The 57,671-nt window shown below is 37.6% G+C and carries 57 protein-coding genes, 1 pseudogene and 1 other annotated feature (2 of these 59 running past the window's edge); of the genes and pseudogenes, 18 read left to right on the top strand and 40 right to left on the bottom strand.

Going from position 1 to position 57,671, the window contains the following annotated elements:
* Nucleotides 1-3: the 5' end (the start) of a methylated-DNA--[protein]-cysteine S-methyltransferase gene (locus tag A9501_RS06945; RefSeq protein ID WP_065265361.1), read on the bottom strand. Its footprint begins 537 nt before the window's first position; only the first 3 of its 540 coding nucleotides appear in the window; its start codon is at nucleotides 1-3; its stop codon lies beyond the left edge, outside the window.
* A 76-nt stretch (nucleotides 4-79) separates the two neighbouring features.
* Complete coding sequence (locus A9501_RS06950; RefSeq protein WP_065265485.1) at nucleotides 80-1,465, bottom strand: outer membrane protein transport protein; 1,386 nt, start codon at nucleotides 1,463-1,465, stop codon at nucleotides 80-82.
* Between the two features lie 198 nt (nucleotides 1,466-1,663).
* Between A9501_RS06950 and A9501_RS06955 the strand changes: the two genes are divergently transcribed.
* Complete coding sequence (locus A9501_RS06955) at nucleotides 1,664-1,951, top strand: YfcZ/YiiS family protein (RefSeq protein WP_065265362.1); 288 nt, start codon at nucleotides 1,664-1,666, stop codon at nucleotides 1,949-1,951.
* 68 nt (nucleotides 1,952-2,019) lie between these two features.
* On the opposite strand, the gene A9501_RS06960 is transcribed toward A9501_RS06955, so the two are convergent.
* The 6 genes from A9501_RS06960 to A9501_RS09740 form a co-directional block, all read right to left on the bottom strand.
* Nucleotides 2,020-2,901 carry an alpha/beta hydrolase gene (locus A9501_RS06960; protein ID WP_083071917.1) on the bottom strand — a complete coding sequence of 294 codons (882 nt, stop codon included), beginning with the start codon at nucleotides 2,899-2,901 and terminating at the stop codon, nucleotides 2,020-2,022.
* Nucleotides 2,902-2,947: 46 nt separating this feature from the next.
* Complete coding sequence (locus A9501_RS06965; RefSeq protein WP_065265364.1) at nucleotides 2,948-3,856, bottom strand: siderophore ABC transporter substrate-binding protein; 909 nt, start codon at nucleotides 3,854-3,856, stop codon at nucleotides 2,948-2,950.
* A 10-nt stretch (nucleotides 3,857-3,866) separates the two neighbouring features.
* Complete coding sequence (locus tag A9501_RS06970) at nucleotides 3,867-4,628, bottom strand: iron ABC transporter ATP-binding protein (RefSeq protein ID WP_065265365.1); 762 nt, start codon at nucleotides 4,626-4,628, stop codon at nucleotides 3,867-3,869.
* Nucleotides 4,619-5,578, bottom strand: coding sequence for an iron chelate uptake ABC transporter family permease subunit (locus A9501_RS06975; RefSeq protein WP_065265366.1), 960 nt, complete (start codon nucleotides 5,576-5,578; stop codon nucleotides 4,619-4,621). The genes A9501_RS06970 and A9501_RS06975 overlap by 10 nt, the downstream gene beginning before the upstream one ends.
* Nucleotides 5,571-6,524 (bottom strand): ABC transporter permease, encoded by a 954-nt coding sequence (locus A9501_RS06980; protein ID WP_165818742.1) that lies wholly within the window; start codon nucleotides 6,522-6,524, stop codon nucleotides 5,571-5,573. The genes A9501_RS06975 and A9501_RS06980 overlap by 8 nt, the downstream gene beginning before the upstream one ends.
* 117 nt (nucleotides 6,525-6,641) lie before the next feature.
* Nucleotides 6,642-6,797 carry a hypothetical protein gene (locus A9501_RS09740; RefSeq protein ID WP_165818733.1) on the bottom strand — a complete coding sequence of 52 codons (156 nt, stop codon included), beginning with the start codon at nucleotides 6,795-6,797 and terminating at the stop codon, nucleotides 6,642-6,644.
* A 116-nt stretch (nucleotides 6,798-6,913) separates the two neighbouring features.
* Nucleotides 6,914-7,036 (top strand) — a sequence feature (His leader region).
* Between the two features lie 103 nt (nucleotides 7,037-7,139).
* On the opposite strand from A9501_RS09740, the gene A9501_RS06985 reads away from it, so the two are divergent.
* A complete protein-coding gene (locus tag A9501_RS06985) occupies nucleotides 7,140-8,492 on the top strand; it encodes a Na+/H+ antiporter family protein (RefSeq protein WP_065265368.1) in 1,353 nt (450 codons plus the stop codon).
* A gap of 29 nt (nucleotides 8,493-8,521) precedes the next feature.
* Complete coding sequence (gene priC / locus A9501_RS06990) at nucleotides 8,522-9,100, top strand: primosomal replication protein PriC (RefSeq protein WP_065265369.1); 579 nt, start codon at nucleotides 8,522-8,524, stop codon at nucleotides 9,098-9,100.
* A gap of 14 nt (nucleotides 9,101-9,114) precedes the next feature.
* On the opposite strand, the gene ung is transcribed toward priC, so the two are convergent.
* Nucleotides 9,115-9,774 carry a uracil-DNA glycosylase gene (gene ung / locus A9501_RS06995; RefSeq protein ID WP_065265370.1) on the bottom strand — a complete coding sequence of 220 codons (660 nt, stop codon included), beginning with the start codon at nucleotides 9,772-9,774 and terminating at the stop codon, nucleotides 9,115-9,117.
* A gap of 298 nt (nucleotides 9,775-10,072) precedes the next feature.
* Between ung and grcA the strand changes: the two genes are divergently transcribed.
* The 5 genes from grcA (at nucleotide 10,073) to era (ending at nucleotide 15,060) form a co-directional block, all read left to right on the top strand.
* Nucleotides 10,073-10,456, top strand: coding sequence for an autonomous glycyl radical cofactor GrcA (gene grcA, locus A9501_RS07000; RefSeq protein ID WP_005628746.1), 384 nt, complete (start codon nucleotides 10,073-10,075; stop codon nucleotides 10,454-10,456).
* Nucleotides 10,457-10,615: 159 nt separating this feature from the next.
* The gene (gene lepA, locus A9501_RS07005; RefSeq protein ID WP_065265371.1) at nucleotides 10,616-12,412 is read left to right on the top strand and encodes a translation elongation factor 4; all 1,797 of its coding nucleotides are present in this window, start codon (nucleotides 10,616-10,618) and stop codon (nucleotides 12,410-12,412) included.
* Nucleotides 12,413-12,420: 8 nt separating this feature from the next.
* Entirely contained in the window at nucleotides 12,421-13,470 is a 1,050-nt protein-coding gene (lepB, locus tag A9501_RS07010; RefSeq protein WP_065265372.1) for a signal peptidase I, read from the top strand.
* Nucleotide 13,471: 1 nt separating this feature from the next.
* The gene (gene rnc / locus A9501_RS07015; protein ID WP_005628729.1) at nucleotides 13,472-14,155 is read left to right on the top strand and encodes a ribonuclease III; all 684 of its coding nucleotides are present in this window, start codon (nucleotides 13,472-13,474) and stop codon (nucleotides 14,153-14,155) included.
* The gene (gene era / locus A9501_RS07020; protein ID WP_065265373.1) at nucleotides 14,152-15,060 is read left to right on the top strand and encodes a GTPase Era; all 909 of its coding nucleotides are present in this window, start codon (nucleotides 14,152-14,154) and stop codon (nucleotides 15,058-15,060) included. The genes rnc and era overlap by 4 nt, the downstream gene beginning before the upstream one ends.
* Before the next feature lie 259 nt (nucleotides 15,061-15,319).
* Here the strand turns inward: era and A9501_RS07025 are convergent, their stop codons facing one another.
* From A9501_RS07025 to ppdD, 4 genes are read right to left on the bottom strand one after another with little or no spacing between them, the layout of a single operon-like run.
* Nucleotides 15,320-16,009 carry a prepilin peptidase gene (locus A9501_RS07025; protein WP_065265374.1) on the bottom strand — a complete coding sequence of 230 codons (690 nt, stop codon included), beginning with the start codon at nucleotides 16,007-16,009 and terminating at the stop codon, nucleotides 15,320-15,322.
* Nucleotides 16,009-17,226, bottom strand: a complete 1,218-nt coding sequence (locus A9501_RS07030; protein ID WP_065265375.1) for a type II secretion system F family protein — start codon at nucleotides 17,224-17,226, stop codon at nucleotides 16,009-16,011. The genes A9501_RS07025 and A9501_RS07030 overlap by 1 nt, the downstream gene beginning before the upstream one ends.
* Nucleotides 17,223-18,617: a GspE/PulE family protein gene (locus A9501_RS07035; RefSeq protein ID WP_065265376.1), complete on the bottom strand. Its 1,395-nt coding sequence runs from the start codon at nucleotides 18,615-18,617 to the stop codon at nucleotides 17,223-17,225. Before A9501_RS07035 ends, A9501_RS07030 begins: the two co-directional genes overlap by 4 nt.
* Complete coding sequence (gene ppdD, locus A9501_RS07040; protein WP_046938705.1) at nucleotides 18,614-19,054, bottom strand: prepilin peptidase-dependent pilin; 441 nt, start codon at nucleotides 19,052-19,054, stop codon at nucleotides 18,614-18,616. Before ppdD ends, A9501_RS07035 begins: the two co-directional genes overlap by 4 nt.
* A 114-nt stretch (nucleotides 19,055-19,168) precedes the next feature.
* Between ppdD and ampD the strand changes: the two genes are divergently transcribed.
* The 6 genes from ampD to tadA all read left to right on the top strand — a co-directional run bounded on the left by ampD (nucleotide 19,169) and on the right by tadA (nucleotide 23,842).
* The gene (gene ampD, locus A9501_RS07045) at nucleotides 19,169-19,723 is read left to right on the top strand and encodes a 1,6-anhydro-N-acetylmuramyl-L-alanine amidase AmpD (RefSeq protein ID WP_065265377.1); all 555 of its coding nucleotides are present in this window, start codon (nucleotides 19,169-19,171) and stop codon (nucleotides 19,721-19,723) included.
* Nucleotides 19,724-20,248: 525 nt separating this feature from the next.
* On the top strand, nucleotides 20,249-20,845 hold the full coding sequence (gene rppH / locus A9501_RS07050; RefSeq protein ID WP_065265378.1) for an RNA pyrophosphohydrolase: 597 nt from the start codon (nucleotides 20,249-20,251) through the stop codon (nucleotides 20,843-20,845).
* Nucleotides 20,839-21,636 (top strand): sulfite exporter TauE/SafE family protein, encoded by a 798-nt coding sequence (locus tag A9501_RS07055; protein WP_065265379.1) that lies wholly within the window; start codon nucleotides 20,839-20,841, stop codon nucleotides 21,634-21,636. The genes rppH and A9501_RS07055 overlap by 7 nt, the downstream gene beginning before the upstream one ends.
* Nucleotides 21,637-21,644: 8 nt before the next feature.
* Nucleotides 21,645-22,448 carry a prolipoprotein diacylglyceryl transferase gene (lgt, locus tag A9501_RS07060; protein ID WP_252346373.1) on the top strand — a complete coding sequence of 268 codons (804 nt, stop codon included), beginning with the start codon at nucleotides 21,645-21,647 and terminating at the stop codon, nucleotides 22,446-22,448.
* A 9-nt stretch (nucleotides 22,449-22,457) separates the two neighbouring features.
* The gene (locus A9501_RS07065) at nucleotides 22,458-23,309 is read left to right on the top strand and encodes a thymidylate synthase (protein ID WP_065265381.1); all 852 of its coding nucleotides are present in this window, start codon (nucleotides 22,458-22,460) and stop codon (nucleotides 23,307-23,309) included.
* Complete coding sequence (tadA, locus tag A9501_RS07070; protein ID WP_065265382.1) at nucleotides 23,309-23,842, top strand: tRNA adenosine(34) deaminase TadA; 534 nt, start codon at nucleotides 23,309-23,311, stop codon at nucleotides 23,840-23,842. The genes A9501_RS07065 and tadA overlap by 1 nt, the downstream gene beginning before the upstream one ends.
* Here the strand turns inward: tadA and folA are convergent, their stop codons facing one another.
* Nucleotides 23,843-24,331, bottom strand: coding sequence for a type 3 dihydrofolate reductase (folA, locus tag A9501_RS07075; RefSeq protein ID WP_065265383.1), 489 nt, complete (start codon nucleotides 24,329-24,331; stop codon nucleotides 23,843-23,845).
* A 100-nt stretch (nucleotides 24,332-24,431) separates the two neighbouring features.
* On the opposite strand from folA, the gene proB reads away from it, so the two are divergent.
* A complete protein-coding gene (gene proB, locus A9501_RS07080) occupies nucleotides 24,432-25,535 on the top strand; it encodes a glutamate 5-kinase (RefSeq protein WP_065265384.1) in 1,104 nt (367 codons plus the stop codon).
* A 75-nt stretch (nucleotides 25,536-25,610) separates the two neighbouring features.
* On the opposite strand, the gene acrB is transcribed toward proB, so the two are convergent.
* The 13 genes and pseudogenes from acrB to trmB form a co-directional block, all read right to left on the bottom strand.
* On the bottom strand, nucleotides 25,611-28,688 hold the full coding sequence (gene acrB, locus A9501_RS07085; protein WP_065265385.1) for a multidrug efflux RND transporter permease subunit AcrB: 3,078 nt from the start codon (nucleotides 28,686-28,688) through the stop codon (nucleotides 25,611-25,613).
* A gap of 19 nt (nucleotides 28,689-28,707) precedes the next feature.
* On the bottom strand, nucleotides 28,708-29,904 hold the full coding sequence (acrA, locus tag A9501_RS07090) for a multidrug efflux RND transporter periplasmic adaptor subunit AcrA (RefSeq protein ID WP_065265386.1): 1,197 nt from the start codon (nucleotides 29,902-29,904) through the stop codon (nucleotides 28,708-28,710).
* A 31-nt stretch (nucleotides 29,905-29,935) separates the two neighbouring features.
* Entirely contained in the window at nucleotides 29,936-30,499 is a 564-nt protein-coding gene (gene acrR / locus A9501_RS07095; RefSeq protein ID WP_065265387.1) for an efflux transporter AcrAB transcriptional repressor AcrR, read from the bottom strand.
* 196 nt (nucleotides 30,500-30,695) lie between these two features.
* A complete protein-coding gene (locus tag A9501_RS07100) occupies nucleotides 30,696-31,688 on the bottom strand; it encodes an amidohydrolase family protein (RefSeq protein ID WP_065265388.1) in 993 nt (330 codons plus the stop codon).
* Nucleotides 31,689-31,885: 197 nt separating this feature from the next.
* A pseudogene (locus tag A9501_RS07105) lies at nucleotides 31,886-33,369 on the bottom strand (DUF3413 domain-containing protein); the annotation flags it as partial.
* Nucleotides 33,370-33,384: 15 nt separating this feature from the next.
* On the bottom strand, nucleotides 33,385-34,209 hold the full coding sequence (gene ftsN, locus A9501_RS07110; protein ID WP_065265389.1) for a cell division protein FtsN: 825 nt from the start codon (nucleotides 34,207-34,209) through the stop codon (nucleotides 33,385-33,387).
* A gap of 153 nt (nucleotides 34,210-34,362) precedes the next feature.
* Entirely contained in the window at nucleotides 34,363-34,965 is a 603-nt protein-coding gene (locus A9501_RS07115) for a NapC/NirT family cytochrome c (protein ID WP_065265390.1), read from the bottom strand.
* An 11-nt stretch (nucleotides 34,966-34,976) separates the two neighbouring features.
* Entirely contained in the window at nucleotides 34,977-35,540 is a 564-nt protein-coding gene (locus tag A9501_RS07120) for a nitrate reductase cytochrome c-type subunit (protein ID WP_048952793.1), read from the bottom strand.
* Between the two features lie 106 nt (nucleotides 35,541-35,646).
* Nucleotides 35,647-38,139: a nitrate reductase catalytic subunit NapA gene (gene napA / locus A9501_RS07125; RefSeq protein WP_065265391.1), complete on the bottom strand. Its 2,493-nt coding sequence runs from the start codon at nucleotides 38,137-38,139 to the stop codon at nucleotides 35,647-35,649.
* A 40-nt stretch (nucleotides 38,140-38,179) separates the two neighbouring features.
* On the bottom strand, nucleotides 38,180-38,458 hold the full coding sequence (locus A9501_RS07130) for a chaperone NapD (RefSeq protein ID WP_048952871.1): 279 nt from the start codon (nucleotides 38,456-38,458) through the stop codon (nucleotides 38,180-38,182).
* Nucleotides 38,448-38,990, bottom strand: a complete 543-nt coding sequence (napF, locus tag A9501_RS07135) for a ferredoxin-type protein NapF (protein ID WP_065265392.1) — start codon at nucleotides 38,988-38,990, stop codon at nucleotides 38,448-38,450. Before napF ends, A9501_RS07130 begins: the two co-directional genes overlap by 11 nt.
* 188 nt (nucleotides 38,991-39,178) lie before the next feature.
* Nucleotides 39,179-39,523 carry a YggL family protein gene (locus tag A9501_RS07140; RefSeq protein ID WP_065265393.1) on the bottom strand — a complete coding sequence of 115 codons (345 nt, stop codon included), beginning with the start codon at nucleotides 39,521-39,523 and terminating at the stop codon, nucleotides 39,179-39,181.
* Nucleotides 39,524-39,640: 117 nt separating this feature from the next.
* Nucleotides 39,641-40,381, bottom strand: coding sequence for a tRNA (guanosine(46)-N7)-methyltransferase TrmB (gene trmB / locus A9501_RS07145; RefSeq protein WP_065265394.1), 741 nt, complete (start codon nucleotides 40,379-40,381; stop codon nucleotides 39,641-39,643).
* Nucleotides 40,382-40,465: 84 nt separating this feature from the next.
* Here trmB and priA point away from each other — a divergent pair, with 84 nt between their 5' ends.
* Nucleotides 40,466-42,658, top strand: coding sequence for a primosomal protein N' (gene priA, locus A9501_RS07150; RefSeq protein ID WP_065265395.1), 2,193 nt, complete (start codon nucleotides 40,466-40,468; stop codon nucleotides 42,656-42,658).
* Nucleotides 42,659-42,697: 39 nt separating this feature from the next.
* On the opposite strand, the gene A9501_RS07155 is transcribed toward priA, so the two are convergent.
* From A9501_RS07155 to uppS, 13 genes are all read right to left on the bottom strand, one after another.
* A complete protein-coding gene (locus A9501_RS07155) occupies nucleotides 42,698-43,744 on the bottom strand; it encodes an AI-2E family transporter (protein ID WP_065265396.1) in 1,047 nt (348 codons plus the stop codon).
* Nucleotides 43,744-44,082: a nitrogen regulatory protein P-II gene (glnB, locus tag A9501_RS07160; protein ID WP_005627040.1), complete on the bottom strand. Its 339-nt coding sequence runs from the start codon at nucleotides 44,080-44,082 to the stop codon at nucleotides 43,744-43,746. The genes A9501_RS07155 and glnB overlap by 1 nt, the downstream gene beginning before the upstream one ends.
* A gap of 1 nt (nucleotide 44,083) precedes the next feature.
* On the bottom strand, nucleotides 44,084-44,677 hold the full coding sequence (mog, locus tag A9501_RS07165) for a molybdopterin adenylyltransferase (protein ID WP_048952787.1): 594 nt from the start codon (nucleotides 44,675-44,677) through the stop codon (nucleotides 44,084-44,086).
* 27 nt (nucleotides 44,678-44,704) lie between these two features.
* Nucleotides 44,705-45,310, bottom strand: coding sequence for a ribonuclease HII (rnhB, locus tag A9501_RS07170; RefSeq protein ID WP_065265397.1), 606 nt, complete (start codon nucleotides 45,308-45,310; stop codon nucleotides 44,705-44,707).
* Nucleotides 45,303-46,475: a lipid-A-disaccharide synthase gene (lpxB, locus tag A9501_RS07175; RefSeq protein ID WP_065265398.1), complete on the bottom strand. Its 1,173-nt coding sequence runs from the start codon at nucleotides 46,473-46,475 to the stop codon at nucleotides 45,303-45,305. Before lpxB ends, rnhB begins: the two co-directional genes overlap by 8 nt.
* Before the next feature lie 66 nt (nucleotides 46,476-46,541).
* Complete coding sequence (gene lpxA / locus A9501_RS07180) at nucleotides 46,542-47,330, bottom strand: acyl-ACP--UDP-N-acetylglucosamine O-acyltransferase (RefSeq protein WP_065265399.1); 789 nt, start codon at nucleotides 47,328-47,330, stop codon at nucleotides 46,542-46,544.
* Nucleotides 47,331-47,344: 14 nt separating this feature from the next.
* Nucleotides 47,345-47,749 carry a 3-hydroxyacyl-ACP dehydratase FabZ gene (gene fabZ, locus A9501_RS07185; protein WP_065265486.1) on the bottom strand — a complete coding sequence of 135 codons (405 nt, stop codon included), beginning with the start codon at nucleotides 47,747-47,749 and terminating at the stop codon, nucleotides 47,345-47,347.
* Between the two features lie 145 nt (nucleotides 47,750-47,894).
* A complete protein-coding gene (gene lpxD, locus A9501_RS07190) occupies nucleotides 47,895-48,920 on the bottom strand; it encodes a UDP-3-O-(3-hydroxymyristoyl)glucosamine N-acyltransferase (RefSeq protein WP_065265400.1) in 1,026 nt (341 codons plus the stop codon).
* A gap of 15 nt (nucleotides 48,921-48,935) precedes the next feature.
* Nucleotides 48,936-49,529, bottom strand: coding sequence for an OmpH family outer membrane protein (locus tag A9501_RS07195; RefSeq protein ID WP_048952783.1), 594 nt, complete (start codon nucleotides 49,527-49,529; stop codon nucleotides 48,936-48,938).
* 105 nt (nucleotides 49,530-49,634) lie between these two features.
* Complete coding sequence (bamA, locus tag A9501_RS07200) at nucleotides 49,635-52,016, bottom strand: outer membrane protein assembly factor BamA (RefSeq protein ID WP_065265401.1); 2,382 nt, start codon at nucleotides 52,014-52,016, stop codon at nucleotides 49,635-49,637.
* A 21-nt stretch (nucleotides 52,017-52,037) separates the two neighbouring features.
* Nucleotides 52,038-53,369, bottom strand: coding sequence for a sigma E protease regulator RseP (rseP, locus tag A9501_RS07205; RefSeq protein WP_065265402.1), 1,332 nt, complete (start codon nucleotides 53,367-53,369; stop codon nucleotides 52,038-52,040).
* Between the two features lie 9 nt (nucleotides 53,370-53,378).
* Nucleotides 53,379-54,245, bottom strand: coding sequence for a phosphatidate cytidylyltransferase (locus A9501_RS07210; protein ID WP_065265403.1), 867 nt, complete (start codon nucleotides 54,243-54,245; stop codon nucleotides 53,379-53,381).
* A gap of 20 nt (nucleotides 54,246-54,265) precedes the next feature.
* Entirely contained in the window at nucleotides 54,266-54,985 is a 720-nt protein-coding gene (uppS, locus tag A9501_RS07215; RefSeq protein ID WP_065265404.1) for a polyprenyl diphosphate synthase, read from the bottom strand.
* A 152-nt stretch (nucleotides 54,986-55,137) separates the two neighbouring features.
* Between uppS and yggU the strand changes: the two genes are divergently transcribed.
* Together yggU and leuS are read left to right on the top strand one after the other, a co-directional pair.
* Complete coding sequence (gene yggU / locus A9501_RS07220; RefSeq protein WP_005627500.1) at nucleotides 55,138-55,425, top strand: DUF167 family protein YggU; 288 nt, start codon at nucleotides 55,138-55,140, stop codon at nucleotides 55,423-55,425.
* A 128-nt stretch (nucleotides 55,426-55,553) separates the two neighbouring features.
* A protein-coding gene (leuS, locus tag A9501_RS07225) for a leucine--tRNA ligase (protein WP_048952777.1) crosses the window boundary here: on the top strand, nucleotides 55,554-57,671 show its 5' portion. Its footprint extends 468 nt past the window's final position; 2,118 of the gene's 2,586 nt are visible here — the first part of the coding sequence; it begins with the start codon at nucleotides 55,554-55,556; its stop codon lies beyond the right edge, outside the window.

The following is a 57,671-nucleotide window of genomic DNA, read 5'->3' on the forward strand; positions in this document are numbered from 1 at the left end:
CATTTTTCGCCTTGTTTTATAAAAAGAAAAGCACACTTCGTGTGGAAGTGTGCTTTATTATGCTAAATTTTCTAACCAATTAGAAACTATAATTTAAGTTTAAGCCGTAAAGATTTGCGCTTGCTTTAGAGGTATAATTCGCTGTTATTGTCGCTAACCCTCGAATTGGTTGGCTTTCGGTAAAGTGAATTTTTTTACCACGTAAGTGCGCAAAGCCCGCATCAATAGAAAGATTAGGGGTAAATTTATAAGTTGCCCCTACGCTATACCACATACGATTAGTATCTGGAATAGATGCACTTGCATGTTCTGTTGGTGCAGCAGCTTCATCATAAGCAATACCAGTACGAAGCGTTAATTTATCATTTACATTATAGGTTGCACCTAATGCATAACGAGAATTGCTACGATATTTTTCATCTTTATGGAAAGCGAGCTCACCGTCATTAAAGGTTGCGTGTAACTCTTTGAAACGGCTCCAGTGTGTAAATTTATAGCTGTAGTGCAATGCTAAATTATCTGTCACTTGGTGGAAACCTGATAATTCTAAATAATCTGGTAAGTGTAATGTTAATCCACCAGGACCAGTACGCCCATTTCCAATCGCTGAATCATCTTTAAAATCAATATCAACTTTTGAATGATAGGCTAAACCAACACGGTTATTTTCATTGAACTCATACACTAAACCTGCATTCCAACCAAAACCCCATGCATTTTTATCTTGTAAATGTGTAATAGTGCTATCTTTCTCTAGTGCTCGTAATCTCTTCAATGATGCTGCTGTATTTCGATCAAATAGTCCCATATTTCTAAGATTAGGAAGCATAACAGTCATAACATCTGGATTCTTCGCTGCATCTGATAAAATCCCAGCTCGACGTTGAACTTCTGCTTTAGCATAAATAGCATTAAATCCTAATCCTGCGCTTAACCCTTGAGTTACTTTATATGAACCACTTAAATTTAAATTAATTGCGCTTAAATCTGTAGTCCCACCAAATGTACCTGCATCATAGGTATTACTGTATTCGCTTTTCAATCCAAAATTCACATTCATACCACCACCGATAGCAAATTTGTCATTGATTGGTGCTACAAAATACATATTCGGAATCAATGAACCAGGAACAACATTATTATAATGCGCAGAACCTGTTGCTAAAGTACCTGTTGGATTTTTTTGGGTTCGATTCAGCGGAGAACTCACTGTAACTGGACCACTCATGTGAATTTTAGAATCCACATAAACGCCCCCCACAGAGAATTGATTCGTTTTAAATAAACTCATCAAAGCTGGGTTAGTTGCCACGACAGAGGCATTATCCGCAATCGCCGCTTCACCCGCATAGGCACGACCTAAACCAGAAGTCGATACTTCAGATAATTGGAACGCTGCAGCATTTACTCCACCAGCAGCGAATAACATCGCAGTTGCTAATACAGATTGATTAAATTTTTTCATTTGGAAACCTTTGTTATGAATAAAAATCTGGGCGATTCTAAAACCCGAATCTGTTGAGTGCAAATCCATTTCCTTGTTTTCATTAGAGTTCCGACCAGTTATCGGGAACTTTTTGCATTTAATGGGCTATTTTGTTCAATTTTTGTCATTCATAAGAAAAATGATAAAATGTACAAAAATTCATATAAGGAAAAGAAAATGACCGTAAAATGTAAAGCAGAAGAATCCTTAACCTGTAGCTGCGTTGATGTGGGCACAATTATTGATGGTTCTGACTGCACTGTAGAAGTACATCAATTTTATAGTACTGAAGCTGATGCCAATGCAGCTCTTGAACGATTAACAAAGAAAGCTCGCGATACAGAAAGTGATCCTTGCGAAATTAAAAGCGAAATCGTGGCAGCTAAAAACGGCGTTCAATTAAATGCCTCTTTCACTTTTAGTTGCCAAGCTGAGGCAATGATTTTTGAACTGGCGAATCGTTAGTATTTAATAACACACTAAATACTCAAAAAATTAACCGCACTTTTTAAAGTGCGGTTAATTTCTTCTTCCTATTTTGATTGTAAATCTTCCATCATTTGTTTTATTGCATCCTCAATTGAATCCCCATGATTTTTATGAGAAATCCATCGAAATATCACAGGATAACCCTGCTGTACTAATTTCTCTGCCAATTTTGGCGCATTAAATGGTCGCATTTTCTTACGCTGTTCAATACGTTGAAGTTGTTCTGATGTAAGCTTTGGATCTCGCTCAGGATATTCTTCATATTCACCTAAAGTGATCAATATATGCTTAGGACTTGACTTAATCCAAGGCATTGTTTGCGGTAAAAATGAACCATTCCCCCACCAAAGTGATGGACTTGCTAATGTGTAATATTGAAATAAATTAGGTTGGTGAAATAATACATATAAACCGAATAGGCCACCAAATGAATGCCCGAAGAAAAACTGTTTCTCAGGATTAATATGGTATTGCTGTTCAATTTCTGGTTTAACTTGGGTTTGGATAAAACGCAAAAAATCTGAAGCCCCTCCACCATTTTTAAAATCCTCCCCATTCACAGGAAAAGTATAATCCCGTTGACGTTCCGCTATGGCATAGGCATTCTCTGACACATAACCAATTCCGACAATAAGCGGTAACTCTTGAGTAGGATCCACCGTATTAACCGCAATGGGAAATTGTGCATTACCATCAAGCATATAAAGCACTGATAATGGTTTATTGTTAACCTTAGGTTCCGCAATAAATAAACGATATGGCTTACTTTCAAAAAGAAGGTCTTTTTGATGAATCTTATAAAGTGTATTCATATTTTCGTTAATTTTAGGAATGATAAAATCAGGAGTCGCAAGAATCATGGGCGTATAAAAAACACTCAAAAACGCACCAATACATGTCAAAAGAGTTAAGAAGATTCGTTTCATGATTAAAATATCGACCGTACTACTACGGCCGATGATATAGTCGAAATTATTTTATGGCTTTCTCAAGTTCTGCGGCAATCACTTCCATTGATTCTAGTCCACCAAACGCCAAATACCAATTCGCCGCATCTAAATATATGATGTGCTTATTTTTATAAGCATTAGTCTGTTGAACAATAGCATTATCTAATACCTTTTGTGCATTATTGACTTTATCTGTCACCGCCGCCGTACGATCTACCACAAGCAAATAATCTGGATTTTTTTCTAAAAGATACTCAAATCCAACACTCATACCATGTGTCGATGACTTAATATTGGGATCAGCAGGTTTAAAACCAAATTTCTGGAAGACCATACTATAACGTGAATTATCACCAAAGGTACTAATTTTACTTTCATTCACTAACACAAGTAAGGCAGTCTTTCCTTTCGTCTCATTCGCGACTTGTGACACTTTAGCATCTAATGCATCTAATTTTGCTTTTGCTAGTGCTTCTTTATTAAAGATTTTACCTAATGCAGTAACATTTTCTTGGAAGCTTGGATAATAATTCGAGTAATCATTTTCCACATAGAACACGGGCGCAATTTCTTTCAATTTATCCAATAATTTTTGTTGGCGCGGTGCGGCAATAATCAGATCAGGATTCAGTTCATTAATCGACTCAAATGCTGGCTCAGGTAATGAACCAACATCTTTAAATTTATCTTGTTTAAACTCATCTAAATAAGTTGGAATATGTCCTACTTTAGGGAAGCCCACTATTTTATCAGTTTCTCCTAATGCTCGTAGGGTATCAGCTACACCAAAATCTAACACAACTACTTTTTGTGGATTTTGCGGCACGGTTTGCTCTCCTGCTGCATTTTTAACAATAATATCCTGCGCATTTGCCATCGTAGAAGCAAACAAAACAAAGCTAAGTGCGGTTAATTTTTTTAATGTTTTCATAAAGGATCTCCTATTTAAAATACACGGCAATTTTTTGTTGGTTAATTTCTTGAATTGGAATTTCCATATCATAAATATTCAGCAACACCTCTGACTGCATTATCTCATCTACTGAACCTTGAGCGACCAGTTTTCCTCGCTTCATCGCAACCATATAATCAGAATAGCAAGAGGCGAAATTAATATCATGAATCACAATGACTACTGTTTTGTTCAGTTCCGTCACAAGCTTTCTCAATACTTGCATAATTTGTACTGAATGTTTCATATCTAAATTATTCAGTGGTTCATCAAGCAAAATATAATCAGTATCTTGTGCTAGTGTCATGGCAATATAAGCCCGTTGTCGTTGTCCCCCACTCAGGTTTTCAATATATTGCTCACGAATATCATCTAAGTTCATATATTTAATGGCATTATCAATAAAAGTGCGGTCAATTTCTGTTAGGTTTCCTTTCGAGTAAGGAAAACGACCAAATGCCACTAATTCTTCCACCGTAATTCGTAGATTAACGTGATTCGATTGTTTTAATATCGCCATTTTGCGCGCAATATCAGTGTTTTTTTGTTCTTTTAATGGCAAATGATTCAAATAGACTTCGCCACTATCAGCTGTTAATAAGCGGCTGATAATACCCAGTACGGTACTTTTCCCCGCCCCATTTGGCCCAATAAATGAAGTGATTTTTCCTGTTGGGATCACGAGTGAAACATCATCCACCACTTTTTTTTCGCCATAAGATTTACAAATATGCTTAATTTCTACTGCCATTTTTTATTTGCTCTTAATAACAAAGAAAGAAAATATAATCCGCCTACAAAATTAATGATAACGCTCAGCGGCGTGCTGAATGTAAAGACTTGTGTCAATAAAAATTGCCCACAAACTAATGTAAATACAGCAAGTAACATCGCAGCAGGAATCAAGAGTTTATGGCGATAATCCTGCATGAATTCAAAGGTGATATTCATCACAAGAAGCCCTAAAAAAACTAAGGGGCCGACAAGGGCGGTCGAGACAGATGTTAAAATAGCTACAATAATCAACAATTTTTTAACCATATGTTGATAATCCACACCCAGATTCAGTGCCTGTTCTCGCCCTAGTGCCAACACATCAAGATACTTCCAGTAACGTAGGCTATATAAAATCACCGCCACTAACATCGCTAACGCCAGCCAAAGAATCTTAGTATTAATCCGATTAAAACTCGCAAAACCAAAATCTTGCGAAATTTGAAACTCATTTGGATCAATCAACACCTCCATAAAGGTGGTTAAGCTACCGAAAAAACTGCCAAAAACAATACCAACGAGCAATAAAAAGAAAATATTTTGTGATTCTCTTTTAAATAAGAAATGATAAAGCACAAGCATAAAACCAATCATTACACCTGTACTCATAAGAAATAGAACAAAAGGATTGATAGACAACAATGTCTTTGAACCAAATAAAAATAAAATCCCAGTTTGAATCAGTAAATACAATGAATCTAGCCCTAAAATACTTGGTGTGAGAATACGATTATTCACCACTGTTTGAAATAGCATCGTTGCAAGGGCAATAGCAATGCCGGTTATCACAATAGCGGATATCGTTAATGCCCGATTATTTAAAGCATATTGCCAACGATTTGGTAAATGATACCCAAGAAATAATACAATACTGACAAGTGCTAATATGCCTAAAATCGCAATACGAAGTAAGGATGATTTACGCATGACGGTACCTTTTCAATAAAAAATACAAGAAAATACCGCTCCCCATCACACCAACCACTGCATTAATAGAAATTTCATAAGGGTAAATCAAACAACGCCCCAAAATATCGCAAAACAATACAAAAACAGCACCTAAAAGTGTGGTGTGAGAAAGAATTTTTTTGAGATTATCGCCCAAATATAGTGTGACTAAATTTGGAATGATAAGACCCAGAAAAGGAATTACCCCTACAGAAACAATAATAATCGATGAAACTGTCGATACAATAAGCAAACCTATATAAAGCACTTGGTTATAATTTAACCCAAGATTAGTAGCGAAATCTTTTCCCATTCCTACAATCGAAAAACGCTGTGCAAATAAATAAGAAATAATCAGCATCGGCAGGCTAAAATAAAGCAATTCATAGCGCCCACTCATCACTAGTGAAAAGTCCCCTTGAAGCCAACCAGAGAGGTTTTGCAATAAATCTTGTTGATATGCAATAAATGCGGTGATTGAACTGATCACATTGCCAAACATCATTCCCACCAATGGCACAAAAATAGTATCTTTAAACTTTAAATGGGAAAGAATGCTCATAAATAATAGCGAACCAATAAAAGAAACAAGCACAGCAATAGCTGTTTTTAAAAGCATTGATGCACCTGGAAAAAAGAGAATGGCCAATAAAATGCCAAGACGCGCACTATCCATTGTGCCTGCAGTTGTGGGAGAAACAAAACGGTTTCTGCTTAATTGCTGCATCACCAACCCACAAATACTTAAAGAAGCACCAGCAATCAAAATACTCACTAAACGAGGCACTCGACTATCTAGAAATATTTGCCATTGACTATCTTCCAAATTGAATAAGCCCCTCATAGTGACGGAACTTACCCCAAGAAAAAGTGAAATAACCGAAAGCAAAATAAGCAGAAAAATCCAATATCGCCGTTTAAACATCATTATAATGAGAATAATTATTGATTATAAGAGGATAGCATATTGAATGATTAAAAGAAATTTAAATTAAATACGTGTCTAGTTTATCTTTTCAGAGCAGGAAAATAATACATCACTTTACTCAATAAAAGTGCGGTAGTTTTTTCCGCTATTTTTCCATTCGATTATTTGCTCAATTAACGAAATTAATTTATCTCTTTCAACACTATTTAGTTGATTAAATAATCGATCCAACTGGTAAACCTGCTCTGTCGGTTGTAGCTGACGAATCATCACCTCACATAGCTATTCTATAAAAATATAAAAACTTGTTGCATTCTCCTTATTTTTCCAGTAACTTGGCGGCTAGTATCTATTTGGAGATTTAATATGTTTATTATCCGTCGTCACTATCATCACCATTTTAACTGAATAATCTTTCAGGTTTTTGGTGTGCTTGGAAGATTTCTTCCGAGCTGACAGGATAATCTAAATGTTACCCCTCGGAAGGCAACTTTCGAGGGGTTTTATTTTATGACGATAAAAGGAGATTATACTATGCAACATCATTATTTATTCAACACATCAAATTTTTACAGTACAGTATTCACTATTTAATTTATAAGGAAAAACAAAATGTTATCAAATCCTGTTGTTATTTCGATCATTGTTTTGCTCACTCTTAGCTTACTGCGTATTAATGTAATTATTGCTCTTGTGATTGCCTCTCTCACAGCTGGGCTTTGCGGTGATCTAAGTTTAAGTAAAACTATTGAAACCTTCACTGGTGGCTTAGGTGGCGGTGCTGAGGTGGCGATGAATTATGCGATGCTTGGTGCGTTTGCTATTGCGATTTCTAAATCAGGTATCACTGATTTAATTGCTTATAAAATTATTACCAAAATGAATAAAAAGCCTACTTCTAGCAACTTAGTATGGTTTAAATATTTTATTTTTGGGGTGCTCGCCTTATTTGCCATTTCATCACAAAATCTTCTTCCCGTACATATTGCCTTTATTCCTATTGTTGTGCCGCCACTACTTTCTATTTTTAATCGTTTAAAAATCGATCGCCGAGCTATCGCTTGTGTACTCACCTTTGGTTTAACCGCTACTTATATGTTGCTTCCCGTTGGTTTCGGTAAAATTTTTATTGAAAGTATTTTGGTAAAAAATATTAATCAAGCGGGTGAAGCTCTTGGATTACATACTGATGTTACACAAGTTTCTCTTGCGATGCTCTTGCCTGTAAGCGGTATGATTTTAGGCCTGTTTATTGCTGTATTTATTAGTTATCGCAAGCCACGTGAATATGATGTTACTATTGAAGAACCCACGACAAAAGAAATTGAAGCTCACATTGCAAACATTAAATCAAAACAAATTATTGCCAGTGTCATTGCGATTATAGCCACATTTACCACGCAATTAATGACAAGTTCAACTATTATTGGTGGGCTAGTCGGGTTAATTATTTTTGCTGTATTTGGTATTTTTAAACTTAAAGAAAGTAATGATATTTTTCAAAAAGGGTTACATTTAATGGCGATGATCGGCTTTGTGATGATTGCCGCATCTGGTTTTGCGAATGTCATTAATGCAACAACAGGCGTCACGGATTTGGTTCAAGGTTTAAGTAATGGTGCGGTACAGAGCAAAGGGTTAGCGGCGTTTCTAATGTTACTAGTCGGGTTATTAATTACCATGGGAATTGGGTCGTCATTCTCTACAGTGCCGATTATTACTTCTATTTATGTGCCACTTTGTTTATCTTTCGGTTTTTCTCCATTAGCCACTGTAGCCATTGTAGGTGTTGCTGCCGCCTTAGGAGATGCAGGCTCCCCCGCCTCTGATTCAACATTGGGTCCAACATCAGGATTAAATATGGATGGCAAACACGATCATATTTGGGATTCCGTTGTTCCAACCTTTATTCACTATAATATTCCATTATTAGTGTTTGGCTGGATTGCAGCCATGTATCTTTAGCGATTATAATCCCCCGTTGGGGGATTTTTATGTCGATTCAATTACTTATTCAACGTCTGGAACAAAAAGTTCAACATCTTTATCAGGATTATTTACCTCAACGTGAAGAAAAAATCTTTGCTAAATTTGACCGCTCTTTATTTAGTGAGTACGGGCAAACTGTCGGTTTTTATCTAACTGAGCTAAAACAAACGCTTGATAAGATTAAAATGTTAGAATCAGACATTCCCACTCACTATGCCTATCTAGCAGAACGTTTAGTGGTTCAGTGTACGGTGCTTTCAGAAGCATTAGCACGCAAAAAAAATACGTTAAATACTCAATCCTCATCAGCTACATTCGCGCCCGTTAAAAGTCCACAACATAACATTCACAGGTTACCGCCAAGAGAACGTCTAGAAAAATATTATGAAGCATTAGAAAAACTAAATAAACTTTACCAGGAACAATGTGATTTAGCACGAACATCTCCCCTTCACGATGATGTGATTCGCCATACACAGCTCGCAGAACGTTATAAGCAACGCCATCAAAAATGCCAAGATGCGATAGATTTATTAGAAGAATATTTGGCATTCAAAGAAGAACAAGAAAATCACTCTTTATAATGGGGATTATCATATTAAATCTGCCAATCAATGGGATTTATCCCATTTTCTTCTAAATATTTATTCGTTTTGGAAAAATGATGACAGCCAAAGAAACCTCGATGTGCTGACAACGGGGAAGGATGCGGAGCCGTTAAAACAAGGTGACGAGTGCGGTCAATAATTTGCCCTTTTTTTTGTGCGTGACTACCCCAAAGTAAAAATACGAGTTTTTCACGATGTTCATTAAGCGCAGCAATAACACGATCGGTGAATGTCTCCCAACCGAAATTAGCATGTGAATGAGCCATACCACGCTCCACGGTAAGCACAGTGTTGAGCAACAATACTCCTTGTTCTGCCCATTTGACTAAATAACCATGTGATGGCATTTGAAATCCAGAAATATCTTGTGTGAGTTCTTTATACATATTTAATAGGGAAGGGGGAATGACTACCTCTGGTTTTACAGAAAAAGCCAATCCATGAGCTTGGTTTGGACCATGATAAGGATCCTGACCTAGAATCACCACTTTCACATCTTCAAAAGCGGTATATTTGAATGCATTAAATACATCTTCTTGTGGGGGATAAATCGTTTTCCCGCTTGCTCTTGCAAGATGAACCTGTTGTAGTGCATGTTGAAAGTAAGGTTGTTCTTTTTCTTTTCCGATAACATCTGTCCAGGTTTTCATTATTGTGATCCTATTAATAAGTTTGTTCTTATGTTCTTATGTTCTTATGTTCTTATGTTCTTATTATAAACAAAAAAATTAAGGTAATAAAAAGCTTAAAAGTTAAATTAATGTTAAACAATTTTAAATAAACCTCTATAGAAATGACCAAAACTTAATTTAGATCAAGTTTTTAAAATTATCCTAAAAAGATAACCTGTTCTTTATCAAAAAAATCTAAAATAATTTGAAACCTTCAAATTATTTGATAAAATTTATACAGTTTTTATGATTATTCAATGCCAATTAGGAGGCTATTATGATTAAAGGTATTCAAATTACTCAAGCGGCAAATGACAATTTGCTTAATTCATTCTGGTTGTTAGACAGCGAAAAAAATGAAGCTCGTTGCTTATGTGCAAAAGGCGAATTCGCTGAAGACCAAGTTGTTGCAGTGAGCGAATTAGGTCAAATCGAATACCGTGAATTACCAGTAAACGTAGCGCCAACTGTTAAAGTTGAAGGTGGCCAACATTTAAACGTAAACGTATTACGTCGTGAAACTTTAGAAGATGCGGTAAATAACCCAGATAAATATCCACAATTAACTATCCGTGTTTCTGGTTACGCAGTACGTTTCAACTCTTTAACTCCGGAACAACAACGCGACGTTATCACTCGTACTTTCACTGAAAGCCTATAATTTCAGCTTGAATGAAAAAAGAAACCCCGAATTAATTCGGGGTTTTGTTTTATCTAAAATTTGACCGCACTTTTCCCTTTCATCCCTAGCGATTTCCATGCTTTTCAGGTACAATCCGCCAGTTAAATTTATTGATTTTTTTGAGAAAAACTATCTTTTATGAAGAATATTCGCAACTTTTCTATTATTGCCCATATTGACCACGGTAAATCGACGCTTTCTGACCGTTTGATTCAAACTTGTGGTGGCCTTTCGGATCGCGAAATGGAAGCGCAAGTGCTAGATTCTATGGATCTTGAGCGTGAGCGTGGAATTACCATCAAAGCACAAAGTGTTACTTTAAATTATAAAGCCAAAGATGGCGAAACTTATCAATTAAACTTTATCGATACACCGGGACACGTGGACTTTTCCTATGAAGTGTCTCGCTCTCTTGCTGCTTGTGAAGGGGCGTTGTTGGTAGTCGATGCAGGTCAAGGAGTAGAAGCTCAAACCTTAGCAAACTGTTATACCGCAATCGAAATGGATTTAGAAGTGGTACCGATTTTAAACAAAATCGACTTGCCTGCCGCAGATCCTGAACGCGTAGCGGAAGAAATTGAAGATATCGTGGGAATTGATGCGATGGAAGCGGTTCGATGCTCAGCTAAAACGGGTGTCGGTATCGAAGATGTATTAGAAGAAATCGTTGCAAAAATTCCTGCACCAGAAGGTGATCCTAATGCGCCATTACAAGCATTGATTATTGATTCTTGGTTCGATAACTATTTGGGCGTGGTATCTTTAGTTCGCATTAAAAACGGGGTATTACGTAAAGGCGATAAAATTAAAGTGATGTCTACCGGACAAACTTACAATGTAGACCGTTTAGGGATTTTCACGCCAAAACAAGAAGATACTACTATTTTAGAATGTGGTGAAGTTGGTTGGGTAGTTTGTGCGATTAAAGATATTTTAGGTGCGCCAGTTGGGGATACTTTAACGCTTCAACATAATCCTGCAACTGAAGTTTTACCAGGCTTTAAAAAAGTAAAACCGCAAGTTTATGCTGGACTTTTCCCTGTAAGTTCTGATGATTATGAAGCGTTTCGCGATGCTCTCGGCAAATTAAGTTTAAATGATGCCTCACTTTTCTATGAGCCAGAAAATTCTACCGCACTTGGTTTTGGTTTCCGTTGTGGTTTCCTTGGCCTTTTACATATGGAAATCATTCAAGAGCGTCTAGAACGTGAGTATGATTTAGATCTTATCACTACTGCACCAACAGTAATTTACGAAGTGCAGTTAACGAATGGTGATGTTGTTTACGTCGATAGTCCATCAAAATTGCCTCCGCTTAATAATATTGCTGAAATCCGCGAGCCGATTGCAGAATGTAATATGTTAGTGCCGCAAGAATATTTAGGTAACGTCATTACTCTTTGTGTGGAAAAACGTGGCGTGCAAACTAATATGGTATATCACGGTAATCAGATTGCGCTGACTTATGAAATTCCAATGGGCGAAGTTGTTCTAGACTTCTTTGACCGATTAAAATCAACATCGCGTGGTTATGCTTCGTTAGATTACGGTTTTAAACGTTTCCAAGCTGCAGATATGGTTCGCGTGGATATTATGATTAACAGTGAACGAGTAGATGCTTTGGCTTTAATCGTTCATAAAGATAATTCACAATATCGTGGGCGTGAATTGGTTGAAAAAATGCGTGAGTTAATTCCTCGTCAGCAATTTGATATTGCTATTCAAGCGGCAATTGGAAACCACATTATTGCTCGTTCTACGGTAAAACAATTACGTAAGAACGTATTAGCAAAATGTTATGGTGGAGACGTGAGCCGTAAGAAAAAACTCTTACAGAAACAGAAAGAAGGTAAAAAACGTATGAAATCTTTAGGTAATGTAGAAGTACCACAAGAAGCGTTTTTAGCAATTTTACATGTAGGAAAAGATAAATAAGGGAAATTATGTCAAATTTATTTTTTGTAATTTTACTAGCTGTTGGTTTTGGAGTATGGAAATTATTGGATTATTTCCAATTACCAAACACATTCAGTATTGTACTGCTAATTTTGACCGCACTTTCAGGGGTCTTATGGTGCTACCATTATTTTGTGGTAACGCCAAAACGGAATCGTAAAATCGCACGTGCTGAACAGCGTTCAGGTCAGGCATTAACAGATGAAGAAAAAGCAAAAATTGAACCGGTTTCTGAGGCTTCTGAATTTTTATCATCTCTTTTTCCAGTACTTTCTGTCGTATTCTTAGTGCGTTCTTTTTTATTCGAACCATTTCAAATTCCTTCTGGCTCAATGGAGTCAACCCTACGAGTGGGCGATTTTTTAATCGTAAACAAATATACTTATGGCATCAAAGATCCTATTTTCCAAAATACAATTATTGCTGGAAATAAACCTCAACGTGGAGATGTCATTGTATTCAAGGCACCTGAACAAGCTTTAATTCGCACGGGCCTAGGTGCAACTCGAGCTGCTTTTGCAGAAAATCTTGCGTTAAGTTCAAAAGATAATATGTCTGGTGTCGATTATATTAAACGTATTGTTGGAAAAGGCGGAGACCGCGTCATTTTTGATGCGGAACAAAAAACGTTAAAAGTGGTATATGGAAAAGAAGGTAAACCTTGTGAAATTGATTGTGAAACCAAAGCGTTTGAATATACACAAAATCCAACAAATCCAGCCTTTCCGAATGAATTAGAATTGACTGAAAAAGGTGATGTGACACACAATGTATTAATTAGTGAATATCGTCGTTATTCAGGTCCTGAGTTTTTCCCACAAGAAGGTATGCAAACTGCAGAATGGCTTGTGCCAGAAGGGCAGTATTTTGTGATGGGGGATCACCGTGATCACAGCGATGATAGCCGTTTCTGGGGCTTTGTGCCTGAAAAAAATATTGTGGGTAAAGCCACTTATATTTGGATGAGCTTAGAAAAAGAAGCGAATGAATGGCCAACCGGTTTCCGCTTTGATCGTTTCTTTACAGCAATAAAATAAGATGAATCATTTAGATCGACTTGAGCGTAAAATCGGTTATCGTTTTAATGATATTGCGCTTTTAAAGCAGGCACTTACGCATCGAAGTGCGGCGACTCAACATAATGAACGCCTAGAATTTCTAGGCGATTCTATTCTTAATTTTACTATCGCTGAGGCGCTTTATCATCAGTTTCCACGTTGTAATGAAGGTGAACTGAGCCGTATGCGAGCTACTTTGGTGAGAGAGCCCACTTTAGCGATTTTAGCGCGTCAATTTGAATTGGGCGATTATATGTCGCTTGGTTCTGGTGAGCTAAAGAGCGGTGGTTTTCGCCGAGAATCTATTCTTGCCGATTGTGTAGAAGCGATTATTGGCGCAATGTCTTTGGATCAAGGATTGGCTGTGACGACCCAAGTGATTCGAAATTGGTATCAACAATTATTGGCTGAAATTAAACCTGGTGATAACCAAAAAGATGCGAAAACTCGTTTACAAGAATATTTACAGGGTAAACATCTACCATTGCCAACTTATGAAGTGGTCAATATTCAAGGGGAAGCCCATTGTCAAATTTTCACTGTTGAATGCAAAGTGAAAAGTGCGGATAAAATTGACCGCACTTTTGTGGCAAAAGGATCTAGCCGTCGTAAAGCTGAACAAGCGGCAGCAGAACAAATTTTAAAAGAACTGGACATCAAATGACCGAAAAATTCGACAAAACCTATTGCGGCTTTATTGCTATCGTAGGTCGCCCAAATGTGGGTAAATCAACGCTCTTAAATAAAATTTTAGGACAAAAAATTTCAATTACATCGCGTAAAGCTCAAACTACACGTCACCGTATTGTTGGGATTAAAACTGAAGGGGCGTATCAAGAAATCTATGTGGATACTCCAGGACTTCATATTGAAGAGAAGCGTGCGATTAACCGTTTAATGAACCGCGCAGCAAGTAGTGCTATCGGCGATGTTGATTTAATTATTTTTGTCGTAGATGGCACACACTGGAATGCAGATGATGAGATGGTGCTAAACAAATTACGCAATGCAAAAGCACCAGTTGTGTTAGCTATTAACAAAGTAGATAACATCAAAAATAAAGATGATTTGTTACCGTTTATTACGGAACTTAGCAGTAAATTTAATTTTGCTCACATTGTGCCAATTTCTGCACAGCGTGGTAATAATGTTCATGAATTAGAGAAAATTGTACGCCAATCTTTACGCGAAGGTGTCCATCATTTTCCAGAAGATTATGTCACAGACCGTTCGCAACGTTTCATGGCATCGGAAATAATCCGTGAAAAATTAATGCGTTTTACCGGTGAAGAATTACCTTATTCTGTTACTGTTGAAATCGAACAGTTCAAAGTGAATGAACGTGGCACTTATGAAATAAATGGACTAATTCTCGTTGAACGTGAAGGCCAGAAAAAAATGGTAATTGGTGCGGGCGGTCAAAAAATTAAAACTATTGGTATGGAAGCACGCGCTGATATGGAACGTTTATTTGATAACAAAGTCCATCTTGAACTTTGGGTGAAAGTGAAGTCAGGTTGGGCAGATGATGAACGTGCACTGCGTAGTTTAGGATATATGGATGAATAAAGTGCGGTAATATTTCTGATATTCTTAAAATCGCATTATGCTAGGCATAATGCGATTTTTCTATTTATAACAGTTATAAATTTTCCATAAAAAATATCCTTTTATTTTTCCTATTGATTCAATTTAGCAACTACTTTTTCAATCTTTTATCTACTATATAGGGATCAAAATTGCGGAGGAATCCAACTAACAAGCTTTGATTATAAAATGTGGTAAATAAACATCCTATATTTAAATTATTTGGCATAAATAGTACAAATTAAGTATAAATTTGGACAATAAATAACACGATTGCCGATATACACATAAAAGGTGCAAAGGGTAAGAATCGGGATTTTCGTCGATAAACCAATGTAAAAACGATTCCTAATAAGCACGCTATGAGTAAAAAGTGTGGTAAATGTGACAATGGAGTAAAACTACCTAACCCTAATGACAACCACCAATCACCTTTACCAAAAACTTCCTTACCATAATAAACTTTTGCCCCTCCATAAATGAGCCCAAAAACAAAGAAGAAACCAGCTGAGCTTTGCAAGCTTTCGATTAACGATAAAGGGGAAAAATAGAAATAAGCCCCTAATACGCCTAAAGCAAATAATGCTAAGCAAAGCGTTGGAGAAATAAGTTGATAATGCCAATCAAGGTAACTCATTGTCCAAAGCATAAGAAGTACTACTCCAGCCCATAATAAGAGAGATTCATTTTTTAATATCAAATGCAAAAAGAGAAATAAAAAACCGACACTAAAAAAGTAAACTAAAATATGACCGCACTTTTTCTGTTGAATTGTAGAAGCATCAGGTTGAAAAAATGGGGCATTTTCTGGGAACAATTCAATATAAGCATCATAAATATCTTTCTGTAAACAAGTAATAAACTCCGATACATAGCACCATAAAACTACGCCACTAATCCCACCGAATAAAAATGAGGCTAAGTAAATCATTAAATCACTGCGCCCATATTAAAGATAGGTAAATACATTCCCATCATAATAATCCCAATCAGACTGCCGATGATCACCATCATTAATGGTTCTAACATTTGTGAGAGTAAGTCAATTTGATGGTTAAGTTTTTCTTGGTAATTATCCGCAATATGCTCTAGCATCAAAGCGAGTTTTCCGCTTTGCTCACCAATTTGGAGCATTTGTTGTGCTTCCATTGGGAAAAGCTCGCTACTTACGCTATTAGAAAACGCATAGCCTTGAGAAACCCATTGTAAAATTGACCGCACTTCTTTATCTAATACGATGTCATTTACAAGCGTTTTCTTGGTTTGCCACGTTTGTGTGCGAGGGAGAAAACTGTCTAGTGCTTGATTAAGCGGTACGCCGGCCTGCAACATAATTTGTAAACTTTGACTAAAGTTCACTAAACGTGAACGCTTTTGAATTGTGCCAAAAATAGGCGTAATAGAGAGGAGTTGATTTTTCTTTTGATGAAACCAAGTCTGGCGTTTTAGATAGAAGTAATAAAATAGAAAAAAACTAAAAGCGAAAAATAGCAAAATCCCAATATTTTGCTTAAGAAAATTAGATATAGAGAGCAATATTGCGGTTATTGTTGGTAACTCAGCATTATTACCACTGTACATTTCAGCAAATTGAGGCACGATAAAAAGCAGTAATGCGAGCGTCAATAATAGAGAAATTCCTAACACCATTGAGGGGTACAGCATAATTTTCTGTAATTTGCGTTGTAATGCTAAAGATTGGCTACGATGTGTGGCTATTTTTTTACAAACAACGGAAAGTTTTCCCGTCATTTCTCCCACTTGAATCAGTTGAATTTCTTGTTGAGTGAGATATTTCCCTTGTTGTTCAATGGCTTGTGAGAATGCTAAACCAGATTCAATAGATTGAAGCAGTCGCTCAAGCCATTCGTTGAGCATAATTTGAGTACAATTTTGTTGCAAAATTTGCAGGCTGTTTTTTAACGGAATTGCGGACTGTAGCAATGTCGCTAATTGATTGAGTAATTCGCTAATTTCTGAATTTTTGGGCTTTGCCCCAAATTGCCAGTTTTGTTGTAATTTGATGTGAGTAAGCCCGCGGCTTATTAATTGAAAGTATGCTTGTTGTTTCGTATCCGCAATAATTGAGCCTTTTTGTTTCTGATTTAATGCGTTACTACCTTGATAATAAAAGAGTTTTTTAGTCATGAGTTTTTACCTAACACACGTTCAATTTCTTTCTCATCTGTTATACCTTGGCTCACTTTTTCTAAACCACTCATATGTAAATTTTTAAAATCCGTTTGATAACCATTCTGCTGCCAATGTAGAAATTGATACACGCCGATTCGACCTCGATAACCTTGATGGCAATCACAAGAATTTATTAAATTTCCACCGCACTTTGGACAGATTTTTCGTACAAGACGTTGCGCAATGACGAGCAGTAAACTGTTTTCAATTTCATGTTGTTGAATACCGAGTTGTTGTAAGCGAGAAATGGCAGATATTGCATCATTGGTATGTAAAGTTGAAAGCACCAAATGCCCCGTTTGAGCGGCACGTAGTGCAATCATTGCACTTTCTTCATCTCGAATTTCACCTAGCATAATGATATCGGGATCTTGACGTAAAAAAGTGCGCAATAGACGGCTAAAATCTAATCCAATCTGTGGATTAATTTGGCTTTGAATAATGCCATCAAGCTCAATTTCAATGGGATCCTCAGCGGTCATAATATGTTTATCTGGTGTATTCAGCCACTGAAGTGCGGTGTAAAGTGAGATACTTTTCCCACTTCCTGTTGGGCCAGTTACTAAAATTAATCCTTGTGGTTGGCTAAGTGCGCATTGAAATGCTTGCTGTTGATTTTCAGTCATGCCTAGTTCAGAAAAGCTGAGTTCTACTGGTTTATTTTGCTGTGCTCTCAGGACAACTTTCTCTCCCCAATGAGTTGGTAACGTTGAAAGACGGAAATCAAGAATATCAGAAAACGTAGTTTTAAATTGAAATCGTCCATCTTGTGGAAGGCGGGTTTCACTAATATCTAATTTAGCGAGCAGTTTTAGGCGAGAAATAATTCGATTCGCTAAATTTTTGCTAAGTGGAGGCTGAGCTTGTAAAACACCGTCAATTCTAAACCGCACTTGGAAATGATCCGATAAAGTCTCCAAATGAATATCTGAGGCATTGTTTTGTAAAGCGGATTCAAAAATTTGATTAAGTAATCGAATGACGGGCTCGTCATCTTGTTGTTCAAGATGAGACTGTTCTTGATGTTGGTAGTATTTAACTTGCTCTTCCACTTGAAGTTGATTAGGGGCAAGTTGTTGTAATAGTTCTTTAAGTTGAGTGCTTTCTAATAAAACAGGCTCAACAAGTTTACCGGTTATAAACGCAATAGTTTCACAGGCAGAAAGATTAGAAAGGGAATCGACACCTAACCAAAGACGATTATTTTCTTCTTTGAGTGGTAACGCAAAATAACGTAAGAGTAGCGACTGTTGTTGCTGATTACGCCCCCATAATTCTGGCGAGATCGTAAATATCTCGCCATTTTGTGCTTTTACACGAGGTTTTGCACTAGTTAAGTCGATCATTTTGAACAGAATCCAGCAGGGAAAATATCGGCATTCGTTGTACCACAGGTAGTTTTCCATGTAACGCCGTTTGCACTATTGCCTTCAGCAGTAAGTGTGTAACTCATTCCGTCTAATGTACCATTACCCGCTACTGTTATTGCACCGTTGCTTGTTGTCACTGATTTTACATAGCCTTTTGCTGTTGTAATATCAGCCGCAATTCCATTGCTTCCTCCCGAGCAACTGGAAGGTTTACCTGTGCTATAAACGCATAATTCCACATCTGACTTATAAGGTGCAGATGCTTGCAGTAATTCGGATACCGCGGCTTTTTTGGTATAATTTTGATAAGAAGGAATAGCGATAGTAGCTAAAATCGCGATGATGGCGATGACTATCATCAATTCAATTAATGTAAAGCCTTTTTTCAAGGTAGTTTGTGTAGTTAGTTTCATTTATTTTCCTTTCGTTAAGCCTTTATTGGCTGAAATATTGTGAAAAGGGAAAATGGTTTTGTAAAACAAACCGCACTTTTTCTGCGATCCTGATCGCAAAAATAGGAAAAATGTATGCGAAAAATAAAAGATATTGAGAAAGGATTTCTGACTGATTGTCGACAAATTCCATCTCCGCATTTTGATGAACGTCCAGATTTACAGGATATTTCACTTCTTGTGATCCATTACATTAGCTTACCGCCAGAACAATTTGGTGGCGGATATGTGGATGATTTTTTTCAAGGGAAATTAGATCCTAAGATTCACCCTTATTTTAAAGAAATTCATCAAATGCGTGTGTCAGCCCATTGTTTGATTGAACGAGATGGGCGAATCACGCAATATGTTAATTTTAACCAAAGGGCTTGGCATGCTGGATTATCTAGCTTTCAAGGGCGAGAAAAATGTAATGATTTTGCCATTGGAATTGAGTTGGAAGGTAGTAATGAACAACCTTTTACTAATGAGCAGTATTTGGCATTGCAAGAATTAACTAACCTAATCATGAAAAGTTATCCTAAGATTACGAAAGATCGAATTGTTGGGCATTGTGATATTTCGCCAGGACGTAAGATCGATCCAGGTCAATATTTTGATTGGGAGCGTTATTTTGCTAGACTAAAATAATTTGTTCAAAAATTAGACATTAAAATTTAGAGACTTTTGTGTATTACAAACATTGTCATATTTTGCTGCTAAATACTTGAATTTAAATGGATAAATTTTACCTTGGAATTATCTTGGAAAGGTTTGTTTGAGTTATACAACATTATGGATTTTCTCAACCACAATTTTATCCACAGAAATATTGAATAACTCAAAGAGATGACCAAAAGATCTTTGATGAATGGAATCGCTTTAAAAATTGTATTTTTTTACCGCACTTTCTTGCATTTTTGTGTGTAAAAAGTGCGGTTTATTTTTGTTTTAGATCTTTTGATTGGAAATAACTCAATTTATTTTCAAGTTCTATGTGATAAGGATCCTTTCCTGTTTTTACTTAATCAATTCACAATCAGAAATCCATTATTCACAATGTTATCCACAATCTGTGTATTTTATTGTGTAATCAGCCCTTTGGTTGATAAAAACACTGATTTATGAAACAATCTGCAGACTATTTTTATATGAAAAATTTAAGGTAAAACGATAGTGATCGATTTTGATGGCTACCGTCCAAATGTGGGTATTGTGATTTGTAATCGCAACGGGCAAGTGCTTTGGGCGAAGCGCTGTGGGCAAAATTCGTGGCAGTTTCCACAAGGTGGCATTAATGATAATGAAAGTGCCGAGCAAGCGATGTATCGTGAACTGTACGAAGAAGTTGGTCTACAGCCTAAAGATGTGCGCATTTTATATGTATCTAAGCATTGGTTGCGTTATAAATTACCAAAACGTTTGTTGCGTTATGACAGCAAACCGATGTGTATAGGGCAAAAACAACGCTGGTTTTTGTTACAGCTTGTCGGCGATGAAAAAAATATCAATATGCAAACAACCAAATCGCCAGAATTTGATGGATGGCGTTGGGTGAGTTTTTGGTATCCTGTTCGCCAAGTTGTATCCTTTAAAAAGGATGTATATCGTAAGGCAATGAAGGAATTTTCTAACATATTGTTCTCAGATAATCCTCCTATTCATACGACTATATATGATACAGAACAAAAGCATTATTCATATAATAAAAAGCGCAATACATCGAAATATTCTAAACGTCCGTTTTATAAAACAAGGAATGATTCATGCTAACTTTTCTCATACTTTGCTTGTTAGTTGGCGCTGTTGTAGGCTTTTTAGCGGGTCTTTTTGGTATTGGTGGTGGATTAGTCATTGTTCCTACGTTAGTCTATCTGCTACCCATTATGGGAGTACCTGAACCGCTTCTCATGTCTACTGCACTTGGTACTTCTTTTGCCACTATTGTTATCACTGGATTTTCATCAGCTCAACGTCACCATAAATTAGGTAATGTTGTCTGGAAAGCAGTGAAGATTCTTGCACCTTCCATCATGCTAACTGTCTTTATTTTCGGTTTTTTTATCGGAAAACTGGATCGTGATATTTCATCAAAATTATTTGCCTGCCTAGTTATCTATCTTGCCATAAAAATGGTGTTATCTATTAAACCTAAATCACACAAGAAAATAAAACCTTTAACTACCTTATCTTCCATTATTGGTGGCATTTTAATTGGTATCGCATCCAGTGCCGCGGGTATCGGCGGAGGCGGCTTTATCGTACCATTTTTAACTTCACGTGGTATTGATATGAAAAAGGCTATTGGTTCTTCGGCATTTTGTGGCATGCTACTCGGCACATCTGGGATGTTTAGTTTTATGCTAGGAGGCTTAGGTAATCCTAGTATGCCTGAATATTCTTTAGGCTATATTTACTTACCTGCTGTTGCAGGTATTACTACGACATCATTTTTCACTTCAAAACTTGGTGCAAATGCCACTGCAAAACTGCCTGTAACTACATTGAAAAAAGGTTTTGCAGTATTACTAATCGCTATTGCTATTAATATGTTTCTAAAATAAGGGAAATTATGAATCAATACCTAACACTTCCACATTTTGATCCAACCATTTTTACTCTTGGTGATAGCAATATCGGCTTACGTTGGTATGGTTTGATGTACCTTTTGGGTTTTATTTTTGCACGCTGGCTTGCGGTTCGCCGTGCTAGTCGCCCAAATAGCGGTTGGACAGTGGAGCAAGTTGATACTTTACTTTTCAACGGTTTTATGGGCGTATTTATTGGCGGACGTGTTGGCGATGTATTTTTTTATAATTTGGATCGTTTCTTACAAGAGCCACTTTATTTGTTCCGTGTTTGGGAAGGTGGAATGTCTTTCCATGGCGGATTAATAGGCGTCATTGTTGCCATGATTTGGACGTCTTATTCACAAAAACGTAATTTTTGGCAAACGGCTGATTTTGTTGCGCCTTTGATTCCGTTTGGTTTAGGTTTAGGCCGAATTGGTAATTTCATTAATCTTGAGCTGTGGGGACGCGAAACGGATGTACCTTGGGCAATGATTTTCCCGAATGATCCTCTATTACTTCCTCGCCATCCATCACAACTTTATGAAGCTTTTCTAGAAGGCATAGTGTTGTTTGCCATTCTGAATATTTTTATTAAAAAGCCACGTCCAATGGGCTCTGTAGCCGGCTTATTCTTAATTGGTTATGGCATCTTCCGTTTTATTGTGGAATATGTACGTGAACCTGAAGTTGAAAATTTCTTTGGAGTTATTACGCGAGGACAAGCGCTTTGCTTGCCAATGATTATTGGTGGAGTTTTAATTATGTCTTGGGCGTATTCACGCAAAAGTGCGGTAATAAAATAGGAGATTTTTATGAAGCAATATCTTGATCTTTGTCGTCGCATTGTTAATGAAGGTGAATGGGTTGCCAATGAGCGTACAGGTAAGCGTTGTCTCACAGTTATTAATGCAGATTTAGAATATGATGTGGCGAATAATCAATTTCCGTTGATAACCACGCGTAAAAGTTATTGGAAAGCAGCCATTGCTGAATTTTTAGGTTATATTCGTGGATATAACAATGCTGCTGATTTCCGCGCACTTGGTACTAAAACTTGGGATGCCAATGCGAATGAAAATGCCGCATGGCTCGCGAATCCTCACCGTAGAGGCGTTGATGATATGGGACGCGTATATGGTGTGCAAGGCAGAGCATGGCGTAAACCTAATGGTGAAACCATCGATCAGCTACGCAAAATTGTTAATAATTTGACCAAGGGAATTGATGATAGAGGGGAAATTTTAACCTTCTTTAACCCAGGGGAGTTTGATCTTGGTTGTCTTCGTCCTTGTATGCATACGCATACTTTTTCTCTTGTGGGCGATACTTTACATCTTACTAGTTATCAACGTTCCTGTGATGTTCCACTTGGATTGAATTTCAATCAAATTCAGGTGTTTACTTTCTTGGCGCTTATGGCACAGATTGCGGGTAAAAAACCAGGCAAGGCATATCATAAAATTGTAAATGCACATATTTATGAAGATCAGCTTGAGTTAATGCGTGATGTACAACTTAAACGCGAGCCTTTCCCATTGCCAAAATTAGAAATCAATCCATATATAAAAAGCCTTGAGGATTTAGAAACTTGGGTCACGATGGATGATTTCAAAGTCATTGGCTATCAATCTCATGAGCCGATTAAATATCCTTTTTCCGTCTAATGGATGTAGCAAAAGTGCGGTCAGAATTTGACGAGAAAATGATGCGCCATGCCCTTGATCTTGCGGATAAAGCAGAAACGTTAGGTGAGATTCCTGTGGGGGCGGTTTTGGTTGATGACGCTGGAAATATTATTGGAGAAGGTTGGAATCTCTCCATTTTTCAAAGCGATCCTACTGCACATGCTGAGATTATCGCTTTGCGAGACGGAGCAAAACATCTCCAAAATTATCGCTTACTGAATACCACGCTTTATGTGACATTGGAGCCTTGCACAATGTGTGCAGGGGCGATTTTGCATAGTAGAATTAAACGCCTTGTGTTCGGCGCTTCTGATTATAAAACTGGGGCTGTTGGATCGCGTTTCCATTTTTTTGATGACTACAAGATGAATCATACTCTGGAGATTACATCTGGTGTATTAGCAGAAGAGTGTAGTCATAAATTAAGCGCATTTTTTCAGAAACGCCGTGAACAGAAAAAAGCAGAAAAACAAAAGCAGCAATTGCATGTAGTATCTTATGAAGAAAGATAATTATTTTTCGCTACGAACAAGAATCAAAAATCGACAGTCATACTCATTATCTTCATCAGCCTGACGATATTCTTCAAATTCAACGATCCATTCGTTCCAATCAAGTGTGGGAAAAAATGTATCTCCTTCAATTTCAGATTGAATTTGTGTAAGATAAAGTTTATCCGCTTTTGGTAAATATTGTTTAAATAATTCACCACCACCGATTAGCATAATTTCATCGCAATCATTCACAAAATTAACCGCACTTTCAAAACTATTTTTCCAAATTACCCCTTCATGTTCAAACGGTTGACGAGAAAGTACGATATTTATTCGTTTTGGCAAGGGCCTCCCGATACTTTCAAAAGTTTTTCTCCCCATTATTACAGGCTTACCTGTTGTATTACGGCGAAACCATGCCAAATCTGCAGGTAAATGCCAAGGCATCTGATTATCTTTACCAATCACATTATTCAAGGTTGTCGCTACAATTAAACTCAATGTCATAAATTTCCCCTAAAATTTACTTTACTATACCTGATATTAAGTGATTTTTCATTGATTTAGTGATAACGTAAAAATATAAATAAAAAACTTGGAAAAACTTATGACTAAAAAAACAATAGTTGTGAAATTTGGAACAAGTACACTAACACAAGGTACTCCAAAATTAAATTCACCGCATATGATGGAAATTGTTCGTCAAATTGCGCAATTACACCATGATGGATTTCGAATCGTTATCGTTACTTCGGGTGCAATTGCGGCTGGCAGACACTATTTAAATCATCCGAGCTTACCCCCAACAATCGCATCAAAACAATTACTTGCTGCAGTAGGTCAAAGCCAATTAATTCAAGCTTGGGAAAGATTATTTGCTATTTATGATATTCATATTGGACAAATCTTATTAACCCGTGCGGATATTGAAGATCGTGAACGTTTTCTCAATGCTCGCGATACGTTACATGCCCTGTTAGATAATCAAATTATTCCTGTGATAAATGAAAATGATGCTGTTGCAACAGCGGAAATTAAGGTTGGTGACAACGATAATTTATCTGCATTAGTGGCTATTCTTGTTCAAGCTGAACAACTTTATCTACTCACAGACCAGCAAGGATTATTTGATAGTGATCCGCGTAAAAATCCAGATGCAAAATTAATTCCAATCGTAGAACAAATCACCGATCATATTCGTGCTATTGCAGGAGATTCAGGGACAAATCTTGGTACAGGTGGAATGATGACAAAAATTATCGCTGCTGATGTTGCAACGCGTTCAGGTATTGAAACAATTATTGCGCCAGGTAATCAGCTAAATGTAATCGCTGATTTAGCTTATGACCATAATATTGGTACAAAATTTATTGCTCATCAATCTGATCGTTTAGAAAGTCGGAAACAATGGCTTTTTGCAGCCCCTTCCGTTGGCATTATTACAATTGATGATGGTGCAGAACATGCAATGTTAATACAAAACAAATCGCTTCTCCCTGCTGGTATTATTGCAATTGAAGGATGTTTTTCTCGTGGTGAGGTTGTAAAGATTCGTACGCAGTCCGGTAAAGATATTGCGCTTGGTATGCCTCGTTATAATAGTGATGCATTACAACTTATTAAAGGTAAAAAATCGACCGAGATTGAATTTATTCTTGGTTATGAATATGGCTCTGTCGCGATGCACCGTGATGATTTGATTATTTTATAAAATGTTTTAACTAAAAAAACCGCACTTTGCTCATTGACCCAAAGTGCGGTTTTTTTTACATAATTTTTATGTGTATCAATTTGTTAAATCTTCTTTAAATTCTGGTAATGGCTTATGTTCTGTTGCAATGTAGCTATAAACTACTGGTAAGACAAATAAAGTGAAAATTGTCCCAATAGATAATCCTGCTACGATAACAATCCCCATGCTAAAACGAGATACAGCCCCAGCGCCCGTAGCATAAAGTAATGGAATTAATCCAGCAACCATGGCTGCAGTAGTCATAAGGATCGGACGCAAACGTACTTTCGCAGCTGATGTAATTGCTTCAATACGCGTTTTACCATGATTCAACTGCTCTTCTTTTGCCACTTCACACATTAAAATACCATGTTTGGTAATTAAACCGACTAATGTAATTAATCCAACTTGCGAATAGATATTTAATGTCGTTCCGTCAATTTGGAAAAAAGACAATAAGTTTAATGTGAGTAATGCTCCACTTACTGCTAAAGGCACCGAAATCATAATAACCATTGGATCTCGTATTGATTCAAATTGAATCGCAAGAACCAGGAAAATAATGATAACGGCTAAAATAAATGTCACCGCAAGTGCATTCCCTTCTTGAATAAGCTGGCGAGCCTCTGATTTAAAATCATAAGTATATCCTTGCGGTAAGTTATTTTTTAAATAATCCTGCAACCACGCTATAGCATCACCTGTAGATGTACCTGGCATCGCAACTGCACCAATTTCAGCTGAGTTTAATTGACTAAAACGAGCTAATGACATTGGCTGCGTTTCTAGTTTCATACTAACTAAACTACTTAATGGTACAGATTGTCCATTTGATGCTGTTAAATAATAGTTTTTGAAGCTTTCTGGAGATAAACGATCATCACGTTTTACTTGCGAAATCACTTTATAAGCACGACCATCAACATCCACTCGAGTAATCGTTGCACCTGATAAGAAACTCCCCAACGTGTTACTTATTTGTTGCATCGTAATACCATAAGTTCCAGCTTTCTCTTTATCGACTGAAATTGTCATTTGCGCCGTGTCATAGGCTAAATTCAGATTAGTATAAATAAATTTACCTGATGCTTTCATAGCCTTTTCCAAGCTTTCAGCTGTATTTGCTAATGCTTTGTAATCCTGTGCTGTTTTTAACACAATAGCAATTGGTGGGCCTTGCTCTCCTGTATCTATTTCAGGGAAATTAAACGCCGATACCGACACTTCAGGAATCGATTTTGCTTTTGTATTCAGCTCATTCATTACTGCTGCTTGTTTACGATCTCTTTCTTTCCAATCTTTTAAGGTAATAATATTAAGTGAGCCATTAGAACTTGGCGCCCCCGCAATGCTCATACCAAATGAAACTTCAGGTGTATCCATCACATTCTTCATATATGGCTTCATTGCATCTTGAATATAGTCAACATTAACACTAGATGGGGCATTACCAATTGCCAGAAATGCGCCTTTATCTTCTTTTGGTGTCAATTCACTGGACAGTGAATTAAATAAGAAAGGTAGTGTTGCAAAAATTACCACAGCAAATGTAAGCATACATTTACGATTTAGCATAACAATATCAAGCATATAATCGTAAATTTTATTTACTTTACTTAGTGTATGTTCTACGCGTTGTTCCAGTTTCGTTGGTTTGACATTAGCTTTAAGTAACTTACTACTCATCATTGGTGAAAGTGTCAATGCTACAATACCGGATATAAACACTGCTCCAGCAAGCGTTAATGCAAACTCTTTAAACAGCGTTCCTGTAATTCCTCCCATAAGCGCCATCGGCGAATAAACCGCAATTAATGTAATCGTCATTGAAATAACAGGCACAGCAATCTCACGTGTTCCAATAATTGCCGCTCGAAATGGCGTTTCACCTTCTTTAATATGACGATCCACATTTTCAAGTACAACGATCGCATCATCTACGACTAAACCAATTGCAAGAATAAGAGCTAACAATGTCATTAAGTTAATAGAAAAATTCAAACTTTGTAACATCATTAGCACGCCAATTAATGAAATTGGAATGGTTAATACTGGAATTAAAATTGCACGAAGTGAGCCAATAAACATCAAAATGACGACTAATACAATAACTGTCGCTTCTATAATCGTTTTAATCACTTCATGTATGGAACTATTAATCGCAATCGTACGATCATAGAGAATATCGGTTTCCATACTATCAGGGAGTTGCTGCTTAATCGTTTCAAAGAGCGGTCGAATTTTTTCAGCAACAGTTAATGGATTCGCTGTTGAAGTAGGATTAATCCCTAATACCACAGAATCAGAACCATTCGCTGTTGCACGTGAGTTATCATTTTCTTTATTCAATTCTATCGTGGCGATATCTCGTAACCGAACAAGCTCATTACCTTTAGCACTAACAATTAAATTGCCTAAATCCTCAACTGATTTTGTTGTAGTTTCAACTTTATTACGATAAGTAACAAAATAGCCATTATCATTACCGGCGGCAGTTTGTACATTGTTTGCAGATAACGCTGACATCACTGTAGGAGAAGAAAGATTTTGCGCAGCCATTTTTTCAGGATCAAGCCAGATACGTAACGAATACTCTGCCGCACCAAATACTTGTACCTCGGCAACACCTTCTATTGTAAAGAACTGAGGTTTCACCACACGATTAATATAATCGGTAACTTGGCTAGAATCTAATTTTTTTGAACGGAAACTAATATACATAATCCCCGTACCACCTGAAGAGGAAGCCACTGTTGGATCCTCAATACCCTGTGGCAATTCAGAACGTACCGCATTTACCTTAGCAAGCACATCAGCTAATGCTCCTGCAGGATCGGTATTTAATTTCATTTTCACTGTAATGACAGATGCACTAGGTGAACTTGATGATGACATATAATCAATATTGTCCGCCTGAGCAATAGACTCTTCAAGTTTAGATGTCACAAAAGCTTGAATTAAGTTTGCATCTGCACCTGGATAAGCTGTCGTTACCGTAATTACGGTAGTTGTCATTTTAGGATATTCACGCACGGCCAGTTTTGAAATCGCTTGTAATCCTAAAATAATAATAAGCAAGCTAATTGAAATCGCTAAAACAGGGCGACGAATAAAGATATCAGTAAATTTCATTCGTATTTCCTAAGTTGAATTAAAGATTAGTCTTTTTAGCGGGCTCAGAGCCACCAACAATGTCTTTTTCAATCCATTCTACAAGGCTACCATTGCTAATATTTTGCTGCCCCCCTGTAATAATTTTATCACCTGGTTTTATCTCATTACCTTGTAACTGAGAATAAATACCTTGACGATCTTTCGTAAATACAGTGATTTGTTTAGCTCGATACAAACGATCGAATTTATCATTACCTGATAATTTTTCTTTATCTTTGTCTGATAATGGCATCAATAAATAGGCAATTTCACCATACATATTGTAACTAATTGCGACTTGGGGAACGACAACTTGATTTTTCTCTGTAGGTAAGGCTATGCGTAATCGAGAAAACATACCAGAAAGTAATTGGCGACCATCTTCGGGTTCAAAAGTAGCTTGTACATCAACCAAACCCGTTGATGAATTAATTGCTGGTTCAATAGCCGTGATATGAGCTGAAAATGTTTCGCCTTTACGCGCATCAGTCGTTGCTGTAACACGTTGACCAATATGTAATTTATCTAATTCATTTTGAGAAATAGCAAAATCAACCTTCATTGAACTCGTATCTTCTACACGAATAATTTCTGTACCAATATTGACATATTGCCCTACATTAACTTTAACAATACCTGCTTTTCCATCAAATGGAGCAACAATACTACGGCGCTCAATGGTCGCTTTTAGAGATTCAATATTGGCTAGTTGAGCATCATATGCTGATTTTGCATTATCAACATCTTGACGAGATGCCGCATTACTTTTTAAAAGATTTGCATAACGTTGATAAGTCTGACGAAGTGCTGGAAGTTGAGCTTCTGCAGCTTGTAAACTTGCACGTTCAACAGAACTATCTAGCTCCACTAAACGATCACCTTTTTTCACTGATTGTCCATTTTGAACAAATACATGTGAAACGCTCCCCGCATTTTGTGCACTTAACATTGCTCCTTGATTTGGACGAACAAGACCCGTTGTATTAATTACAGGTGTCCATTCGCTAGGCTTAATCTCTAAGGCGGTTACTGGATTCGTTGACTCAGGCATATTGGCTAGAAATTTTCCAATCATCATGTTGCGAATAAAACTAAAACCAATAACGCCCGCAAAAATTAAGACAAAAACAGCCAAAATCACTTTCATAAAGAAAGTATGTGAACGTTTCGGTCTCTGAGATTGAGTTTGACTCATGTTTAAAGCTCCGTTATAAAAATAACAACAATTATTTCTGAATCGCACGCCAAGAGCGTTCAATCACAGATTCTAAAATTTCAGGTTTAAGATCGAAATCGATAAATTTTGCATCAGAGTCTAAATTTATCGCCGTTTTCAAACTTAATAAAAAGAGAATATCTTCAGATAATTCTGCTAATAAGCCAGCTTTTTGTGCTTGATGACAAAATAAATCCCAACGGCAATTTTTTACGTTTTTACAAATATCCTTGAAATTAGGCAAAGATTCATATTGCTTTAAATTGGATAAGATAGTGGGATTTTCTTGTAAGAAATACCAAATGTTTTTCCACATTTGTCGATACTGTTCGAAAAAAGGCTTAGATTCATCAAAATCTTTTTCAAGCGTTGCCATAAACATTGAAAACACTCTGTGTGCAAATTGTTCAAGCAACTCATCTTTGTTTTTGAAATAAAGGTAAATCGTTCCTGCGGCTACATTCGCTTCTTTCGCAAGTTTGTGCATAGAAAGTTGATTCAACCCTTCTTTTGCCATTAAACGATCTGTCGCTGAAAAAATCTGTTCAGCTAAGTCTGTTTTAGCTTGTCGCATAAGATCCTTGAGTAAAATAAGGAGCAATTATTGCTCAAAAATGAATGAGCGTTCATTTTATTTGTTTTTTGTTTTTTGGCAAGTTAAAAAACACAAAAGCACAACAAAAATGGGCAACATTTAAAAGCTAGATTTTGTAATCAACTTTTAAATGTCGCCCATTTTGACCGCACTTTTGATTAGTGAGAATAAAAAGCTAAATTGGTTCTAGTCCTAACACTTTACGACCATTAATACTTGCGATATTGACCATTTCATCCAAGTGTGGGAAACGGCAACCTGCAGCCAATAGGCTTAATTCTTGCCATAAATCACCTTCACATAGAGGAACCATATAATCACAAATATTATCTGTGCCTAGGGCAACAGTGATACCTTCGGGAATCATTTCATCTGCTGGCGTGAGTGCATTATGGAATGGCATAAGATCTTCTTTGCGATTACTGTCAATCCATGCCATCGGACAGGCTATCATCATCATTTTGGCTTTACGCATTTTTTCGTAAAGTTTGTAGCGATATTCTTTCGAATGTGAGCCAATGGAAATACCGTGGATACCCACAACTCGCCCCTCCATTCCGTGTTCAATGGTTTTGTCGCAAAGTTGCTCAGTTTCTTTTTCACTTGGATTGTTGAATTGGTCGACATGTACATGACACATAATTCCAAGAGATTTGGCCTTATCTAACAAGATATCCATCGCCTCTAGGCCACGTCCATAATCCAATTCATCACGATATGGTAAGCCACCAATCATATCTACCATTTCTGCACCAATATCAAACCATTTACGCGCAGTGGGTTCAATTACCCCTTTTAAAGTTTGATTGGCAAATTTCAAAATAATGTCATGTTTATACACTTCGCGAGCTTTGTGTGCGGCAATAATTGCACGATCTTCACAAATTGGGTCTATATCGACAAAAGTACCAAATGCGGTTACACCTTGGGATATCATTAATTCAATAGATTGGCAAAAACGTGCGTAATAATCATCAACACTGGAAGTGCGTTTTACTTCATCCACTAAATCCCATTTTTGTTGCAAATTACTACTATGATAAATCCCAATTTTCTCTGGCGTCATCGTAAAAGCTCGGTCAGCATGTGCATGGGCATTTACCCATCCGCCTTTTTTGATAATTTCATCGCGAATATAGGTTTTAAAACTACAAACGTGGCTTTTCATACAAACTCCGTAAAAAAGAAAGGATAAAAAGACGAGAATGTATATTAATTGAAAGGTACTGTAAGTACGGCGAGAAGCATTATGATAATGTTATGAAAAACTCACGGATTTTCATTAATAACATTTTTCAGTCTTAAACTGAGTCATGAGTATAAAGGCTTAAGGGCAAAAAATCTATTCTTTTATGCCCTTATAGGCTATTTTTCAAAGAAGAAATTTTGTAATTGGAAGGCTTCTAAGAAGATTCCAAGTGGCGGTCTATCTAACGATTGCTCAATATAATCTTTATCGAATTTTTTGTAATTACCTTTGCGATCAATGTGATATTGTGTTCCATCTGGTTGAATCACCACATTCCAGTGGAAATTAGAGGCAAGCACCCAGTCATCACCCTTAAGATCAAAGAGATTGCGTCCCTGACTATAATCCATCAACGGGTTTTCTACACCGAACACCGTTTGCATTAATGCAGAGAAAATATCCGCATGATTACTTAATCCATTTTGTTTGCCTACCGGTAAATCTTTCCAATATACAAGCAATGGCACTTGAACCTCATCGCGACCAAAGTAGTTTTCTCACTCTTTTTCATTCATTTCATTAAAGGTTAAACCATGCTCTGACGTGATGATGACTAATGCATTTTCAAGCGGTGTACTTTCTAACGCTTTTGCTAAAAGAGAATCAATGTCCTGCAAAGTGCGGTCATAATCTGATGGATTTTTAGCCTCCAAGGCTAAATCCAAATAAGCAAACCAAGGTGAGTCAGTTTTTTGTGCTTTAATAAAATCATTGAGATTTTTTACCGCACTTTCATTATTTGGTTTGTTGGTTTTATTCGATGAAAGTTTCATTTCTCGAAATAATGCTTGGCGGAAGACGCTATCTTTGAAATTTGTAGCCGAAAATAAACCCAATAGATAATTTTCAGCACGTAATTTTTCGATTAAAACAGATTGGGTATGATTGCTTAAAATGCTATCGGTGTAATTTGCATTTAGCCCGTAAAATAACCCAATTAAGCCTGCGTTATTACTGTTGCCTGTGCTGTAATGATTAGTGAATTCTGTTGAACTTGTCGCAAATTCAGCAAGTTTTGACATCTTTTCACTAGAAATCGCATCATGGCGCAAACCTGAAACCGTTACGATCAGAATATTAGGTTTATGCGTAATTGGTGCATAAGTGAGTTCTTTTTTCGGATAATCAATTTTTAAGGCATCTAAACGACCTTCTTGCGCCAATTTTTGCGTATATTCTTCTCCATCCAAGAAACCGTGTTTTTCTAAAAAAGAACGAGCCGTCATTGGATAAGATAAAGGGAAATTAGAGCGTTGCATGGTGATCGGGCGATACAAATAAGCATCCGCCCAAGCATAAATTAAATGCGTCGCAATGAACGTTGCGGTTAAGAATATACCGGTGCCTTTTAGCCATTTTTGGCGTTCAAGACTGCGTAATTTTTCCCAACTCCAGCGAGAAAATAACATTTGAGCCAGCAAAATTATTGGCATTGGTGCAAAGAAAATTTGCCAATCCGTGACATTCCACCATTTTATGGATTGACCAGCAAATTCCATACAACAGAGGATAAATGCAGATTAAAACGATTGAAAACGGCGGTATCAAATAATAATAAGGTTGTACAAATCATGGAAAAAATCACCGCACTTAACCTGTAAAATTAACTGATTGATTACATACCAATCACCACGCAATCTGCGACACCCTTTGCTTTACTCTGAGCTTGCATTGCTGCATCTCGATTGGCGAAATTTCCAATTCGTACTCTATTCCATTCACCATTTACTTGTACTTGTGCATTAAAACCTGTCATTGCCAATCTTCCCTGTAAACTTTCAGCCTGGGCTCGGTTCTTAAAAGCACCACACTGCAAACCAAACTTCTTACTACCATTTTCATTCTCTGTAGTTTTAACCGGCTCAACAGTTTTAATAGATTCCACTTTCTTCGTTGTATCTAATTTAGCCTGTTTAGCTTTTTTTTCGGCTTCAGTGCTAAGAGTGTCAATTTTTACGGTTTCTACTTTTTTGACTTGCTCTGTTTTAACCGGTGATGATTGCTGAACCACCGTACTTTTTGATAAATTATCAACCTTAGTAGATTCTTGAGCTGCTTGTTGTTCAGCTAATTTACGAGCTTCCTCTGCAGCTTTTTGATCTTTCTCCATTTGGATTAAAACTTGACGTTGTTCTTCTGTTAAACGCATATTTTTTTCTACACTAGATGGCTTATCATCAACAGGCACCGTACGCGTTTCTAACGCTTTAATATAACTCCAAACCTCTTCAGGACGATTAGGTAAAATACTTTTAGGCTGCGTTTTTTCTGTTTGAGGAGTAATTTCTTTCACTACTTTTTCCTCTGTTTTATTTTTCAGGAAATAAAGCCCAATACCAAATGCAAAGACAACTGCAATCATCATCCCAATTAAAATATTCTTATTTTTTCCTTTTTTCTTATTTACGCCACGACGTGCAACAAAATCTCGATGAGCCACGATAAATCCCTAAACTTTGAGTAATTTTTTTAATCATTTTATAAAACTCGACGATTTTACTGAAAAATTCACTTTTTTTCTAGGATAAAAATCAGATAAAAAAATACCGTACTTTTACAGAGTACGGTATTTTCCTATACATTGCTGAAAGAATTATTTCTCTTCTTTCTTAAATCCTGATTCGACATCTTTCATATCAGGTAACTTATGTGCAATACCTTTATGACAGTCGATACAAGTTTTACCATTTTCTTCAGCGAACTTATGCATCTTCGCCGCTACTTCTTTTTGTTGAGAACGATCCATACGATCCATTTTATGGCAGTTACGACATTCTTGAGAATCATTCGCCTTCATACGTGCCCACTCATTTTCGGCCATATGTAAACGACGTTCATTGAATTTCTCAATAGTATCCACTTTACCAGTATAAAATGCATAAACTTCTTTTGCTGCAACAATTTTGCGTAATATTTTTGGACCAAACTCATGTGGAACGTGACAATCTGGACAGCTCGCGCCTACACCTGTACGTGTTTGAAAATGGGTACTATGCAAATATTCAGGATAAACATCATTTGTATGACAGCTTGAACAGAATTTTTCTGTATTGGTTTCAGCTAGACCATAATTAAAGCCCACCCAAGCCAAAATTCCTGCAATAAATGCAAGTGAAATGATTGTTCCCACTGCAATTCGGCTTGGTGTTCTGAACCAATGCCAAAAAGATTTAATTAAATTTGTTAATTTTTTCATTTTTGCTCACCTTAATGATGTTGGTTCAAATATTTATCTGAAGAATGACCAAATTCTTTGAGCGTTTCCTCAAATTTTTCTTTATATTCAGGCGTTTTAGTCACTTGTGGTAACGGTTGATCTGCTTTTCTATCATAACCTGGTGTAGAGCGATATGTTTGTTCAACAATCGGTTTTGCATCAGTTTGTGGAACATGACATTGTAAACAGAAATAACGACGTGCAGAGACTGTATCGCCTAAATGCCCTTCACGATCATAAAAGTGAGTTTTACTTGGTACAGTAGCGCCAACAAGTTGAGCTACATCAGCATTATGGCATTCTAAACAACGGTTTGTGTTTTTACTCACTTGCATCCCTTTAATACTGTGTGGTACTACAGGCGGTGCAAAAAGCATATCACGAGGTTGGATACCTGTATCTTTTAGGTTATTTTTAAACTCAGGTTGAATTGCTTCATGTGCATTTTCAACACCTGATTTCACCACTTCTACATTAGTATTCGGATAAACTTCAGCATGAAGCATGGCTGAACATCCCAATAATGCCATAATCATGGCCATCATCTTTTTCATTTTTCACTCCATTTGTGAATTTATTTTCACAAAATTGGCATAAGCCGTTAAAAAATACGATAAAGTGCGGCCATATTTCTATTATTTTACTATGACCGCATACGTTTTACGCTTTTACTACTTTAACTGCACATTTTTTATAGTCAGTTTCTTTTGAAATTGGGTCTGCCGCATCTAAGGTTAAGCGGTTAACTTGCTGACCCGCATCAAAGAACATAGTGAAAACTAAACCGCGAGGTGGCTTATTACGTCCACGTGTATCTAAATAAGATACCATCTCACCACGACGAGTAATCAATTTAATTTTATCGCCATGACGCATTCCACGTGCCTCAGCATCTAGCGGATGCATATATACAACATTGTTTGGGAATGAACGGTGAATTTCTGGTACACGACGTGTCATAGTACCTGTATGCCAATGTTCTAAAACACGGCCAGTACATAACCACATATCGTATTCTTCATCTGGTGATTCTGCAGGAGCCTCATAAGGTGCGGCAAAAATAACCGCTCTTTTATCTTTTTGACCATAGAAATCTACTTCACGGTCTTTAGAAGCAAAGAAGTCATAACCCTTACGATAACGCCAACGTGTTTCAACACCATTTACGACAGGCCAACGTAATCCACGAACTTCTTCACTTTGATACATATCATATGGTGCTAAATCGTGTCCGTGACCGCGCCCAAACTCAGCATATTCTTCAAATAAACCTTTTTGTAAATAGAAGCCAAAATGCTCAGCATCATCATTTAAATGATCTGTTGGTTTTTCAAATTTATTCACGTTGCCATTTAAATAAAGCACTTCATATAACGTTTTACCTTTAAATTGAGGATTAGCGTCAAGCAATTCTTTTGGCCAAACTTCATCAGTTTTAAAATATTTAGAAAACTCAAGAACTTGCCATAAATCAGATTTTGCCTCACCGGGTGCTTTTACTTGCTGTTTCCATGCTTGGGTACGACGCTCTGCGTTACCAAAAGCTCCTTCTTTTTCCACCCACATTGCAGTTGGTAAAATTAAGTCAGCAGCTACTGCACTTGCTGTTGGATAAGGATCCGATACAACAATAAAGTTTTGTGGATCTCGCCAAGCTGGCATACGTTCCTGATTACTATTTGGGCCCGACTGCATATGGTTATTACACATTTGCCAGTAAACATTGATTTTGCCATCTTTCATGGCACGGTCAATTTCATTAATTGACAAGCCAACTTGCGTTTGCACCGCACCAGCCGGTAATTTCCAAATACTTTCTGCTTTTGCCACATGTTGTGGGTTGGTAACAACCATATCCGCAGGTAAACGGTGTGGGAATGTTCCAACTTCACGAGCAGTACCACAAGCAGATGGTTGACCAGTCAAAGAGAATGGGTGGTTACCTGGTTTAGAAATCTTGCCTGTTAATAAATGTAAACTATGTAACATTTGGTTTAACCACACACCACGAGTATGCTGGTTAACACCCATTGTCCAGAATGAAGTAACATTTGTTTTTGGATCAGCATATGCCTGTGCAAGTGCTTCTAATTGATTTTTAGGAACCCCTGTTAGTTTATGGGTATACTCAAGATCATACTCTGATACAAACTTCTTATATTCATCAAAAGTAAAATCAAGCATTTTACCTGCACCTTTCCCCGCATTTTTCGCAGCTTTTTCTAAAGCATGATCGGGTCTAAGTGCATAACCAATATCTGTTGTAGCCTTTTTAAATTTAGTATTTTCTGCAACAAATTTCTCATCTACACCACCATTTTGGATGATATAGTTTGAAATATAGTTAGCAATAGCTAGGTCTGTTTGAGGAATGAATACAATGCCATAATCTGCTAATTCAAATGAACGATGTTCAAACGTTGAAAGAACAAAAATTTTCAGATCTGGGTGGTTTAATTTGCGATCGGCAATACGTGACCATAAAATTGGGTGCATTTCAGCCATATTAGAGCCCCAAAGCACCATAACATCCGCATTCTCGATGTCATCATAACATCCCATCGGTTCATCAACACCAAAGGTACGAATAAAGCCAGTTGCGGCAGATGCCATACATTGACGCGCATTTGGATCAATATTGTTTGAACGTAAACCAGCTTTATAGAATTTAGATTTTGCGTAGCCTTCAATAACTGTAGTTTGACCAGAGCAGTAATGTGCAACAGAACTTGGACCTTTCTTACGAATTGCTTCTTTCGTTTTATCCGCAAATACAGTAAATGCAGTTTCCCAACTTACTGGCGTAAACTCACCATTTTTATCATATTTACCATCTTTCATTCGAAGCAATGGCTGGGTTAAACGATCCTTACCATACATAATTTTAGATAAGAACAACCCTTTAATACAATTCAATCCACGGTTTACTTCAGCATCTGGATCGGCATAAGTAGCAACAACACGGCCATCTTGTGTACCAACCATTACACTACAACCTGTACCACAGAAACGGCAAGGTGCTTTTTCCCAATGAATATCTTTATTGATATTTTCTTCCGCTGCAACATTTTTGATTGGAATACTAATACCAGCAGCAACTGCTGCCGCTGCAGCAGCATTTGCCTTCATAAAGTCACGACGACTTATGCTCATAGTGTTTCCCCCACTATTATTAACACTAAAAAATAAAAAACTAATTATCTTCTACTTGATGATAAACTAACGAAACCGTAATAACACCATCAATATCTCTAGCCAATTCCATACGATTAGCTAATTCTTTCTGACTATTTGCTTGCATTACTGCAACAATTTTACCATTTTCCTCATTGACTGCATGAATTTCAGTATCAGGTAATTTGGAAAGCTCACTTTGAATTATACCAAGTTTTGACACCATACATTGCACAACAATGCCACAAACCTGCCATTTCTCAACTGTATCTGTTTTTATTAAATCGTTAATTTTCATTTTCATTATTGTGAGATGGGTAAAACAAAGTTATCGCATCAACAGGACAACGTTGAATGCAAGCGCCACAACCGTTACAAGCATCCACATCTAATACAGGCTTGGCTATTCCACCTGCTTGCCAACGAAATTTAATTGCGTTCTTTGGGCAATTATCTTGACAACTACGACAAGCTATATTTTTTTCAGTTAAACAATCTTTACCAATCTCAATTTTATGGTTCCAAGGTTGCTCAGAACAAGAACGAAAAATTGGTTGTTTACATATATCTACACATTTTCCACAAAAAGTACATTCCCCCTTATCGAAACACACTTCGGGGAATCCACCATCACCTTTTACCAAAATATTGGTTTCACATATAGAAAGGCAATCACCACAGCGCGTACATTGCTCTACAAAAATAGAATTTTCAACAGCCCAAGGAGGGCGGACTCCATCAAAGCCTTGTTTCTGCTCAGTTTTCGTATGCAAAGATGTTAAAAATTTACCTCGTAAAAATTGTCTGCGGGGCAAGTTTTCAACAGTCATCCAGGTGCCTTCTATAAATCCGTCAGTACTTTTGGGGTGGTGATTATGAAGTTCCTAACTAGAAATAGGAACCACCCATAATAGGTAGTTATTTACTTTTTTTGAACTTTCTTTGTGATAGATCAAATTTAAATCGTAATAAAAAATAACTCGACATAGTTGTTTTTTACCACAATATTTTAACAAAACTACTCTGCTTTTGCTGGATATTCCCACCAAATATCAAATAATTCGCTTACTTCAATTTGTTGCAAACCATTTTTTTCTAACCATTTTTTCACAGTTTCACGGTGGCTTTCATCACATTTACCAATTTTTTCTAGGCAAACTAAACCTTCCCAATGTAAATACCCGCTACCTTCATAAGCTAGACCATTTGGTTGAATCACTTCGTTAATAAAACGATCAACGATTTCATCTACAGTTTCAATCGCAGTACCTTCTGCAAATTGGAAATTTACAAGAAAACCGAGTTCTTGGAATTCAGCAAGGTGAAGTTTTTTGCGTTGACGTTGATTGTAAGATTTAGACATGGTATTTCTCCTATTAAGGTCGTATTCAAATCAGTATTCTATATTAAATTCGTGAATTTGGCATCGGATTTCCCCAACATCAATCTTCACCCAAAAGTTAATTTGCCCAAAATAGGCTTATTTCTTCACAAAGTATAAATCCCAAACACCATGACCAAGTCTGTGGCCTCTGGCTTCAAATTTAGTTAAAGGTCTAAAATCTGGTCTTGGAATATAATCGCCATTTTTCGAGGTATTCACTAAATCGGTGTTTGCACTTAATACTTCTAGCATTTGTTCTGCATAATTTTCCCAATCTGTAGCCATATGGATAAAACCATTTTCACCTAATTTTTGTACCACTTGTGCCACAAAGTGCGGTTGAACAATACGACGTTTATGATGTTTTGCTTTATGCCAAGGATCGGGGAAAAATAACTGTAAACCGCCAAGCGCACCATCTGCAATACTGTCTCGTAAAATTTCCGTTGCATCATGACAAATCACGCGTAAATTCGTTACGCCTTTTTCCACAGCATAAGCAATACAAGCACCAACACCCGGGGTATGAACTTCAATGCCAAGATAATTTTTGTCAGGATTAGCAAAAGCCATATCCACGAGCGATTTTCCCATTCCAAAGCCAATTTCTAATACAACTGGATTATCATTGCCATAAATCTTCGCAAAATCAAAAGGTTCCGTTTGATAGTCTAAACCAAGTGTTCCCCAGTTATCATTCATCATGTTTTTCTGAAATTCGCTCAAACGACCAGTGCGGAGAACAAAACTACGGACTTTGCGTTTATAGCGGCCATCTTTGGTAAATTCTGCGGTTTCAACGGTTTTACGTTTTTGATCAGCAAAAGTTTGTATCATAAAAATCTTGTTCGTGAAAAAAATTGGCGGCGATTATACACGTTTTTCTCGTATAATAGGGCAAATTTTTTCCCAAGGTTGATTATGAAAATTGTCCGAGTGGCACTGGCTGTGCCGCTTCCTCGTTTATTTGATTATCTCTTCCCCGATGATGTTTCATTACAAATCGGCACACGTGTTCTTGTGCCTTTTGGTACGCAAAAACGCGTCGCCATTGTGGCTGATTTCCCGACAAAATCAGACGTGCCAGAAGATAAGCTCAAAACCATTCTTCAACCATTAGATTTAGCACCGCTCTTCACCCCAATTTATTGGGATTGGCTTCATTGGGCAGCAAATTATTATCAAGCAGGATTAGGCGATGTGTTATTTCAAGCCTTGCCTGTGAAATTGCGTAACGGAGAAAGTGCGGTGAAAAATGACTGTACTTTTTGGCGAATTACAGATGCGGGGAAAAATGCGCTTGAACAAGGCCTGTTAAAACGCTCGAAAAAGCAAGTTGAAGCCCTACAATGCTTATCTGAAACTGATCTTGAAAAAGGCAATAATGAGTTTTCCTCTGCGATTTGGTCAGTCTTAAAAGCCAAAGGGTTTATTGAGGAAATTACTATCCAAACAAAGCCCCTAAGCTGGCAACAAAGCTTAGGCGATAACCCAATTGTCAATGCTGAAAATCGTTTAACCTTAAATAAGCAGCAAGCCTTAGCCTTCAGTCAATTGCTCTTTCATTCTGGTTTCAATGTATGGCTGCTCGATGGGGTAACTGGTTCAGGCAAAACAGAAATTTATCTGCAGTATATTGAAGAAATTTTAAAATCGGATAAGCAAGTATTAGTGCTTGTGCCCGAAATTGGGCTAACACCACAAACGGTGCACCGTTTCAAAGCGCGTTTCAATGTAGAAATTGATGTTCTTCATTCTAATTTAACCGATACGCAACGGCTTTATGTATGGGATCGCGCCCGCTCTGGACAAAGTGCCATTGTGATTGGTACGAGATCGGCATTGTTCACACAATTTTCTAATCTTGGTGCAATTATTTTGGACGAAGAACACGACGCGTCTTACAAACAGCAAGACAGTTGGCGTTATCACGCGCGAGACTTGGCGATTGTACTGGCTCAAAAACTAAATATTGCGGTATTAATGGGTTCCGCCACGCCAAGTTTAGAAAGTATTAATAATGTACAAAACGGCAAATACCAACATTTAGTGTTATCAAAAAGAGCGGGGAATTCTACCGCACTTCGTCATTTCGTTATTGATTTGAAAAATCAAAACATACAAAACGGGCTTTCAAAACCCTTATTGGAGCGAATGAAAGCTCACCTAGAAAAAGGCAATCAAGTTCTGCTTTTCTTAAATCGTCGTGGCTTTGCGCCCGTATTGCTTTGCCATGAATGTGGTTGGATTGCACAATGCCCTCATTGTGAAAAACCTTATACCTATCATCAGCATCAAAATGTATTGCGTTGTCATCATTGTGGTGCACAGAAAACTATTCCTCGACAATGTGGTGATTGCGGTTCGACTCATTTAGTCACCACAGGTCTCGGCACGGAACAATTAGAAGAAACCTTGAAAACGCTATTTCCTCATTATTCTGTAGCGCGAATCGACCGCGATAGCACTTCGCGTAAAGGAAAATTGGAAGGTTATTTAGAAGATATTCAACAAGGCAAAAGTCAAATTTTGATTGGCACACAAATGCTGGCAAAAGGACATCATTTTCCGAATGTTACCCTCGTTGCCTTAGTGAATGTAGATAGTGCATTATTTTCACTAGATTTTCGTGCAGAAGAACGTTTAGCTCAACTTTATGTTCAAGTTGCTGGACGTGCTGGTCGTGCCGATAAACAAGGCGAAGTCGTGCTACAAACACATTATCCTGATCATCCTTTGCTCACTACGTTATTAGCGAATGGCTACCAAGCTTTTGCAAAAGAAACCTTACAATTACGCCATTCAATGGGATTGCCACCTTTCACTTTTCAGGCGTTATTCAAAGCACAGGCTAGACATTCTGAGCTTGCAGAAAATTGCTTAAACCAGATTGCAGATTTTTTTCAATCGAAACAAATTGCGGGATTACAAATGCTTGGCCCAATGCCTGCATCGTTCAGCAAAAAAGCAGGGCAATATCGTTGGCAGTTATTATTGCAGCATCCATCAAGAATGACATTGCAAAAAGCATTAAGAGAATATCAACAAGCCGAACTTGAAAAAAACAGCCAAGTGCGATTAATTTTGGATGTTGATCCACAAGACTTATCATAAAAAATGCGGTGAAAATTCACCGCACTTTCTCTATAAAATCTATTTGAAATCTTCGACATCACCCAATAGACAAGCATATTTCGCCGTATTTGGACTGGACTCCAAGGCAATTTTTAATGCCATCGTCAAAGGAACTGACAGTAGCATTCCCACTGTTCCAAGTAACCATCCCCAAAACAATAATGAAAGGAATACTACTAAGGTTGAAAGCCCTAATCGTTGTCCCATCATTTTAGGCTCAATAATGTTACCGACAATCATATTGATCGCAATAACACCAACTGCTACGCCAAAGCCAATTCCAAAACCGTTCAGTAATAAGGCTTGCACAATAATCGGAATAGCCGCAATGATAGAACCAATATTGGGAATATAATTCAGCAAGAAACTCAAGGTTGCCCACAAAATTGCATATTGAACCCCACAGGCTTCCAACAAAATAAAAATACCAACGCCAGTAAGCAAGCTGGTGATACTTTTAATGCCGAGATAACCAATTACGCCTTGCAAAACTCGGTCAATATGGCATTCTTCTTTGGCTGCATCATGAGGGGTTGAACTAATCACCATAGCAAATTTATGTTTCATCGTTGGCGCTTCAGCAAGCATAAAAATTACGACCAACACTAAAACAAACACATTGCTCACCACACCAGAGAAATTCAGCAATACTCGACTCACAAAATTCATAATGATGCTTGGGTCAAAATTTTCTTGGATGGTTTCACGCGAAAGCGTGAAAGGCAGATTGAAACGTTGCAACAATCCTGTTAGATCACTCACACGTTGTGAAAGTAAAACTTTATATTGTGGAATAGATTGGGTAAATTCTCTTGCAGTGCTGTTAATCAGCCCGACTAAAAAGAAAAACACCAAAGAAATCAAGAAGAAAAGCAAAGTTATGGCTAACCAATGAGGAATTCGGCGTTGTGTCATCGCCTTAATCATCGGTGAACAAATGATCGCGATAAATAGCGATAGCAAGAATGGCACGACAATTTCTGCCGCCAATTTTACGCCAGCTAAGATAATAATTACCGCAGCAATGCCAAGCAAAGTGCGGTGTAAATTTAAATTATTTTGCACTAAATCGCATCCTCATTTTCTTCGCCCGTGCGAATGCGGATCGCTCGCTCAACGTTATAAACAAAAATTTTGCCGTCACCAATTTTGCCTGTTTGTGCCGTTTCAATAATAGCTTCAATACATTGATCCACAAGCTCATCAGGAACTACCACTTCCAATTTCACCTTCGGCAGAAAGTCCACCATATATTCCGCACCACGATAAAGTTCCGTATGACCTTTTTGGCGACCAAATCCGCGTACTTCCGTGATTGTCATACCTGAAATACCAATATCTGAAAGACTTTCGCGCACATCGTCTAATTTAAACGGTTTGATCATTGCTTCGATTTTTTTCATGTTATTTCTCCAGATTTTCACGTCTTGCGGATTTAGGCCGGAAACTTTCGATGATTTCAGGCTTGGTATCAATATATAAGCCGTTAATCAATTGCAAACAATAAGGCACCGCGCTGAAAATGCCTTTTACAAGCACATTTCCCTCTTTATCTTTCACGCCTTCCAAGGTTTCTTTAATCGCTTTAGGCTGTCCCGGAAGATTTAAAATCAGGCTTTCCTTACGAATCACACCTACTTGGCGGGATAAAATTGCGGTAGGCACAAAATGCAAACTCACTTGACGCATTTGTTCGCCAAAACCCGGCATTTCTCGATCTGCTACCGCAAGGGTAGCATCAGGCGTTACATCGCGTTTTGCAGGCCCTGTCCCACCAGTTGTCAGCACTAAATGGCAACCTTGTTCATCCACCAGATCTTTTAATGTTTGTTCAATAACTGGCTGTTCATCGGGGATTAATCTTGTTTCCAAATGGAAAGGATCAACAAGAGCTTGTTCTAACCAAGCCTGTAATTCTGGGATGCCTTGATCTTGATACACGCCTGCTGATGCGCGATCAGAAACAGACACCAGACCAATTTTTAAAAGTGCGGTCATATTTTTCCTTATTTTAAGTGTATATATCTATTTATCAGTAAATTTAGTTTCCAATACCTTTTTAACAGGTGTAAAACTACGACGATGTTGCGGTAACACGCCAAGTTCAGCTAATTTTTCTAAATGTAATTTGGTTGGATAGCCTTTATGCTGGGCGAAAGCGTATTCTGGATATTGCTTGTCTAATTCTTCCATTTCTTGGTCTCGTGCCACTTTCGCCAAAATAGAGGCTGCACTGATTTCCGCCACAAGGCTATCGCCTTTTACGACGGCTTGCGCTGGAATATCTAAATCTTTTGGGATCTTATTGCCATCAACCAACACAAAGTGCGGTTGAATTTTTAAAGATTTTACTGCTCGAGTCATTGCTAATAAGGAGGCTTGCAGGATATTTATCTCGTCAATTTCGTTAGCTTCAGCTCGACCTAATGCCCAAGCAAGAGCTTTTTCTTTGATTTCTTCAGCAAGGGCTAAACGTTTTTTCTCAGAAAGTTTTTTAGAATCAGCGAGGCCTTCAATTGGCTTATTCGGATCTAAAATAACGGCTGCCGTGACAACAGCCCCAACTAGAGGGCCTCGCCCAACTTCATCAACGCCAGCGATCAATTCATAGCCTTGTGGATATTCAAACATTTTCTGTTCCTTCTAATAAATCAATGACTGCTTGAGCCGCTTGCTTATCGGCATTGCATTGAATTTTTTGGTGTAAATCTATGAAGTGCTGAATTAAAACATGGCGATTTTTTACTGCACTTTCATCATCAGAAAGATAAGCAGATAGTTTTTCAGCGAGCAATTCTGGCGTGCATTCTTCTTGAATCATTTCAGGAACGAGCATTTCATTCGCAAGCAAGTTTGGTAAAGAAATATAATCAGTTTTTACTAAACGTTTTGCTAAGAAATAGGTCAGTGGTTTCATTCTATAGCCAACCACCATAGGGGATTTACAAAGCATTGCTTCAAGCGCTGCTGTTCCTGAAGCAAGAAGTGTTGCATCAGCTACGATCATTGCTTGTCGTGCATTGCCATCAATTAAATGCAGGTCTAGGTTTGGCGCAATTTTAGCTTTAATAGCTTCAAATTGAATTCGTCGTTTTTCGTTCACCAAAGGGACTAGGAATTGTAAATCAGGAAATTGTTCTTTTAACAATAAAGCGGTTTTCAAGAAAGGCTCAGTCAAAAACTCCACTTCTGAACCACGACTTCCAACTAAGATAGCTAAATAGCGCTTTGCGGGATCAAGCTGTAGCATTTGGCAAGCTTCGACACGGTTTGGTTTGAGAGGAATAGCATCTGCCATTGTGTGTCCAATAAAACGGCAAGGCACATTAAATTTATCGTAAAAGGCTTTCTCAAAAGGCAAAAAGGCAAGAACTTGATGAGTCGCTTTGGCAATTTTGTGAATGCGATTTTGACGCCACGCCCATACAGAGGGGCTTACGTAATGAATAGTTTTAATTCCGTTTGCTTTGAGCTTGAGTTCTACATCCAAATTAAAATCAGGTGCATCAATGCCGATGTAAACATCAGGTTTTTCTTGCAACATGGTTTGAATGACATTTTTGCGAATTTTCAACAGACGAGGAAGATGTTTCAAAATTTCAGCCAACCCCATGACTGAAAGCTCTTCCATATCGACAAGCGTCTCACAGCCTTCAGCCAACATTCTTGGGCCAGCAATGCCAATAAAGCGAGCATTAGGATAATGAGCTTTGAGCTGGCGAATTAAACCAGCACCGAGAATATCACCAGATACTTCTCCTGCAACAAGAGCAATGGTTGGATTTGTTTTGTTCATCAAATTTATCCTAAAAAATAACCGCACCTTGGTGTGCAAAGTGCGGTTGAAAACAGAGATACTTTATTAACGAATAATACCGCGAGTTGAACGTTTGAAAAATTCAACAAAGAAACTAATTGCTGAATCGGTTTCCGCAATTTGCTCAATTTCTGGCAATACTTCTTCGAGCGTTTTGCCGCTACGATAGATCATCTTATAAACGTTACGGATTGCGTGCATGGTTGGTTTATCAAAACCACGACGTTTTAAACCTTCTAAGTTTACGCCAAATGGACGGGCGTGGTTGCCTTGTGCCATAACGTAAGGAGGTACATCTTGGCTTACCATAGAACCGCCGCCTAACATGACGTGTGCGCCAACGATCACAAATTGGTGAATTGCTGACATGCCACCAACAATGACGAAATCATCTAATTCTACGTGACCTGCAAGCGTTGCATTGTTTGCTAAAATACAGTTGTTTTTAATTTGGCAATCGTGTGCAACGTGAACATTCACCATTAATAAATTGTTATTGCCAATAGAGGTTACGCCACCGCCTTGGATGGTTCCACGATGGATTGTCACATGTTCACGAATTCGGTTGCCATTACCAATAATAGTTTTAGTTGCTTCGCCGTTATATTTTAAATCTTGGTTCACCTCACCAATGCTAGCGAATTGATAGATTTCGTTATCTTCGCCAATAACCGTATCACCACGTACGACAACGTGAGATTTCAATACAGTGCGAGCTTTAATTTCAACGGTGCCTTCAACAATACAGAAAGGCCCAATAACAACACCTTCACCAATAACTGAGCCTTCTTCAACTAAGGCTGTAGGATGGATTTTTGCATTTGGGTGGATCATATTTACCCCCTTAATTAACGACGAGCGCACATTAGTTTTGCTTCACAAGAAATTTCACCGTTTACGGTTGCAACACCAGTAAATGCAGTGATGCCACGGCGTTCTTTAATCACTTGAACGTTTAATTCCATTTGATCTCCAGGTAACACTGGGCGTTTAAAGCGCGCTTCATCAATACCTGCGAAATAGAATAGCTCACCGCCTTTTAATTCGTGAGTTTTAAAGGCTAAAATGCCCATTGCTTGTGCCAAAGCTTCTAAAATTAAAACGCCCGGTAAAATAGGTTCGCCAGGGAAGTGACCTGTGAAACAAGGCTCATTGACGCTGATATTTTTAATCGCTTTTAACCATTCGCCTTCTTTAAAATCCAATACGCGATCCACTAATAAAAATGGATAGCGATGTGGTAATAAAGTCATAATTTCTTTTGATTCGATCACTCTTGGTTGTTGTTCTGACACGTTGACACCTTACAAAAAATAAACAAATAAAATCACTCGGATTATACGATATTTACGGCTAAAAATAAAACGCACCATAAAAGTTGGTGCGCTCTACAATAAATTAATTAATCTTCTTTTCTAACGCTTTCACACGTTTATTTATTTCATCAATTCCCAAAGTTAATGCCGCAGTTTTACGCCATGCTTTGTTCGTTTGCAATGGAATACCAGATGAATAGACGCCAGGCTCAGTAATTGGACGCATCACCATTCCCATACCTGTAATAGTTACCTTATCGCAGATTTCCATATGACCATTGATTACACTCGCACCACCAATTAAGCAATACCGCCCAACTGTTAAGCTTCCAGCCATAATGACCCCTCCCGCAACCGCGGTGCCGGTACCAATATGTACGTTATGGGCAATTTGACAAAGATTATCAATAATAACATTATCCTCAATAACAGTTGCATCTAAAGCACCACGATCAATACAAGTGCAAGCACCTATTTCAACATTATTACCAATAATTACCTGACCAACTTGTGGAATTTTAATCCAACGTCCACGATCATTTGCGTAACCAAAACCATCACTACCGATGACTGTTCCTGATTGAATTAAGCAATTAGTACCAATCTCAACGTTATGGTAAACAGTTACATTAGCCCAAAGTTGAGTGCCTGAACCTATCTTGGTATTTTTACCAACAAAGCAGTTTGCACCAATGATCACGTTATCACCAAGTACAACACCTTCCTCAATCACTGCATTGGCGCCAATTGAAACATTCTCACCTAAAGAAGCACTATCAAAAATTACCGCACTTTTTGCAATGCCTTGCGCAGCCTTTGGTGTGCTATCCATATATTGAGCTAAAATTGCGTAAGCTACATAAGGATCTTTTACGATTAATAAATTGCTTTCAGGTGAACAAAACTCTACATCTGCTTCGGATACAACCAAGATACCTGCCTTAGAATCTTTTAATAAAGAACGGAACTTTGCATTAGAAATAAAGGTAAGCTGATGACATTGAGCCTTATCAAGAGGAGCGATATTTTCTACAACGACATCGGCGTTACCGCGAACAGTAGCGCCGATTTGAGTTGCCAATTCTTGTAAAGAATAGGTTTTTAACATGATTAATAAAGCCTATTATTTTTTCTCTTCTGTTTTTTGTGTTGCAGGAATTGTTTTTAACACAGCATCACTAATGTCTTTACCCTCTACTGCAAATACGACTGAATTTGCATCAAGCACATAGCTATAACCATTTGCTTTTGCATAATTATTTGTTGCAGTTTGAATACTATCTAGCAATTTACCACGCTCTTCGGCTTGACGTTTTTCATTTTGAGCTTGAAATTCAGCCACTTTTTTATCTTGTTCTTGCATCAATTTTTGTAATGAAGCGTCTTCAGAAGCAGCGAGTTTATTAATTTCATCTTGACGTTTTTGAATATCAGCTTTACTTAAACGTGCCGCATCTTTTTCTAATGCTGCTGCTTTTGCTTCTACTTTTTTACGTGCTGCAACAATTTTATCATCAATTTCTTTTTTGCTTGCAGCTAATTTATCAGCAACAGGTTTAAATTCTGCATCTAATTTATCTGCAACAGCTTGACGATCTGGATGGTTTTGGAAAACATAACCTGCATTAATGAAAGCAATTTTTTCCTCAGCAGCCGCATAGCCTGAAGCAAGTGCGATACCTAATGCAAGTGCGGTTACTTTTACAACATTTTTCATTTTATAAATTTCCTTAATTAGTTAGTTATTAATATTCTCTACACTAAAATAAACTTAGTACAGAACGTTTTCTTTGAATGATAATATGACAAAAAGTTCAATTTATTAAAATGAACCACCAATACTAAATTGGAATTGTTCTACATCATCATATTCATATTTCTTAATCGGTTTTGCGTAAGAGAAAACCAACGGTCCAATTGGCGATTGCCATTGGAAACCTACACCAGCAGATGCTCGAATACGACTAGGTGAACTATAATCTGGCAAATTAGCAAATTTAGCCTTATCCTCAGCTTTCCATTTAGTGTTCCACACACTTGCTGCATCTACAAACAAAGATGTTCTCACCGAATTTTGCCCCTTATCTCCGACAAATGGTGTTGGCACAATTAATTCAGCACTTGCTGTTGTAATCGCATTACCACCAACAACATCGGTACTTGGAACCCAATCGGGATTATCTCCCCGCATATTTTTTCTATCATAAATAGCATTAGGCCCTATTGCGCCATAAGCAAAGCCACGTAATGAACCAATACCACCCGCGGTATAAGTTTGATAAAACGGTAAACGTTTATTACCAAACCCATTCGCATAACCCGCTGATGCTTTTGCCGAAATAACCCAACGATGATCTCGATCGAGTGGATAGAATCCTTGGATATCTGCACTTAATTTATAATATTTGTTATCAGAACCAGGTACCGTAACACGACCGCCAAGCGTTGCTTTTACCCCTTCTGTAGGGAAATAACCTCTATTCAGACTGTTATAGTTCCACCCAAATGAAAAATCAAAATCATCTGTTTTAATAGAATTTCCATTAAAATTCATTGATGATAGATACAAATCACGATTATATTCTCTCGCAAAATTACTAATCTTATTATAGGTGTAGCCTAAACCCATATAATATGAATTATTTTCGTTAACAGGGAAGCCTAAAGTAAGGTTTCCACCATAGGTAGTACGTTTATAAGTAGATGAAGTCTCACTTTTTGAATTATCATAATTTTCAAAGAATACGTTACCACCAAGGCTTACACCATCCTTAGTAAAATAAGGCTCTGTATAACCAAGATTAAGGCTTGTGCCGTAATCATTTTTGGTTCCACCAAGGCTTACTGCCGCACCAGTACCCAAAAAGTTATCTTGTTTAACACTTGCCTGATAACTAATACCACTTTCTGTACCATAACCAATACCAAAATTGATACTACCTGTTTGACGTTCTTTTACTTTATAAATAACATTGACTTCATCAGAACTGTTTTGAACTGGGGTAATTTTACTTTCTACAGTTTCAAAAAAGCCCGTACGATCTAAACGAACTTTTCCTAATTCAACAAGTTGGGAATTATACCAAGTTCCTTCTTGTTGTCTCATTTCCTGGCGCAATGTACTATCCGCAGAAACGGTATTACCTTCAAAACGAACCTCTCTAACCGTTAAACGACGACCTGCATCAACTACAAAAGTAATGGCTAACGTTTTATTTTCTTCATCAAAATCAGGCACTGAATTAACCGTTGCACTGCCATAGCCTCGCTCTCCTAATTTTGCTTTAATAGCATTCTCTATATCAACAATATCGCTACGACGATAAGTATCATTTAAATGCAATTTTGAAAGTAAAGGCTCAAGTTCTGTTGCCATACCGCCAACATTACCGACAATACGGGCAGCACGTAAATCATATTTCTGCCCTTCATTTATATCAATAGAAACAGTAACACGTTTTTTTTCATCATTTAGCTGAACATCTTGCTTGGTAATGTGCGCTTTTGCATAACCGTTATTATGGTAATACTCTTCAATTGCTTGCAAATCTTTACCAAATTGCTCACCTTCAAATTTATTGCCCCACAATTTCCACCAAGCATCCGGCTGTAATTCCATTTGTTCTTGAAGTGTGCTACTACTTACTGATTCATTTCCATTAAAAGTTACCGAATCTAATTTTGCAGTATCATCTTCATCAATTTGAACAATAACCTCTGCACGGTTATTCGGTAATGTATTCACTATCGCTTCAACTTTTGCGTTATAACGCCCTTTGGCTTCATAACCATCTCTTTTAACGGCTTTAACAAACTCATTTAATATTGTTCTATTAAGTACCGCGCCAGTTGCTATACCACTCTGGGTTAAATTCTGTTTAATTACATCAGCTGGAATTGCAGAACTTCCTTTAACTTGAACATCTGCAATAATCGGTTTTGCAACCACACTGACAACTAACGCATCCCCGTCTTGACGAGCTTTAACATCATCGAACTGTCCACTAACGAATAACGAGCGAACAATATTAGCAACATTTTGATCTGTTACACGCTGTCCTGCTCGCACAGGCAAACTTGCAAGAATAGACTGCTCTAGGTCACCTTGCGCACCTTCAATACGAATTTCTTTAGCAACGAAAGGCGCAGCCAATGCGCTTACCGTTGTACCGAATAATAAACTTGCTATGAGAAGTTTTTTCATCGACTGTATCCTATATAAAAATTATAGACGTAAAAAATCATTAAATAACGCAAACGCTGTTAATGTTAGCAACAACACCGCACCAATTCGATAACAGACATTTTGTACCTGTTCAGAAATAGGTTTTCCTTTTATTGCTTCAACTGCAAGAAAAACCAAATGGCCACCATCTAACACAGGCAATGGAAATAGATTCATAATACCCAAATTAACACTGACTAATGCCATAAAACTCAAAAAATAAATGAATCCAATACTTGATGATGCTCCCGCACCTTTAGCAATAGAAATTGGCCCACTTAAATTATTTAATGACAAATCACCGCTAATCAGTTTTCCTAATACTTTTAATGTTAAAAGAGAAAGCTGAGTTGTTTTTTCAATACCTTTTTGAACTGATTCAAGAATACCATATTTTAACTCTGTGCGGTACTCATCACCTAATTTTATAAAAGTAGGACTCACGCCTACAAACCATTTTCCACTCTGATTACGCACTGGACTGATAATTTTGTCAAGCGTTTCCCCATTACGTTCAACTTTAATAGAAAAAGATTCGCCTTGTTCGACCTGTTTTATAAAATCTTGCCAAGTAAGTGCGGTTAAATTTTCTTTTAAAATTTTATCACCGATTTGTAAACCTGCTTTCTCAGCTGGAGAACCTTGAACAACTTTAGAAAGCACCATTTCCACTTTAGGACGCATAGGCATAATGCCTAATGCCTCAAACGAACTTTCTTTTTCAGGATCAAAAGTCCAATTTGTAAGATTTAAAGTTCGTTGTTGTTCAATATTGGAACCAAAAGAAGAAAGGGTAATCTCAACATTAGGCTCCCCCATTTTTGTGGCAAGTAGCATATTGATGGTTTCCCAATCTTGAGTTTTTTCGCCATCAACCGCTAGAATTTGTGTATTAGGTTCAATGTGCGCTTGTGCAGCGATTGAACTTGGCGTTATCGATTCAATTACAGGTTTAACACTTGGCATTCCATAAAGGTAGATGACCCAATAGGCAAAAATCGCGAAAATAAAATTCGCCAAAGGGCCTGCAATAATCACAAATACGCGTTGTAATACGCTTTTACTGTCAAATGCTTGTGGCTTTTGTTCAACTGGAACCTCTTCATTGCGTCCATCAAGCATTTTTACATAGCCGCCTAAAGGAATCATTGAAACCGCAAATTCTGTACCATGCTTATCGATACGTTTCCAAATTACCTTACCAAAGCCAATTGAAAAACGATGGACTTTTATACCGCACTTTCTAGCAGCCCAAAAGTGACCATATTCGTGAACGGATACTAATACCGCAATAGCAATGATAAAAGAACCTAGCGACCACAAAAATGACATTCAGAATCCTTATAACATAAAGAAATAGAAGTAGCTGAAAAAAGGTACCGCGGCAGTCAAGCTATCAATACGATCTAATACACCACCATGACCAGGAATCAATTGGCTGCTGTCTTTCACACCAGACTCACGTTTAAACATGCTTTCAGTTAAATCGCCCAATACTGAAATTGCAACTGTTGCAACGGAAAGGATAACGAATCCAGTGATATTTCGCTCACCAACTAAAGCATCGCCAGAGAAATGAATAAATACAAAAGCAAGCACTAACGCTGTAATTAAGCCACCAACAACACCTTCCCAGCTTTTACCCGGTGAAACTTTAGGCGCAAGTTTACGTTTACCAAATGCGCGTCCGCTAAAATAAGCGCCTGAATCAGCTGCCCAAACAAGCACAAACACGTAAAGTAATAAAAATAAGCCGTGATAAGGATCATGGGTATAGTGTTCTAAACGTAAACGTAATACCCCCGCGATAAATGGGATTAAAGTAGAAAAGGCAAATAAAAGCTGTAAAAGAGGATTTTTAGACCAAAATTTAGCTGATTTAGGATAACTCACCACAAGTAATAAAGCTAAAATCCACCAACCAACAGCGTTCATTAATAAAAGCTGAAGATGCTGTTCAAACACGCGACCTGCATCTAAATAGTTGCCCTCAGTGTAGAGCCATAAAAAAATAAAGGCGCCTAAAAAGGCTGCAACACAAAAACGCGCTAAAGGCTGTTTAAGGCGGGCAAACTGAGTCCATTCCCAAATGCCTAAAGTCGCTACAGTTCCTAAAGCGAGGGCAAAATAAAAAGGCGTGAATAAAAATAGCACACATAACACCGCTACGATTAACACAATGGCAGATAAAACTCGTTGTTTAAGCATAATTTTAATCCATTTATGAATTATTCTGTCCCACCAAAACGGCGATGACGTTGTTGATAACAGGCGATGGCGCGGTTAAATTCCGCCTCATCAAAATCTGGCCACAGCACATCAGAAAAATAAAGTTCTGCATATGCAATTTGCCATAATAAAAAATTACTAATTCGTTGTTCACCACTGGTTCGAATCAATAGATCAACTGGTGGTTCATCTTGTGTAACCAAATGACGCTGAAAAGCAATTTCATCAATCTCGTCAACGCTCATTTCATTATTTTTTACTTTTTCTGCGAGTTGTTTTGCTGCTTGCACAATATCCCAACAACCACCGTAATTTGCAGCAATATTAAGCGTAAGTGCGGTATTTTTTTCTGTTAAATTTTCCGCTTTTGCAATTTTTTCTTGTAAAGATTCACTAAAACGAGATACATCGCCAATAATTTTCAGACGAATATTATTTTTATGTAATTTTTTCACTTCGCGATCTAAAGCTTGCATAAAAAGCGTCATTAACGCGCTGACTTCTTGCTCTGGTCGATTCCAGTTTTCGCTACTAAAGGCATAAAGTGTAAGAAAATTTACTCCTGTTTGGCGAGCATAACTTACTGCTCGGCGAACGGCAGATACGCCATTAGTATGGCCAAAAATACGCATTTTATTTTTCTGTTTTGCCCACCGCCCATTACCATCCATAATAATGGCAACGTGTTTTGGAATATTGTTTTGATCGAGTTCTATCATTATTTTTATTATAAAAAGATCCCTATAAATTCGGCTGTGAACTATATCATAAGTTGTATTTGCTTGCTATGGATTAGCGAGCCCTAATCCACACTTTATTTTTTACATAATTCATTTCTATAATAAAGAAAAATAAACAAAACGAAGAATTTATGTCTGCGATTGAACAAAATAAAGACGGTATTAGATTAAGAATATTCTTACAGCCAAAAGCCAGTAAAGATCATATTGCTGGCATTCACGATGATGAACTAAAAATTACCATTACTGCGCCACCTGTTGATGGTCAAGCAAATGCGCATTTATTGAAATTTTTAAGTAAATCCTTCAAAGTGCCCAAAAGCAGTATTATTTTAGAAAAAGGGGAATTGAGCAGACACAAACAAGTTTGGATTCCTGACCCCAAATTAATTCCAAAAGAAATTCAAAATCTATTGTAAAAACAAAGAAAAAAATCACCGCACTTTGATCTCCAACCCTATCAATTTATGCCGTTTTACGGTATTCTATGCCACATTTTCTATTGTCAAAATGCTGCAAAAGTGCGGTTAAAATTTAAGGTGATTTTATGCAAGAACAATATCGCCCCGATATGGTCGAACCAAAGGTTCAACAATATTGGGCAGAAAATAAAGTTTTCAAAGCAATCAAAGACGAATCTAAAGAAAAATATTACTGTCTTTCTATGTTCCCGTATCCTTCTGGCCGCCTGCATATGGGGCATGTGCGCAACTACACTATTGGTGATGTAATTTCTCGTTATCAACGTATGCTAGGTAAAAACGTATTGCAACCATTTGGTTGGGATGCTTTCGGCTTACCGGCAGAAGGTGCCGCAATTAAAAACAAAACTGCGCCAGCTAAATGGACGTACGAAAACATTGCCTACATGAAAAAACAACTTCAGCTTTTAGGCTTTGGTTTCGACTGGGATCGTGAAATCGCAACCTGTAAACCAGAATACTACAAATGGGAACAATGGTTCTTCACTGAGCTTTACAAAAAAGGCTTAGTGTACAAAAAAACCTCAACAGTAAACTGGTGTCCGAATGATGAAACCGTACTCGCAAACGAGCAAGTACACGAAGGTTGTTGCTGGCGTTGTGATACACCTGTGGAACAAAAAGAAATCCCACAATGGTTTATCAAAATTACTGACTATGCAGAGCAATTATTAGGTGGTTTAGATACCCTTCCACAATGGCCTGACATGGTAAAAACCATGCAGCGCAACTGGATTGGTCGTTCTGAAGGGGTAGAAATTACTTTTGATGTTGCAGATACCAACGAAAAAGTAGCGGTTTACACCACGCGTCCAGATACCTTTTACGGTGTGAGTTATTTAGGCATTGCGGCAGCACATCCATTAGCAAGTTTAGCTGCTCAAAATAATCCTGAATTAGCCACCTTTATCCAAGAAGCGAAAAACGCAAAAGTGGCAGAAGCTGATCTTGCGACAATGGAGAAAAAAGGAATGGCAACAGGCTTATTTGCCATTCATCCATTGACAGGTGAAAAATTACCAATTTGGGTTGCGAATTTCGTATTAATGCACTACGGTACTGGCGCAGTAATGGCGGTTCCAGCTCACGACCAACGTGACTTTGAATTTGCTCAAAAATACGGTTTACAAATCAAGCAAGTTATTGAACCCATTGCTGATGAAGAAATTGATTTAACCAAACAAGCCTTTACTGAACACGGCAAACTCGTTAACTCAGCTGAATTTAATGGTAAAGATTTTGATGGTGCTTTCAACGGCATTGCGGATAAATTAGAAAAATTAGGTGTTGGAAAACGTCAAGTTAATTATCGTTTACGTGACTGGGGTGTTTCTCGCCAACGTTATTGGGGCGCTCCAATTCCGATGCTAACCCTTGAAAATGGCGATGTAGTACCTGCACCAATGGAAGATTTACCTATTATTCTGCCTGAAGATGTGGTAATGGATGGCGTGAAAAGTCCAATTAAAGCTGATCCTAATTGGGCAAAAACAACGCTTAACGGCGCACCAGCGTTAAAAGAAACGGATACCTTTGATACCTTTATGGAATCCTCTTGGTATTACGCTCGCTACACTTGTCCACAATATCAAAATGGCATGCTTGATGCGGAAGAAGCAAACTATTGGTTACCAGTGGATCAATATATCGGTGGTATTGAACACGCAACAATGCACTTGCTCTACTTCCGTTTCTTCCACAAATTATTGCGTGATGCAGGATTTGTAACCAGTGACGAACCAGCCGATAAATTATTATGTCAAGGTATGGTGCTTGCAGATGCCTTCTACTACACCAGTCCAACCAATGAGCGTATTTGGGTAAGCCCAACTCAAGTGACCCTTGAGCGTGATGAGAAAGGTCGCATCATTAAAGCCACCGATCCTGAAGGGCGTGAACTAGTCCACAGTGGCATGACCAAAATGTCGAAATCCAAAAATAACGGTATTGACCCACAAGAAATGGTAGAAAAATATGGTGCCGATACCGTTCGTCTGTTTATGATGTTTGCCTCTCCAGCAGAAATGACCTTGGAATGGCAAGAATCTGGCGTAGAAGGTGCGAAACGTTTCTTAGGGCGTGTTTGGAACTTGGTATATCAATATCAACAAAATCCAGCAAAAACTAGCCTAGATATCACCGCACTTTCAACAGCGCAAAAAGCGCTTCGCCGTGAAATACAT

It is taken from the genome of Haemophilus sp. CCUG 66565 (assembly GCF_001679495.1).
GTDB classification, from domain to species: Bacteria; Pseudomonadota; Gammaproteobacteria; order Enterobacterales; family Pasteurellaceae; genus Haemophilus; species Haemophilus haemolyticus_K.

What these genes read in the sequence shown, in the direction of transcription:
- A9501_RS06950 (WP_065265485.1), bottom strand. Translation starts at nt 1,465, where the DNA reads ATGAAAAAATTTAATCAATCTGTATTAGCAACTGCGATGTTATTCGCT.
- A9501_RS06955 (WP_065265362.1), top strand. Translation starts at nt 1,664, where the DNA reads ATGACCGTAAAATGTAAAGCAGAAGAATCCTTAACCTGTAGCTGCGTT.
- A9501_RS06960 (WP_083071917.1), bottom strand. Translation starts at nt 2,901, where the DNA reads ATGAAACGAATCTTCTTAACTCTTTTGACATGTATTGGTGCGTTTTTG.
- A9501_RS06965 (WP_065265364.1), bottom strand. Translation starts at nt 3,856, where the DNA reads ATGAAAACATTAAAAAAATTAACCGCACTTAGCTTTGTTTTGTTTGCT.
- A9501_RS06970 (WP_065265365.1), bottom strand. Translation starts at nt 4,628, where the DNA reads ATGGCAGTAGAAATTAAGCATATTTGTAAATCTTATGGCGAAAAAAAA.
- A9501_RS06975 (WP_065265366.1), bottom strand. Translation starts at nt 5,578, where the DNA reads ATGCGTAAATCATCCTTACTTCGTATTGCGATTTTAGGCATATTAGCA.
- A9501_RS06980 (WP_165818742.1), bottom strand. Translation starts at nt 6,524, where the DNA reads ATGTTTAAACGGCGATATTGGATTTTTCTGCTTATTTTGCTTTCGGTT.
- A9501_RS09740 (WP_165818733.1), bottom strand. Translation starts at nt 6,797, where the DNA reads ATGATTCGTCAGCTACAACCGACAGAGCAGGTTTACCAGTTGGATCGA.
- A9501_RS06985 (WP_065265368.1), top strand. Translation starts at nt 7,140, where the DNA reads ATGTTATCAAATCCTGTTGTTATTTCGATCATTGTTTTGCTCACTCTT.
- priC (WP_065265369.1), top strand. Translation starts at nt 8,522, where the DNA reads ATGTCGATTCAATTACTTATTCAACGTCTGGAACAAAAAGTTCAACAT.
- ung (WP_065265370.1), bottom strand. Translation starts at nt 9,774, where the DNA reads ATGAAAACCTGGACAGATGTTATCGGAAAAGAAAAAGAACAACCTTAC.
- grcA (WP_005628746.1), top strand. Translation starts at nt 10,073, where the DNA reads ATGATTAAAGGTATTCAAATTACTCAAGCGGCAAATGACAATTTGCTT.
- lepA (WP_065265371.1), top strand. Translation starts at nt 10,616, where the DNA reads ATGAAGAATATTCGCAACTTTTCTATTATTGCCCATATTGACCACGGT.
- lepB (WP_065265372.1), top strand. Translation starts at nt 12,421, where the DNA reads ATGTCAAATTTATTTTTTGTAATTTTACTAGCTGTTGGTTTTGGAGTA.
- rnc (WP_005628729.1), top strand. Translation starts at nt 13,472, where the DNA reads ATGAATCATTTAGATCGACTTGAGCGTAAAATCGGTTATCGTTTTAAT.
- era (WP_065265373.1), top strand. Translation starts at nt 14,152, where the DNA reads ATGACCGAAAAATTCGACAAAACCTATTGCGGCTTTATTGCTATCGTA.
- A9501_RS07025 (WP_065265374.1), bottom strand. Translation starts at nt 16,009, where the DNA reads ATGATTTACTTAGCCTCATTTTTATTCGGTGGGATTAGTGGCGTAGTT.
- A9501_RS07030 (WP_065265375.1), bottom strand. Translation starts at nt 17,226, where the DNA reads ATGACTAAAAAACTCTTTTATTATCAAGGTAGTAACGCATTAAATCAG.
- A9501_RS07035 (WP_065265376.1), bottom strand. Translation starts at nt 18,617, where the DNA reads ATGATCGACTTAACTAGTGCAAAACCTCGTGTAAAAGCACAAAATGGC.
- ppdD (WP_046938705.1), bottom strand. Translation starts at nt 19,054, where the DNA reads ATGAAACTAACTACACAAACTACCTTGAAAAAAGGCTTTACATTAATT.
- ampD (WP_065265377.1), top strand. Translation starts at nt 19,169, where the DNA reads ATGCGAAAAATAAAAGATATTGAGAAAGGATTTCTGACTGATTGTCGA.
- A9501_RS07055 (WP_065265379.1), top strand. Translation starts at nt 20,839, where the DNA reads ATGCTAACTTTTCTCATACTTTGCTTGTTAGTTGGCGCTGTTGTAGGC.
- lgt (WP_252346373.1), top strand. Translation starts at nt 21,645, where the DNA reads ATGAATCAATACCTAACACTTCCACATTTTGATCCAACCATTTTTACT.
- A9501_RS07065 (WP_065265381.1), top strand. Translation starts at nt 22,458, where the DNA reads ATGAAGCAATATCTTGATCTTTGTCGTCGCATTGTTAATGAAGGTGAA.
- tadA (WP_065265382.1), top strand. Translation starts at nt 23,309, where the DNA reads ATGGATGTAGCAAAAGTGCGGTCAGAATTTGACGAGAAAATGATGCGC.
- folA (WP_065265383.1), bottom strand. Translation starts at nt 24,331, where the DNA reads ATGACATTGAGTTTAATTGTAGCGACAACCTTGAATAATGTGATTGGT.
- proB (WP_065265384.1), top strand. Translation starts at nt 24,432, where the DNA reads ATGACTAAAAAAACAATAGTTGTGAAATTTGGAACAAGTACACTAACA.
- acrB (WP_065265385.1), bottom strand. Translation starts at nt 28,688, where the DNA reads ATGAAATTTACTGATATCTTTATTCGTCGCCCTGTTTTAGCGATTTCA.
- acrA (WP_065265386.1), bottom strand. Translation starts at nt 29,904, where the DNA reads ATGAGTCAAACTCAATCTCAGAGACCGAAACGTTCACATACTTTCTTT.
- acrR (WP_065265387.1), bottom strand. Translation starts at nt 30,499, where the DNA reads ATGCGACAAGCTAAAACAGACTTAGCTGAACAGATTTTTTCAGCGACA.
- A9501_RS07100 (WP_065265388.1), bottom strand. Translation starts at nt 31,688, where the DNA reads ATGAAAAGCCACGTTTGTAGTTTTAAAACCTATATTCGCGATGAAATT.
- A9501_RS07115 (WP_065265390.1), bottom strand. Translation starts at nt 34,965, where the DNA reads ATGAAAAAATTAACAAATTTAATTAAATCTTTTTGGCATTGGTTCAGA.
- A9501_RS07120 (WP_048952793.1), bottom strand. Translation starts at nt 35,540, where the DNA reads ATGAAAAAGATGATGGCCATGATTATGGCATTATTGGGATGTTCAGCC.
- napA (WP_065265391.1), bottom strand. Translation starts at nt 38,139, where the DNA reads ATGAGCATAAGTCGTCGTGACTTTATGAAGGCAAATGCTGCTGCAGCG.
- A9501_RS07130 (WP_048952871.1), bottom strand. Translation starts at nt 38,458, where the DNA reads ATGAAAATTAACGATTTAATAAAAACAGATACAGTTGAGAAATGGCAG.
- napF (WP_065265392.1), bottom strand. Translation starts at nt 38,990, where the DNA reads ATGACTGTTGAAAACTTGCCCCGCAGACAATTTTTACGAGGTAAATTT.
- A9501_RS07140 (WP_065265393.1), bottom strand. Translation starts at nt 39,523, where the DNA reads ATGTCTAAATCTTACAATCAACGTCAACGCAAAAAACTTCACCTTGCT.
- trmB (WP_065265394.1), bottom strand. Translation starts at nt 40,381, where the DNA reads ATGATACAAACTTTTGCTGATCAAAAACGTAAAACCGTTGAAACCGCA.
- priA (WP_065265395.1), top strand. Translation starts at nt 40,466, where the DNA reads ATGAAAATTGTCCGAGTGGCACTGGCTGTGCCGCTTCCTCGTTTATTT.
- glnB (WP_005627040.1), bottom strand. Translation starts at nt 44,082, where the DNA reads ATGAAAAAAATCGAAGCAATGATCAAACCGTTTAAATTAGACGATGTG.
- mog (WP_048952787.1), bottom strand. Translation starts at nt 44,677, where the DNA reads ATGACCGCACTTTTAAAAATTGGTCTGGTGTCTGTTTCTGATCGCGCA.
- rnhB (WP_065265397.1), bottom strand. Translation starts at nt 45,310, where the DNA reads ATGTTTGAATATCCACAAGGCTATGAATTGATCGCTGGCGTTGATGAA.
- lpxB (WP_065265398.1), bottom strand. Translation starts at nt 46,475, where the DNA reads ATGAACAAAACAAATCCAACCATTGCTCTTGTTGCAGGAGAAGTATCT.
- lpxA (WP_065265399.1), bottom strand. Translation starts at nt 47,330, where the DNA reads ATGATCCACCCAAATGCAAAAATCCATCCTACAGCCTTAGTTGAAGAA.
- fabZ (WP_065265486.1), bottom strand. Translation starts at nt 47,749, where the DNA reads ATGACTTTATTACCACATCGCTATCCATTTTTATTAGTGGATCGCGTA.
- lpxD (WP_065265400.1), bottom strand. Translation starts at nt 48,920, where the DNA reads ATGTTAAAAACCTATTCTTTACAAGAATTGGCAACTCAAATCGGCGCT.
- A9501_RS07195 (WP_048952783.1), bottom strand. Translation starts at nt 49,529, where the DNA reads ATGAAAAATGTTGTAAAAGTAACCGCACTTGCATTAGGTATCGCACTT.
- bamA (WP_065265401.1), bottom strand. Translation starts at nt 52,016, where the DNA reads ATGAAAAAACTTCTCATAGCAAGTTTATTATTCGGTACAACGGTAAGC.
- rseP (WP_065265402.1), bottom strand. Translation starts at nt 53,369, where the DNA reads ATGTCATTTTTGTGGTCGCTAGGTTCTTTTATCATTGCTATTGCGGTA.
- A9501_RS07210 (WP_065265403.1), bottom strand. Translation starts at nt 54,245, where the DNA reads ATGCTTAAACAACGAGTTTTATCTGCCATTGTGTTAATCGTAGCGGTG.
- uppS (WP_065265404.1), bottom strand. Translation starts at nt 54,985, where the DNA reads ATGATAGAACTCGATCAAAACAATATTCCAAAACACGTTGCCATTATT.
- yggU (WP_005627500.1), top strand. Translation starts at nt 55,138, where the DNA reads ATGTCTGCGATTGAACAAAATAAAGACGGTATTAGATTAAGAATATTC.